Here is a 57,671-nt window from a genome sequence, read left to right as displayed (position 1 = left end):
ATCGGATTGGATGCTTGCCTATTCCTGTTTCATATCGTTATGATAATAAATACAGAAAGCTAGGTAAAGGAGATCCCTATATGGACATCAATGATTCGGGGCGTTTGAAACAGGCTTTACAACGGCTATCAGATTTGATCCGGCTTCACACACCATCGACAGGCACATTTGCTACAGCTATTCCCAATTTGACCTTGATGCACGCCGATCAGCTGTCCGAGCCTCTGGAGTCGGTCTACAAGCCTTCCCTGTGCATCGTTGCGCAAGGCGCGAAGACGGCAGTATTGGCAGACGAGATCTACCGATATGATCCATCGTCCTATCTGATCACATCCGTGGAGCTGCCGATTACCGGAAGGATCATCGAAGCCGCGCCTGAGCATCCCTATCTCAGCCTAAAGCTGACCTTTGATACCGACATGATCCTGGATATCACCAAAGACATGCATCTTCCGGATCCTGATTACGCTGACGTCCGCGGCATATCGGTCAACCGTATTTCACCACCATTGCTCGAAGCACTCGTACGGCTTCTGGAGCTTCTAGACGAGCCGGGGGACATCCCTGTGATGGCTCCCCTCATCCTTCGCGAGATCCTGTATCGTGTGCTTCAAGGTGATCAAGGGGCTGCCCTCCTGCTGTTCGGAATACCCCATAGTCACGCCCGTGCTGTAGGACAAGCGATCCGGGAGATTAACCGTCAGTTCAACCGGCCGCTAGCCATAGAGCGTTTGGCCCAGTCCGCCAATCTTAGCCCATCGGCGTTTCACAAGTACTTCAAACGTTTCACCAGGATGAGTCCTTTGCAATACCAGAAAACCGTCCGTCTGCAGGATGCTCGCCGTCTGATGCTAGTCGAGTCCCTGTCCGTCTCGGATGCGGCATATCAAGTGGGCTATGAGAGTCCCTCCCAATTCAGCCGCGAGTACGCGAGGATGTACGGCCGGTCTCCGAGCTCGGATGTTCAGGCGCAACTGGCGAAGACATAAATACCTTCTGATTGACTGAATATTGTCTGTTGATTGCGGCTGATGAGAAAACCATATACTTTATATTTGCGCAAAAAACGCACCTCCCGTTGGCCTTGGCCATACAGGACGTGCGTTTCAACTTTGTGTCAATTCTCCCATTTATCACAATGTGGCTGCCTTCCAGATCCTACGGGCTGCAGCTTGCAACAACAACGATTGCCCCCAGCGGTCGCTGATCTCCTCTCCTCCGGGTGAAGCGCCAGTCGTTATCGCATAAGGGGGAGGCCCCAGCTCGCATACGAAGGGCAACACGTCGCCCGGTGCTGCAGATGCCAGCCATGACCGCATCCCTGTCTGCCACCACCGTTCGAAATACTCCAGCATCGGGTGCTCTCCCTGCTCCCCGATATCGATCTGTACCTGCTCCCCGTTCGACACCCGACCGTGTATCGCCGAAGTTCGCGCCAGTAATAGCTGCAATAGCGATTCTGCTTCCTCCGACACCGTATGCATTTCGCCAGCGACGACATAATGGGAGAAGTCGATCGTCAAGCGCAATTCCTCCAACCGTCTTACATACTGGGCGGTCCGGATCAGATCCTGGGTAATCGTGCCTCTATGGGTTTCGATGTAGGCCGGTATGCCGGACCCCCGCGAGAGTTCGACCAGATCCCGCAACAGGCTAACTGCAGCCTCATCCATGATGAAAGGGGTCATCACTTGCACATTGATGTGCTGGATATTGCCATGCTGCTTTGCTTGTTCCAGGCAGTCGGTCATCTCTGCAGCAGTTCTTGGGTAAGCATTGATGCTTAAGCTCAAGTTGTACCTTTGCAGCAGCCGGTCCCACAGCTCTTGCCGTTCTGGTGCAGGCAGAGCGCCGTTGATGCCGTCGAATCCCGCGGCTGCGATCCTCTCCACTCTGCGCTCTATGTCCTCCTCGCGGCCGGGCTCATCCAATCCCGACATTCCCCACCAGGACATCAGTACTTCCAGCCGGGGAGCCGCAGCATCAGTGCGGGTAGAGTGCTTCGAATTCGACACCGCAAGGTCCTCCATCCGGATTGTCGTTCAGTCGTACCTCCGAGCCATCCGGTCTATACAAGGGCTGATAGTGTTGACTGATCTGGGTAGCGGAAGCGTTCGCATAATGACAGATAAATGCCCGCCGGAAACGGTCTTTGGTTCTGTTGCGATACGAGCCATGGATGAGATTGCCGTTAAAGAACAACACGTCGCCAGGTTCCAGAGCGACAGGCACCGCCTTTTGATCTTTGGGAGGCTTGACGAAATGCGTGGTGAATGACTCTTTGGCATCGGCGTATTCGGGACATACAATCTCATATGACTGCGTCTTGGGGACGACCAGCAGGCCGCCGTTGTCTTCGTCGGCACCGTCCACCGCAGTCCAGGCTGCGATACAATTGCCCGGTTCGACCTTGAGATAGAAGTTGTCCTGATGCAGCGCCTGGCCACGCGAGCCGGGCGGTTTGTAGTAGAACATGCTTTGCGCCGCAAGCGGCGGTTCCTCGTAGAGATCGGTCAGTACGTCCAGTACCGGCGTATGCAGCATGTACCTCTTGGCCGTTTCATTGAACCGATGCGGATGCATGACCCGAGGATAGCGCCTGAGCGGGTCGCTGGCCTGCGGATCGAGATCGGGCTCGTAGTATCCCGGCACCGGCTGCTCGCTGATGGTGTCGAAGGTACTGCGGATTTCTTCCACCTGCTCTGGCTCGAACAATCCTTTGACGATCAGGTAACCCTCCGTCTCGAACTGCAGCTTTTGCATTTCTGTAATCCTGCCAAGCGTATATGTCATTGCCAAGCTCCTTTCGATTGTGATGGCTTAAGTATAGGGGGCTGTGAGCTTGGAGGACAGTATCGATCATGCTAAACAATCACACAATCCTGCTAAACTTATTGGCTGACAGACGAAGATGAGGTAAGCTGATAAGACCATAATAGACGGAGGAGTCGAATCATGCAGCAAGTCGATGGGTATTTTCAGACAGATGGGTCCGCATATGGTATTGTGCTGGCAGGGCATTACCGTGAAAGTGACGCCTATGTCATCAGACGTCTCCATGGCAGGGATGACTGGCTGATCGTTTACACGCTCAGCGGCCAAGGCTACTTTGACACGGCGCACGGGAAGTGCATCTGCGGAAGCGGCGATGCGGTATTGCTGCAGCCGGGTACTCCGCATGAGTACGGGACGGTGACGGGGCAAGCCTGGCAGTTTGTATGGGCCCATTATACGGCTCGGCATCTCGAATCCTCGCTGCTGCCATCGGATCCTTTTACGATCCAGCGCCTGGAGAACGGACAAGTCCGCAAGCGGATATACCGCGCCTTTCACAGCATGATTGCAGATTTGCGAGAGCGGCGGGATTATTGGCATGAGCTGAGCCTAGGTTCGTTGAGAGAGATCCTGATGCTGCTCGCGCAGAGGCGCAGCCATAAGCTGGATCCCCGTATCGAAGAAGCGCTGCATTATTTGACCCTGCATATGCGGGAGCCGGTCCGGGTGGACACTTTGGCTCGCAGCATCGGCTTGTCCGCTTCACGGCTGTCGCATCTGTTCAAAGAATCGACCGGACTGTCCATCATCGATACGCTCAACCGGATGAGGATCCGGCAGGCGGCTTTGTTCCTTGAACATACTGACCGCACCGCCTCTGAGGTCGCTTATGAGGTCGGTTTTCACAATTACAATCATTTTATTCGTCAGTTCAAGAAGTGGTACGGGACACTTCCAACCGATTACAAAAAGCGCTCCTCGACCCCCTAGAACTTGTAGAGCTATACAACAAAAAAGGAAATGCGCTTGGCAAGGCGTCATTTCCTTTTGTTGTGTCTTCCGCTTATTCTTTCTCGGACTGGTGGAGTCCCAGCTTCTTCAACAGGTCGATCGTCTGCTGTTTTTCCTCTGCTGTGAGTCCCCCCATAGCCTCATCCAAGGCTTGGGCGTGCTTGGGAAAGTGCTCGCTCATCCACCGGTTCCCTTCTTCTGTAATCTCGGCAAACGTAACTCTCCGGTCCTCGGTGCAGGGAATCCTGCGCAGCAGTCCCTTTTTCTCCAGCTTATCAATATTGTAAGTAATGCTGCCGCTAGTGATCAGCACCTTGTCGCCCAGCTGCTGCAAGGGCGACGGGCCTTTGGCATAGAGCAGCTCCAGGATGATGAATTCCGTCGATGACAAACCATGTCGCTTCATATCGCTGACTGCCTGATCCATAATTGACTTGTGGGCCTTGGAGAGTACGACGAACAGCTTCAGAGACAGATCATGCTGCGAGCTCGTCAAGGAGATGCCTCCTCTGGCTTACGGACCCGGATGGGCAGCAGATTGGCTTCGATCTGAGCGCGGTTCTCTTCGAGCCATGCCGGCAGCATCAGTCTCTCGCCCAGCGTCTCCGCCGGCTCGTCATGGGCAAAACCCGGTGGATCCGTAGCGATCTCGAACAGGATCCCGCCTGCTTCCCGGAAGTAGATGGCGTTGAAATACTGACGGTCGATAATCTGCGTCGGCTGATAACCGGCACGGAACACCTCCTGCTGCCATGCCTCATGCTCCTCGTAATCGGCTGCCCGCCAAGCAATGTGATGTACCGTGCCGGCACCGCCCGCACCCCATTCGATGTCGGCTTCAGGCACGTCGATCAAGTTGCCGATCTCACCAGCGGACTGGAAGCGGACATATCCCTGATCGCTACCCAGGCGGCTCAGCCCCATGACGGATTCCAGCAATTCCATCGTCTTGGCCGCATTGGCGCTGAACAGTACCGCGCCGCCGAACCCTTTGATGGCTTTGTCTGCAGGCACGCCACCAAACGACCACTCGCTTCTCTCGCCTGCGGCTCGTTCCACGAGCTCCAGCCGCAGTCCTTCATTATCGCTGAACTGCAGGTAGTGTTCGCCGAATCTCGTTGCCTTCATCACCGAGATGCCGTATCGCCGCAGCCGCGCCTCCCAGAAGTCCAGCGAGCCTGGAGGAACGGCGTAAGTGGTGATGCCTACCTGCCCTCCTCCAACCTTGCCCTTGCGGGAGTCCGGCCAGGGGAAGAAGGTGATGATCGTCCCCGGGCTCCCGGCATGGTCGCCAAAATAGAGATGGTACACCTCAGGGGCATCGAAGTTAATCGTACGTTTGACAAGCCGCAAGCCCAGGATGCCGGCGTAAAAATCGACACCCGCCTGCGGATCTCTGGCAAACGCTGTGATGTGGTGAATTCCGGTTGTATGCATAGTCATGAGCGATTCTCCTCTCGTGGGCTGACTGAAATTAAAACCCGTTCTGGATAACAAACTCGCCTACCGGCTTGCGGTATCCGCGCGGACGCTGACCGTCCAGATCCTCCTTGCCGACTGCAATCAGCATCGCCGGCACCAGATGATCCGGTACATGCAGCGCTTCGCGCATCATCTCGGGATCAAAGCCGATGATCGGGCAGCTGTCCCAGCCTTTGTCTTTGGCGATCAGCATAAGGAGCATCGCCGAGAGGCTGGCATTGCGGATTGCGTCTTCCCTCCTGAACGTCTCCCCTCGCTGCTGGTAAAAGTCCGTGATCGATTGCACAGTCATATCATATTCTTGCTTATTCAGGATCCCGAGATGCAGCAATCCTTCATTGATCTCGGCAGCAGACTGGTAGGCATCAAGATCGCCCAGCACCAGGATGGCCGCAGAGGCGGTTCTGACCTTATGCTGCCTGCTGGCGGCCTCGTACACCTTGTGTTTGACCTGGGGGTCGGTGACGGCAACATACTTTGTATGTTGGAGATTAAATGCGGATGGCGCATATTTCACAAGCTGGAAGATCTCATCGAGCTCAGCCTGCGATATGGGTGTATCGGGAATGAATTTACCTGCCGAACGTCTGGATTGGACTACATCGCTAAATTGCATGGTCATGCGCCTCCTGAGAATCATCTTGGTTTCAATTATCTTAAATTAAAGATATATGATTTTAAGATAGTTGTCAACATGTTCAAAAACCTCCGTGTCGCCACGGAGGTTCATAAAAAGTTAGTTTACGCTTGGAGCAGCTGGCGCAGTGCTTCTTGCACCGGCGTTACCGGACGGCCCAGCACTTTCTCAAAATCACTGTGAGCCACTTCGAGCGACCCCGCCCGGATGCTCTGCTGGATCCCGACGACGATCGGCAGCACGAACTCCGGCAGACCTGCCTGCTTCATGATGCCTGCATAGGTCTCATCATCGACTTGCTGGACAGGCACTTCCCTGCCCAGCAGCCTGCCCAGCTCGGCAGCCAGCTCTTCTTGTGTCAGAAGCGGACCCGACAGTTCATAAATTGAATTCTCATGGCCTTCACCGGTGAGGACAGCTGCCGCCGCTTCGGCATAATCCTGACGCAGCGCCCAACCGACTTTGCCGTCCCCGGCGGAGGTCGTCCATGGAGCTCCGGCTTGCACAGCCCGGATCGTCCCCAGTTCGTTCTCCAGATACCAGTTGTTACGCAATAGCGAATAAGGAATGCCTGTGTCCTTGATAGCTGCTTCTGTTGCTTGATGAGGCGGTGCCATCAGATTGGTGCTCTCCTCGGCTTTGGTGAGGCTGGTATAAGCAATGAAGCTAACGTTCGCGCGTTTGGCGGCCTCTACAGCGCCCGTATGCTGACGGATCCGCGTCTTGTTGTCGCCATCGGCGGAGATGATCAGGATCCGCTCGATGCCTGCGAAAGCCGCATCCAGCGATGCCGGTTGATCAAAATCGCCATGCCGCACTTCTACGCCTCTGGCGCGCAACCCTTCCGCTTTCTCCGGATGCCGGACACTGACTGCTACTTCGCTAGCGGGCACTTTGGCCAGCAACGCCTCGACCACCTTGCTCCCCAGATGTCCGGTAGCGCCTGTCACTAGATATTTCATAATGTTGTCCTCCCTCAATGATTATTTGATCTTGATGTAACTAGTATAGTTACAACAAGATCACTTGTCAATCCCTTTTCCTTCTGGCCTCTCTGGTGTTTTGTGCTATCCTAATACGTATCTGTGAAAATGGGAAAGAACGGAGAATGCCGCATGAAAATAGATCGACTATTGGCTATCGTAGTCCTCCTCATGAACAAACGAATGGTACAAGCCAAGGAGCTGGCCGAGTTATTTGAAGTCTCGGTGCGCACCATATACCGCGATGTGGACACGATCGACCAGGCAGGTATCCCCATCGTAACCTATCAGGGGGCCGGAGGCGGCATCGGGATCGCCGAAGGCTACCGGCTCGACCGCAATCTGCTCACCAATGACGAGTTTGCCGCCATTGCTACAGCCCTTCGAAGCGTCGGCACCACCTACGACGGACACCGCAACAACCTGCTGCTGGAGAAGATCAACAGTATTATCCCCGCTGCTCAGGCGGAGGAATATCAGATCAAGAGCAATCAACTGCTTTTGGATTACTCGCCCTGGGGGGCACCGGCATTATTCGAAGAGAAGCTCGATCTGCTCAAAGAAGCCATCGAACGCAAGCAGTTGGTTACTTTCAGCTACAGCAGCGCCCAGGGTGAGATGACTTTGCGTACGGCAGAGCCTCATACCATCCTGTTGAAGGGACAACATTGGTATGTATACGCTTATTGTACGAAACGAGAGCAGTTTCGCATATTCAAGCTGATGCGGATGCAGGAGCTTGCCATGCTGGAGCAGCGCTTTACACGCAGACAAGTAGAACCCGGGCTGCAGCCGTCTGACCAAGAGTGGAACAAGCCCGATCAAACGGTTGCGCTGAGCTTGCGATTCCGCGGTACAATCAAGCATCTAGTGGAAGAGCGATTCGGCCCGGAGGCACTGCAGGAGGCTGACGGGGGCGATGTGCTGATCCATATCACTTATCCTGAGAACAACTGGCTGTATGGCTTCATCCTCAGCTTCGGCGATGATGTGGAGGTGCTGGGTCCTCCCCATATCCGCGAGATTATCGGGCACAAGGCAGCTGCGATTGCGATGAAATATCAAAATGAATTGCAAACCTGACAATGTGTTGTCAGGTTCACTGCTTTATACTGAGGTCATCTTGGAAAGAGGAGTAAACATGATGGGACAGAAAGGAAGAACGCGTGATGGCAAATAAAGTCGATTATAAGAAAGATTATAAGCACCTTTATGTGCCCAAAACGTCGCCGGAAATTGTGGACGTACCGAAGATTCCTTTTGTAATGGTCGACGGGTATGGTGATCCTAACGGCGAAGCTTTTGCCAGCGCAACTGAAGCGTTGTACACGTTGAGTTATGCGGTGAAAATGTGTTACAAAGGCAAGAATGTCCCGCCCTCATATTATGAATACACGGTATTTCCGCTTGAGGGCGTATGGGACCTGGTTGATCGTTCCAAGCCGGCAACCAACAAAAGCAATTTTAAATATACTCTGATGATCCGTCAGCCTGACTTTTTAACGGCAGCTCTTTTCAAACAATTCTTGGAACAGTCTAAAAAGAAAAAGGCAAATCCATATCTGGAGAAGCTCCAGTTTGGACATGCCGAAGAAGGCTTGAGCTGTCAAATGATGCATGTGGGGAGCTTTGACGACGAGCCGGCAAGCTTTGCCCGGATGGAAGCGTATTGTGCAGAACAGGGATATATCCGGACAAGTAAAATCCACCGGGAAATCTACTTGTCGGATCCCCGCAAGACGGCAACGCCAAAGCTGAGAACGGTGCTGCGGTTCCCGGTAGCAACAGCTTCTACCCGCGAATATGCTTGATCTGCACCAGCAAACGGTCGATAGATCGGCGAAGACGACTCCGGTTATCGGGTCTCAGGTGAAGACCGCTTCTCCTTGCCACTTCCTCTACGACCTCTTGGACCGACAGCGTATCCGTCATAATCTTCTCACCCGTGAGCACTTCATCAAAGGCATGCTGACACCGATCGATCTGAGCCTTGGCCCAGGTCTGGCCGCGCTCCATCCGTTTGTTCAGCCTGCGATGCAGCACTTCTTTGCTGGCATACAGGATCAGATGGCGGATCTCTGTACCTAAAGCTGCCGCACCTGACGTGAGCTCCTCGAAATACACCGGGTCCGTCACCGTCATCGGTACGATCAACGTTCCCTTGTATTCCTGTGCCATTAGCTGCAGCATCTCCCTGTTGAACAACCGCCATTGAGGATAGTCCTGGAAATCCGGCAGATGCGTCGATTTCGGCGTATTCTTGCGGATGAAATAACCGATGTTCTCGGGATCATATACGTAAGAGTCGGGCAAGCGCCGCTGCAGTTCATAAGCAGCTGTCGTCTTGCCTGAGCCGAAAGCTCCATTCAGCCAGATAATCAACCTTGTTCCCTCCTAAGGATTGCTCGATCTCGATGGTCACTATCTTATGTCACTTGCCGCTATCTGTCAAAGGAAAGAACCGCCCACTGTGGACGGTCCTTTGCAGTCGGATAGAGTTACTTTTCGGCACAGATCAGGAACATCGGCGTCGAACGATTCAAAACCTGCTGCTTCTCGTCCATGACGAGAGCATTGAGGTCCTCGCGGGTGTTGACCTCATGGAAACCAAGTGCTTGGAGCGTCTGGACATCCCAGGCCGGCCGCCATTGCCGGGTGAGCGGCAGCACCAGACTGAGCCGGTCTGTCTCGTCAGTGTCCACATGATGCGGCGGTTCGCCCCAGCCGTGGTCGCGGTAAGCTTGCTGATCCTCGTCATGCTGCCGCTTCATCTCTTTGTCCCACAAGTGCCAATTCCAGTTGGCGTCGAAGATCAGCAGCCTTCCTTGCGGCTTCAGCACCCGCTTCCACTCGCTGTACACCTTCTCCGGCTCGGCAAGACTCCAGGTTACGTTGCGGCAGACGACCAGATCGAAGCTGTTGTCTCCGAAGGAGAGAGAATGAGAGTCCATCTGGAGGAAATCAGCGGTCACGCCTTCCCGCGCGGCATGCCCCCGAGCTTCGTCAAGCATATGCTCCGCGCAGTCGATCCCTGTTACTTGATGGCCGTCGCCAGCCAAGATAACCGAGAAGAAGCCGGGGCCGCAGCCTGCATCAAGCACCTGCAGACTCGGCCGCTGAGGCGCATGCTCCTTGATCAAATCCAGCCATGCCTGTCTCTGGAAGCCTTCCAGCTCCTTACGGATGCCCTCGCTGTACAACTCGGCTTCCCCTTCCCAATACGTAGCAACTTCATTTTGCATGCTCACATGCGTTCACTCCTTTATGGCGATGATCATGAACCGATTCGCGTTCTGATGACCGTATTTCAAGTAATGTATCGGCATCGCGCCGGCAGGCATGAAGCCGCGACGGATGTCGGCAGCAGCAAAGCCCGCTAGACGCAGCGCTTCCTCGTCCGCTTTAGGACGAAGGACACGGGTAAATGGCAGCTCCTGCAGCAAAGCCTGATCCTGACTGCTGCGACGGCGGACCCTCCGCTCCGTGAGCAGGATCAACAGCCAGGACAATCCTAGCCAGAGCGAACGGAACATTGTCCGGCGCTCTTCATAGAGATAGTTGCCGTCGAAGATGATCAGTTTGCCGCCCGGCTTCAAGAGACGATGCCACTCGGCGTATGCGCGCTCCGGCTCGGGCAGCGTCCAGACGACGTCGCGGCACACGATCGCATCATAGCTCTCGCTTGCCTCCCGATGGAGATTCGCAGCATCGCCGACATACGTCTTTACGTCGCATCCGAAAGCCTTGAAGTTATGCGCAGCCCGTGCGACCATTCCTTCCGATGCATCCACGGCTGTCGCCCGATGGCCCATACGAGAGAGCAGGATCGAGAAGAAACCCGGGCCGGTCCCGACATCCAGCACGTGCTGGCCCGCAGTCTTACCCAGTCCTTCTGCAAGCATCCGCTCCCAAAATGTAACCGTCCGCCGGCTTCCGAATTGATGGTGGATCACCTTGTCGTATCCTTCGGAACTGGACGTCCAGTAGGCGGAGATTTCCTTAAGCATTAGCGTTCACCGGCCTTTAGTTTGTCCCACTGGATCGGGCTGAACGTCGTGTGGCCGAAGGCAAAGCCTTCAAGTCGGGTATGAACGGCTGCGATTTCCTCTGGAAAATAAATGGCTGCGAACATCGCCTGGTCGTGCATCCTCCCGAAGATATCGTCATACGCCGCTTGTCGTGTCTCCGGTTCGGTCGTGGCCACCGCCGTGTCGATGAGGGCTTCCAGCGCGGTATCCGACCAGGCGACAGCCGGCGTATCCCCCGTTTGGCGGAAAAGCGACAGCAAAAAGGAATGGGGGTTGTAGGCATCATCATAGGTGCGGTACAGGATCAGATCGTAAGCTTTGGTCGTCCACAGGGCATCATAATACGCGTTAGGCTCCAGCACCTGCAGCTGCAGATCGACGCCGATCGCCTTCAATTCGTATTGGATGAGCTCGCTGATGGCTTTCCACTCCGGGAACTCGGCTTGTTGCAGGACCAGGTTGAGCTGGAGCGGCTGTCCGTTTTTCTCCAGTATCCCGTCGCCGTTTGCGTCGCTGTACCCTGCTTCCGCCAGCAGCTGTCTGGATGCCTCGGGATCATAACCGTACCAATTCTGATTCTCCTCCGTGACATAAGGTACCGTCAGCGGGAACAAGCCTTTGGCTTCCTGCCCGACCCCGTCCATGAGGTCGTCAGCGATGCTATGCTTGTTGATGGCCAGATTGATCGCTTGACGCACCTCCAGCTCCTGGAGGGCAGGCAGTTGATAGTTGAAGATCATAAAATGGGAGTTGGTGCCCCCCGTCGTATGGAGCTCTAACGTCTCGTCTCCTTCAATGACCGGCACACTTTCAACCGGCAACCGCCCCATCTGCGTCCCGGCAATATCGACTTCCCCGCTCTGCAGTGCAAGCACGCGGGACTGCGGGTCAGGGATGACTTTGAGCACGAGCCGGGAAACCCCCGGCGTTTCGCCCCAATAGTGAGGATTGCGGACCAGCACCGTTTCTTGGTCTCGCTTGTAGCTCTCAACCATCCAGGCTCCCGTACCGATCGCCTCGTTGAACGTGCCTTCGGTGTCGCCTGCCGGTTCGACAGCCGATGGACTGAGGATTCTCACGGGTCTGGCAAAGGTCAGCTCGGTCAGGAACGGGTAAAACGCTTTGTCAAACGTCATGGTGATCGTATGCTCGTCGATCACCTCCAGCGTTTGCAGAGCAGTGGCAAGGTTCAACGAATTGGACGGGTCATGGATCCAGCGCTCAAAGGAAAACTTCACGGCGTCGGCATTCATATCTGTCCCGTCCGAAAATTTGACGCCTTGCCGTAAATGAAACGTGTACACTTTGCCGTCCTCTGAGATGTCCCAGGATTGCGCCAGTGACGGTTCGATCTCGCCTTTCTCACCGTATGTGACCAGACCGTCATAGACCATGGACTGCACATGCATCGAACCTTGGTACCCTCCCGCATCCAACTGATCGATACCAGTGTCTGACGCGATGGCGATGGTTACCGTATCGCTGTTGGCGGCTGCTGACGATGCAGCTTCATCCTGGACAGGTGCAGACGATGTATCATTGCTGCAGGCGGACAAGACGATGCTGGCTGCGAGCACCAGCAAGATAACCGGATGTTTCGTCCAGCGATGAGATCTCAGGACTCTATTCATTATCATGTATATTCCTCTATTCTCTTGTGGTCGGATGGTAATTACATGCTTGTTGACTGTCTCTTATATCCCGTTGACGGGGATGCTGGATGGGCAAGGATGCCATGAGCTTCCGGGTATAGGGATGAGCGGGCTCCTCCAGCAGACGGCCGCCTGACTGGTGTTCAACGATCCGCCCTTGCGCCATCACATTAACGCTGTCGCACAACCGCTGGACTAGCCTCAGATCATGCGTAATAAACAGATAGGCCAGACCAAGCTGCTGCTTCAGCTCTTGCAGGAGGTCTATCATCTGTCTGCGCAGAGTCGCATCAAGACTGGCGAACGACTCGTCGCAGATGATCAGCTCCGGGCGCAGCGCCACAGCTCTGGCGATGCCGACTCGCTGCTGCTGGCCGCCGCTCAGCTCATGGGGATACCGGTAGAGATATGTTCTTCCCAGACCGACCAGCTCCAGCGTGTCCGCAATGCGTTGTCTTTGCAGCTCCGTATCCCCGGTCTTATAGTTGCGCAGCGGTTCGCCGACGATTTGTTCCACCGTGAATAAGGGATTAAAGGAGGCCAGGCTATTTTGAAAAACGATTTGAAGTTTGCTCCGTATCGGTCGCATCCGAGTCAATCGCCAGTCCGTGTAATCGACCCCGCGATAGCGCACATGCCCGGAATCCGGCTTTTCAAGGCCGAGCAGCAGTCTGGCCAGCGTACTTTTGCCACTGCCGCTCTCTCCGACAAGCGCTACGTTCTCTCCTTCTTCGATACGAAGAGAAACGTCCTGGACGGCTGGTACCCCGCCATGCGCTTGGCGAAGAGGCGGCCACCTGCGCCGCCGATGAAAGGTTTTGGACAAATTATCCGCTTCGAGCAGTTTACCCGCCCCCTCCCTGTCAACTTGCCGTTACCGTTTCAACCTCTTGCTGCGAGAAGTTGCTCTGTATAGGGATCTGACGGCTCTTCAAAGAGCTCGTATACGGTTCCGGACTCGACAATCCGTCCCGCTCGCATGACATAGACATAATCAGCGAGCTCTGCTACGACGCCGAGATCATGCGTAATCAGCAGGATACCGATCCCTTCCTCATGCCGCAGCCGGTTCAACTCGCCGAGGATCTGCGCCTGGACAGTCACGTCCAGAGCCGTCGTCGGCTCGTCTGCGATCAACAGCCGCGCTCCCGAAGCGAGTGCGACAGCGATCATGATCCGCTGACACATACCGCCGCTGAGCTGGAACGGATACCGGTTATAGAGTTGCGCCGGGCTTGCCAGCCCGGCTCGCTGCATATGCTGCAGAGCCAGTGCCTTTGCCTCCTTGCGATGCATGCTGCGTTGCCGCCGGACCGCTTCCAGCACTTGTTTGCCGACAGGCATCACCGGGTTGAGCGCGTTCATCGGATCCTGGAAGATCACCGCCATCTCTCGTCCCCTAAGCCGGTTCAAGCTGCGTTCGGAGCATCCGCGGAGATCGATGCCGCCCAGACTCAGCTCCCCATGCTCGATCCTGCCTCCGTTATCGAGCAGGCCGAGGACCGACATCGCCGTTGCACTTTTGCCGCTGCCGCTCTCACCGACCAGCGCCACGATTTGTCTGGCCTGCACTTCAATACTTACATCATCTACGGCAGTCACCGTCCGCTCCGAATGATGGTAGCAGGTGCGGAGATGACGCACGCTCAGCAATGCCGGCTCCACACTCATCTTCTCCCTCCTTCGCAGGGGCTGAGAGCTCAAAAGCTCCGGATTTCTTGTCTTCGCGCCTGCAATCCCTCACCAAGCAGATTGAACCCTATCACGGCTGCCAAAATGGCGAGCCCCGGATAAAGCAGCAACCGCGGCTCGGTCTGGATATAAGGCCTGCTGTCGTTTAACATGACGCCCCACTCGGGCATCGGCGGCTGTGCCCCGAGACCGAGGAACGAAAAGCCTGCTACAGCAAGCAGGATTGTCCCAAATTCCATGGACGCCAGTACCAGGATGGGTCTGGCGGCATTGCGCAGGATATGTCTCAGCACGATCTGCAAGTGTGTCGTCCCTGATGCTTGAGCAGCAAGGACATAATCGCGAGCCTTGATCTGCAGGACAAGTCCTCGGATTACCCGGGCATAGCCCGCCCACCATACCGCTGCGAACGATAGCAGCAGGTTCTGCATGCTCGGCCCGAGCATGGCTGTAATCGCCAGGGGGAGGATGAGGCTCGGAAAAGCTAGCAGAATATCGATCAGCCGCATGATCGCCTGATCGACGCGTCCCCCGGCGTATCCTGCCAGAGCGCCCACGGGTATGCTAATCGCAAACACGGCTGCGAGTATGGACAGCGAGTACGCAAGCGAGGTTCTGGACCCGTAGATCAACCTTGACAGCACACAGCGGCCGAGATGATCGGTACCAAGCGGATATTGCCAGGAAGGCAGGCTCAGTTTGTTCCCCATCTGGATCTGATACGGATCCGAGGGCGCAAGCCACGGGGCCAGCAGCGCGATCAACAGGTAAAGTGCGACGATTGTTCCGCCGATCCATGCGCTTGGGTGTATAGGATACCTACGTTGAAGCATGATTAGCCGCTCCTTCTGCCGTCATCGCAGCCTGATCCGAGGATCGAGCAGCAGCTGCAGCAGATCGACTGTCAGATTAATCAGGACTACGGCAACAGCCATCATGAATACATAGCCCTGGATCACGATATAATCCTTGGCGAATATCGCATCCACGGCATATTTGCCGATCCCGGGCCAGGAGAAGATACTCTCGACGATCACCGATCCTCCCAGGAGGCCTGCGACATGCACGCCGAGCAGCGTTAGACTGGGCAGCATGGCATTGCGCAGCGCATGCCCGGCAATCACCCGCGGCCAGGTTATTCCCTTGGCTCTGGCTGCTTTGATGTACAGCTTCCCGAGTTCCTCCAGCAGACTGGCGCGGATGAGCCGGATATAGATGCCCGCCATGCCGAAGCCAAGGGTGAGTGCGGGCAGGACCAAGCTCGCTGCGCCGTCCATGCCCATGACGGGAAACATCTTAAGCTTCACTGCTCCGTAATACAATAGCAGTAAAGCCAACCAGTAAGACGGCATCGATGCGCTCAGAAGCGCGCAGAGACGCCCCAGCCGGTCAGGCCAGCGGCCGGGGTACAGCGCTGATGCAATCCCGAGCGGCATGGCGATCAGGATCGCTGCCGCCAGCGCAGAGCCGGTGAGCAGCGCCGTCGCAGGCAGACGGGCCAGCAGCTCAGTCAGCACCGGGCCATTGCTGCGGTACGAGATGCCCAGGTCCAGCCGGACGACCCGGCCAAGCCAGTGCACATATTGGTCAGGTATCGAACGATTCAGTCCAAGTGCCTCCCGGGTCGCTTCGATCGCCTCCGCAGTCGGTTGGACGCCATCCGATCGCAGCATGATCTCTGCCGGATCGCCGGGCGTCAAGTGCATCAACAGGAAGGCAAGTCCGGAGACGCCCAGCAAGACGGGGATCACTTGCCATAGCCGCAGCAACAGATAACGTGCAAACATGCAATCCTCCTTTATATGTAATCGTAACGATTACCATTATAGCACACCTTTCATAAATGAAAACCCTTGTCCATAATTTTCATCACAGCGCAACAAAAAAGCCGCGGCTAGCGCGGTTTGAAGAGAAGGCATAGTAAACTTCGCATTTGTTACCCTTTTGTGATTGCGCACACGCCCTGAAGTCCCGCTTGCCTCTCCCCTGAGGACGAATATACAGCTTCACCGCTGCAATACTCGATTCGAGCATATCACAGAGGGGTATAGTATAAATGACTATATAAAAAAAGGAGTGCGATCTAATGCATGACCATTACAAGGATTGTATCGAAGAATGTCTGGCATGTATGCAAGCGTGCAATCATTGTTATGACTCCTGTCTCAAGGAAGCAGACATCGACATGATGAGGGATTGTATAAGACTGGATCGCGAATGCGCGGAGCTCTGCATGCTCGCCGCTTCAGCCATGTCGCGCAACAGTCCATTTGTCCGGCAGATTTGCGCTTTATGTGCTGAGGCTTGCGAGGCTTGCGGCCGGGAATGCGCAACACATGAGCACCACGAGCATTGCCGTCAATGCGCCGAAGCATGTTTCCGTTGTGCAGAGGCTTGCAGACGCATGGCGGCTTGATCATTCATTGATAAGAAGCATGCGGAGAGTTAAGCCAGTGCTCTGTGCATGCTTTTTAGTACCGATTTTAAGCCTTAGCCACTCCCTATAAAAAAAGAGTCTCTACAAAGATTGCAGAAACTCATCAGGTCAGGCATGCTGCAGATGGCTCATCGTCTGCAGGAAGATCTGCTTGACATGCTCATCGTCCAAGGAATAGTAGACGGTTTTGCCTTCTTTGCGGCGCTTGACGATCCGCACATTGCGCAGGTAACGGAGCTGATGCGACACTGCGGACTGAGCCATGCCGAGCACCTCGCACAAATCGTGCACACACAGCTCCTGATCGAGCAGCGCATGGATCATCTTGACACGCGTCGGATCTCCCAGCGCCTTGAACAAGTCCGCCAGCTCGACTGCGGTATGTTCTTCGAGCCGTCTTGTCCGCAATACCTCGACATTCGCTTCCGTTCCTGCACAGGTATCCTCACACTGTTCTTCAACTAACTTGTCCATCTGCAGGCACCCCCTTATCTTTCATCTCCTTATTATATCAGAAGTATTACAAATAAGGCAGTAAACATGCCAGCTTTTGGACGTCTACTTCTTTCTTCCGTTACGAGTTCCCCATACAAACAACAGCAGGAGAACCAACGCTACGGCCGCACCGATGACAAGCGGGAGGACGACCGAGCCCGACGAACCGTTCTCTGAGTCCGAATCCTGGGCCGTGTCTTGTTGAGCGTCCTGGAGCTCCCCATCTTGCTCTGACACGGCTGGCGCCTCTTCCTGGACAGACTCGTCGGGTGCCGATTCCAGGACAGGCGCATCAACGGTAAACAAATATTCGCTCTCGATCGGGTGTCCATCCTCACCGACGATCTGCCAAGCCACCGTGTATTTACCGCCGGACAGCGGTCTGTCCACAGCAGCCCGCATGTATTGCTCGTCTACTTCGACCGGCCCGATGTCCAGCTCTTCTCCCTCGTAGATCAGACTGAACGTGCTAGACGCATCTATATCCGTATTGAAGGTCAAGACGACCTCTTCAAGCTCTCCCGAGACGGTTGAATCCGGTTCCGGGGAGGCTGTCGTCATCATCGTGTGGGCATATGAAACCCCCGTCCCTGCAATACCGAACAATAGTACTGCCATAATACCTAATACAAGCCAGCGCAACCGCACATGCATTCCCTCCATAAGATCATTTTGAATGATTAGCCATTATATTATACCAAATTTACGAATAAGAGCGAAAATGCGTGCAATCAATTATTTATTCACATGATCATTCATTCACATATTGAGGCGGATTATGCTACACTACACTGGAATCTCCATTAAGATTTGTTCAGGAAGGTGATTATGTGCTTGCAAAGGTTGAGGTTGCGATTATCGGAGGCGGTCAGGCGGGGATGGCTGCAGGTTATTACCTTGCACGAAATGGGGTAGATTATCTCGTGTTGGACAGAGGGCTGGCAGCTGGTTCCTCATGGCGGAGCCGTTATGATTCTCTTGTGCTGTTTACACCCCGGATGTACAGCCAGCTCCCGGGCATGCCCTTCCCCGGAGATGCGGGGCGGCTTCCAACCAAGGATGAGACAGCAGACTATCTGTCAGCTTACGCCACCCGTTTCGGCTTGAAGATTCGCTATGGCACTACCGTGAACTCTGTTGCCAAAGAAGAAGCCGGATTTGTCATACATACCGATAAAGGCCAATATAGCGCGAGAGCTGTCATTATTGCGACAGGCCCCTTTCAGCAGCCTTGGATACCTGATTTCGCCAAGCGGCTCTCTCCTTCTATAGTGCAGCTGCACTCATCCCAATACATCAATCCCGGTCAGCTCACTGACGGCGATTCACTGGTAGTCGGCGCGGGGAACTCCGGAGCCCAGATCGCATATGAGCTGTCCGGGGCCAACCTCGGCAAGGTCGCGTTATCGGCTGGTCACAGACCGTTGTCTCTACCCATGACGGTGATGGGCAAAAATATATTTTATTGGTTCGACAAGCTTGGCATCCTCTCGGCTCCTTCCGATTCGTGGCTGGGCCGCAGGATCCGATCGAGACCGGACCCCTTGTTCGGACTGGAATTCAAACGAGCAGTCAAGCAAAACACTATCGAATTATTGCCCAAATCAGTGGGTTCGGAAGGCATATCAGTGGTGCTGGCTGACGGTAGCAGACGCAGCTATGCCAACATAATCTGGAGTACCGGCTTTCGGCCGGAGTACAGCTGGCTGGATGTCCCAGGGATCATCAATGAAGGAGGCGGACTGATCCACCGGTACGGAGTCACTTCAGTCGAAGGATTGTACGCTGTCGGTCTGCCCTGGCAGTCACGCCGCAGCTCTGCCCTCATCGGCGGCGTCGAGGAAGATGCCAGAGCGGTCGTCGATCATATCTTAGCCGGCAGACAACATAATTAGGCGCGGTAAAGGAGACGCTACAGTTGACTTTGGGGAATAACTTTTATAACATATGATCAAGTGCTCATGTTTTAATCGAAAGAAGGTGTCCTCATGAATGAATATCGCATCAAAGGTCTCTCCTGCGCCGGATGCGCCCAGCGCCTCGAAGACGAATTGAAGCAGCTGGAGCATGGCGAGCATACAAGGCTCAGCTACAACTCGGGCAAATTGACCATCGATCCGCAGGTACCGCTGCCCGAGGTGCGCCGTATCCTGAAATCGGATGGCGCCTACATCGCCTCGAGTCCCGCAGATGGAACGACACTTACAGGTACGGCAGCTGGAGCAGGCGCGCACAAGCACGGGCATGACCACTCTCATGATGACCAGGACCACAGCCATGAAGGCGGCAATAACCGGATGCTGAAGCTGCTGATTGTATCGGCTGTCATCTATGGAGCGGCCTTGCTGCTGGATGGAACATTGGATCGCATGCTCGTCATCCCGCTCTACCTAATAGCCACTGCGATCAGCGGCTATACTACTTTTGTGCGCGGCTTGAAGAATCTCTTCAAGCTCAGGTTCAATATCGACACCCTGATGACGATCGCACTGATCGGCGCAGTCGCCATCGGCGAGTGGAAAGAAGCGACGCTGGTAGCCATCCTGTTCGGGCTCAATGAACTGCTCGAGGGTTACGGGATGGAGAAGGCGCGACGGTCCATGGAGTCGCTCCTGCAGGTAGCTCCTAAGGAAGCCGTCAAGGTGCATGGCGGGCAAGAGATCGTCGTGCCGATTGCTTCGCTCGAGGCGGGCGACCTGGTGAAGATCAAGCCTGGCGAGAAGATCCCTTCCGACGGGATCGTCAAAGACGGCAGGAGCTCGGTTAACGAGGCGGCGATCACAGGCGAGTCGCTCCCGGTGGAGAAGGAAGCCGGCGAAGCGGTCTATGGCGGCGCCATCAACAATGAAGGGCTGCTGTATGTAGAGATCACTAAAGCCTATGAGGACTCCTCGCTGGCCAGGATCCTTCACCTCGTTCAGGAAGCGCAGGAGACGAAGACGCCGACCGAGCTCTTCATCAACCGGTTCGCCAAGTATTACACCCCCCTTATCATGGTTGTTGCTTTGCTGGTCATGCTCCTCCCTCCGCTGCTGCTGGCGGGAGACTGGATGACCTGGGTTTATCAGGGGCTCTCTGTCTTGATTGTCGGCTGCCCGTGTGCACTGATCCTGTCCTCGCCGATTGCTATCGTATCAGGCATTACCCGCAATGCTCGGGACGGGGTGCTCGTCAAAGGCGGCGTATACCTGGAGCAGCTCGGCAAGATCGATACTCTGGCATTCGACAAGACCGGTACATTGACCAAGGGAGAGCCTCATGTAGTCCAAGTCGAAGTGTACGATGAGCCGCGTTTCTTCCGCGTGGCCGGCTCGATCGAACAGTCATCATCTCATCCGCTCGCCAAAGCGATCATGCGGGAGATTGCCAGCCGGCAGACGGAACTGGTCGCTCCAGACGAGATCACAACAGTCAGCGGACGCGGCATCCAGGCTAGAGTTGAAAGCGAACCTTACTGGCTCGGCAATGAAGGCAGCATCGCGCATCTGACGCTCCCGCCGGATGTTCAGAATCGAATTGACAAGATGAAGGAAGAAGGACTGACGCTCGTACTGGTAGCCGATCAGAAGAGCGTGCTGGGCGTGTTCGGCATTGCCGACGAGATCCGCTCCGAGAGCAGAGACGTCATCGGAGCGCTCCATAAGCTCGGTATCAAGCAGACTGTCATGTTGACCGGCGATCATAGCAAAACAGCCGAGAAGGTCGCTGCCGCTGTCGGCGTCTCTTCCTATTATGGCAATCTGTTGCCGGAAGACAAAGTGAACCGGATCAAAGCGTTGGCGGCCAAAGGCCAGGTGGCGATGATCGGCGACGGAATCAATGATGCGCCCGCTCTCGCCTCGGCCCAATTGGGAATCGCTATGGGCAAAGGAACAGACAGCGCAATCGAAACTGCAGATATCGTGCTCATGCAGGATCATCTGGGCAAGCTTCCAGAGGCCGTCTCGATATCCCGCAGGGTGAACCGGATTATCCGGTTCAACATCATCGTCTCGCTAGGCTTGAAGCTGATCGCCCTGCTGCTCACAATACCTGGATGGCTGACGCTTTGGATCGCCATTCTATCCGATATGGGCGCGACGATCTTCGTTACTCTGGTCAGTCTGACGATCCTGATCCGGCGCCACAGTGAAGACACGATCGCCAACAAGTAAAAGACCAGTTGTGCGTACAACTGGTCCGGAAGACTTCCGATCTTTCGGAGGTCTTTTTCTTAAATTCTAAGTGTATAACGGCGACAGCCGTTTCACCTTGGCTTAATTTATAAGTTTCCGGCCCCCACCCCAAAAAAAGAAGAAGAACGCTTAGGGTAGTGCTCACTCACGAACGGACACAGTAGCCCCTAGTTCGAGCATGGGCGCGTTTTTGTGCAAAATAGACCCTATTGTGTCCGTATCGCAGTGCCAACCTGCGTGAGCAGGTTTTGTCCAAATTGATGAAAGTATATGATTCTTCTATCTACTTAGCTTGCATTTCTCCGGATCGATCAGATTGCAGCGATCGCATCGCCGATCGATTGCTTGCCTGAGAGCAGATCGTAAGAGCGCCGGATCGTCGCTGGCGCCTCCAGCACCGCTGCGATCACCCCTGCCACATCCTCTCGCGGGATCGAGCCCCGCTCCATCCCTTCGTCGATGCTGATCATGCCGGTTCCCGGTTCATCGAGCAGCCGGCCCGGCCGCAGGATCGTATAATCCAGCCCACTTGATGCCAGCAGCCTGTCGGCGTAATGCTTGGCCGCATAGTAAGGCTGAATCGCCTCCGACCACAGCTCTCTGCGGTGGGCGCCAAACGCGCTGACCATGACGAACCGTTTGATGCCTGCCAGCTCGGCTGCTTCGAACATCTTGACTGCGCCGTCAAGGTCGATCAGGATCGTCTTATCATAGCCGGTATGCCCGCCGGAGCCTGCTGTGAAGACGATCGCATCGCTACCTTGGATGGCTGCTGCGAGCTCGTCTACACTGGACTCAAGGTTCGCGATGACACTTCTGACCCCGGCGGCTTCATAGCGCTCCGCCTGCTCCCGGCTGCGCACCATCGCCACGGGTGTATGCTTGCCTGTTGCTTTTAGGATCTCTACGAGCAAGCGGCCGATCTTGCCGCCAGCACCTGTGATGAATACGTTCATTTCGTTCAACTCCCTATCCTTAGTATAAGCAGCTGGCCTAGCTGTCTTTGGCCATCAGCGGCGCAAAGAACGCCGCCGTGATCGCGATCGCACGGTCCAGGTCGTCGGTCGGAGCGGCAAACGGATGCTTCACGCCGAACGTGTGGTCCGCATCCGCCAGCTCTGCGAAGCGATGATGCGGAGCCTGCTGGCGGAGCGTCCTGAATCCGTCCAGCAGCCGCTCCGCATCCTTCATCCCCTGGATGAAGAGCACCGGTGTCTGCAGCTCGGCTGCTCTCGCAGGAATATCGAAGCGCTCCCGGTTGCGGTCAAGATCTTCGAAGAATACAGCCTCGATCGGCATCTGCTGCTTCGTTCTGGCATTGGCCACATAACCGACACCTTCGCGCATCACCTGCTCGCGGAAATCCTCACCGAACAGATCGGCGCGGCCGACGCCGTTCCATGTTACCACGCCGCCGATCTCAGGATGATCGGCGGCGAACAGCACACAGTTGCCGCCCCCACGGCTGTGGCCGACGAGGAAGAGCTGCCGCGTATCCATCCGATCGCCAAGCGGAAGCCGCTCTGCTCGGACTGCCGCCACCACATGCGCCAGATCTGCTTGCTCCCGGGAGTAGGTGTTGCGCCCGAACTTCTCCAGCTCGTCAAAATCATGCTCGCGTACACCGTTATGAGACAGATTGAATGTGACGACCGCAAAGCCTTGATAAGCCAAGCGTTCTGCTGCATAGGGGAAGAAGCCCCAGTCCTTGAACCCCTTGAAGCCGTGGACCAGCAGGAGAACCGGCTTCCGCTCAACGCCGCTGGCCACGCGAACCTCTCCGCGTATCGTCGCCAGCGTCTCATCCTCCAGTTGGAATGTCTGTTGTTCCACTACCTTCTCACTCATACCTCTCACCTTCCTTTGACCCATAGTATACCAGAAACGGGCAGCGCCGGCTGTCGGCTCGCAAAAAAGACGGCGCAGGAATCGTCCCTGCGCCGTCTTGCCAGTGCGTCTGTTATTGAGCTAGATAATTGTACATCACCTGGGCCGACATCGCCCGGCTTGCCGTACCCCGCGGATCCAGCTGTGCATCGCCCACGCCCTCAATCAGGCTGGTGGCCAGCAGAACACTCACCGCTTCTACGGCATAAGGCGATACTTGAGACGCATCTGCGTATCCCCCCAGATCAGCGCCGGACATGCCGATTGGCAGCAGATCCAGTGTACTCATGATGCCGTGCAGGATGACCATCATGTCCTGACGGCTGACAGACTGCTCCGGCGCAAACCGGTTATCTCCTACCCCTTGGACGATGCCCATGCGTTTAGCTGCAGCCAGATATGACGTGTAGTAGCGGTTGCCGGCATCGGCAAATTGGTCGCCGTCACTGCTGTCCGGTGCAATGCCAAATACGCGCATCACCATGATTAGGAAGTCGGCGCGGGTCACCAGAGCGCCTGGCTGAAAGCTGCCGTCGCCCATCCCCTGCACCAGTTCTCTTGCCGACAGAAAGTTGATGCCCTGGAAGTACCAGGCTGCTTCATTAACGTCCCGGTAGCTGACTTCATGATACGCCACCGCATAACGGCTGAAGTGCCGGACCGCAAAGGTCAAGCCGCCGGCCGCATCGTTGTACAGGCTGTTGATGACCGGCTCTGAATCGCCAGCCGGATCAATATACCAGACGACGAGATTGTCGGCATGCTCGCTTGCCGCCTTGTTATACGGCAGCGTCAGGCTGACTGGGGTAGTCCCATCCGCCCATCCCGCCGGGTGGCCGTCGACCAGCAAGCTGACGTCTACCGCCGGTCGGCCGCCGCTCACGCCTTCGGCTGGCGAGATGACGAACATGACGCGTTTGCCTTGCGCTGACCGATTCAACAGCATATCCGAAGGCAGCGTCGCCTCTCCGATCGGTGTAATCAGACGGTAGCGCTCCGCTCCCGATGTACGGCTCAGCCGCTCGCCCTGCAGCTCCAGCACATAGGCGCCGTTGTGCGGCTCGCCTGCGAGCTCTGCCCGGATCGTTACTGTTCTTCTCCCTTTGCTGTCAGCAGCTGCTGCGGTCATTGCTTCTGTCAGTGCTGCCTCATCAGGAGCGATCACCGCTTGGCCATCCCGGATGGCGACCGGTACCGTCAGGCTGCTGCCCTGACGGTCCGGAGTGCTCGGCACCTCGCCCGGCTCTTCCGTCTCATCATCACCCGGCTCCTGCGTAACTGGCGGATAGACCGGCGTCCACGGCGGCGTGACGCCACTCGGCACAGCCGCGGTCGTGAAGCGCTGGATCCGCGTTCTGCGGACAGCTCCCAGCTCATCTTCAATCTTCATGTACCAGTAATACGTCGTGCTGCCTTGCAGATTGCGCCATACTGCCTTGGCCGTATCGCCGGACTGCAGGTTAACCTGTTCGCCGATCAGCACATTGCGGTACACATTGACGGCAAAGTAATCGGTCGCAACCCGTTTGTTGATGTCATGGAACGCGAACGATTCGGTGAACTCATCGCGATCGGCCTCATCGCCTTTGTAGAAATTGTACTCGTCAAGCACAGGTGAGTACGTTTTTATATCGAGTTCTTCCGCTAACGGATCAAACGTCAGCAACCGCACAAAGCCGTTGCCGCCGTTTGGACCGCCTTGATAATCCGCCAGCATCTCGATCACCTGACGCTCGCTGCCGTCCTTGTTCGTCAGCTTCTTGACGACGCGGTTGGCGGCATGATAGTGTCCGCTCAACACCAGTTTGATATTTTCGTTGGGGACGATAACCTGGTCAAATATATTTTGTGCCATATTGGAGAGCGTGCCGTTCGACTCCAGGTAAGCGTGCATACCCAGTATCGCATTGCGGTCGGCGTGCTTGGCGAGCACCTCGTTAGCCCATTGGATCGTCTCGGGCGTATCCTCAAGACCAAAGCCGATGTACAGGAAGATGAAGTCATGACCGCCAAACGACATCAGATCGTAATGGTTGCGGTTGTTGTCCATCTCGCCGCCATACCATGGATTGTCCCGGTAACGGTCGGCCCCCACATATTGGTGATAATACGAATAGTCGATGCCGTCGACGATCATATCGTGGTTGCCTGCCAATACACCATAGGGTACGCCAGCCTCATCCCACTTCTTCAAATTGCGGTCGGCGACTTCCCACTGCTCATGAGAGTTGGCTACATTGACGATATCGCCAGTATGAATCATATATTCAAATGCACCTTTTTTATACTCCTCCGCCGTCCAGTCTCCGAGTGTATCAAAAATGTCAGGATAACTCTCAGCATAATATTGCGTATCCGTCATCCAGAGTACGGTAAAAGGCTTGTTCACCTCTTCGACTTCATCCTGCACCATCACTTGCACTTGATTATCCTTGACGAACCGCTCGGGATCCGCCGCCGCGCTCAGCTCAATGTCGCTCTCGGCAGCATCGCCGCTCTCGGCAGTCAGAGCAATCCATTTGTCCGTTTCGTAATCCCAGGCATACATCGTCACGATCCGTCCCGGCAGTGTCTTGCCCTTCCAGTACAGCTCGATCTCATCATCCGCTCGCAGCTGCTCTTCCAGGTCTACTGTGAAACGGTGGTAAGGGAAGCCGGATTGCGAATCGGTGACCAGGTACTCACCGTCTGCTAAGCTGACTTGCTGCGCCGCCTCACCTGAGATCGGCTCTTCTCCGTTGGGAGCGATGACGAGCGGCGGCTCGCGGTCGGCGACATTGGCATAACCGGAGATCCGTTTGCCTCTAGCGAAATCATATGCGCCCGCTTCGTAGAAGCCAGCCTTCATCGTATCATTATCGCTGTCCGAGACGACAGCCGACAGCTCGACCGATCCGGCGGATACTTGCGCACCCTTATCCGCAGGTTTCATCGCTGTAGGAGCGAGCGGGCGTTCATCTGCGATGACAAAGCTCAGCTTGGTTGAGGCTTCATTGCCTGCATGGTCTGCTACCGTTACCTGCAGTTCATGCATCCCCGCAGTGAGCTGAGCAGAGGAAGTCGAGTACGGCAGCTCGATACTTGTCCCGTTCAGCATCGCCATCTTACGGGCGATGCCGCTGGTGACATCGCTCGTGTCAACATCGAGCGTGATGCGGCCTTTGAGCTGCATGCCATCCGTTAAGGTCAGGCCGGTATCATAGCGGACAGCTTCGATGACCGGATTCGTATTGTCGACCGTCACCTCTGCGACATCCAGCGTCATGCCGTTCTTGGTCATTGCGAGCGTATAGACGCCGTCTTCGTAACCACTCGTATCGATCTCGGCATATCGGGCTGTATACTTGTCCTCGGGGATAGGGAAATGGAGCTCGCTGATCATCGGCTTTCCGGTATTTGTGCCGGAATCCGCATCTCCCAGGCCGTAATACGTGTCTTCTCTTGGGATGACTGTCGTCTCCGTCAGGTTGCCGAGATAGTTGACCATTCTCTCCGGCTTGACCAGCGACCCGTCGGGAAGGACCAGATGCATATTGCTGATCTCGAAATCGTCATGGTTGTTCTTGCCAAATACTTTGTCATGAATCGAGCGGTCATACGGCGAATTCTCGTTGCCCGTATGCACCGACACAATATTGGAAGATACCAGATTGACCGCGGGGATCGTCAGCAGCGTCCAGGCGCCTTCGGTATATCTGGGATAGAGCCGCTCCAGATACTGCAGTCCGCCCGCAGGAGTAAACGCGCTCACCGTCGCTTGATAGATCTGGTCGATCCCGCGTGTCTGCAGACCGAATTCGGCATCTCCCGGCAGTGCCGGACGAGCCGTTACCGTTTTTCCATCGAATGTGAACGCGAGGTCATCAGCTGCTGTCTCGCCATAGCCGAAGAATGTCAGCAGTCCGCGCTGTGCGCTGTCGCCGATCGATAGTCCCGGCTCCGGCAGCTCGCTTTCCGTGCCTTTTTCGTTCACAGTCAACAAAGCGCCTAAAGAGTTGTACGGCAAGCGAGTCCGGTTGCCTGCTTTATCCGTTCCTGCGATGATATAGCGATATGCGCCAGGCACGCCGTAAGAGAGGGCTCCCGAATACACATACCTGCCATCCGTTCTATTCGTCTCGATCAAGCTCAGCTTTTCGGTGAGCCCCGCTCCTTCTCCAAAAGCCGGACCATAGAGGATCTCTATCTCATCTAACTCTTCGTTGCTGACAACTTGTACCGGGTAGGAATGGCCGACACCGATATTGAACGCCGTCTGCTCGTGCTGCAGTACCGGCGCGATATTGTCTTTGCCGTCCACCGGAGTTACTTGATCCGGATCGAGACTGCCCGGATTGGCGTAGGCGCGGATTCCCAGCCGTTCCATCCGGGTGCCGGCAGCTGGCACCTTGTAACGGATCACGGCATTGCGCTGCGTGTTCACCTCGCGGTCGGGACTGTCATCGGTACTGGCGTCATACCAGGCCTCGACGATATATTCATCCGGCGTGTCCTTGCTTGCTAGCGCCAAACCACGATGCAGAGCGTTCGGCAGGTTGAAGTCGCTGCTTTCTTTGTTATCGTAGAAGACGATCTGTTCGTCCGTCAGCATGCTGTTGAAATGGGTATTGAAGTCGTCGGTCGTCGTGTATCCTGCGGTCACGGCCTCTTTGGCAAACCAGATGACGCCTGTGCCATACGGCTCCAATGTGATTGCTTGCGACTCGGGAATCACCCATCGCTTCGGCGCCGTGCTGCCTGGATACAGATACCACAGCGTGTAGCCGCTCAGATCCACGGACTGTGCCGTGTTGTTGTAGAGCTCGATAAATTCATACTGGTTGCCGCTGCCGCGCCGGTAGTCCCCTGCCGGATTGGGCAGGATCTCCGTGATCAGCAGCGCCGGTTCCTCCCCAGGCTCAGACGGATCGGTGCCGGGATCTCCCGAATCGGGGTCCTCGCCGCCCGGTTCCTCCGTCGCCGGGGCGGGGATGAGCTGCTCCGCGTCTACCAGCCCCGCGCTGGGAGCACCCTTCTGTTCATACGTGGCCATCGTGCTACCGGAAGCTGGCAGCTGCAGATGCAGACTCAGCCCGTCACCGACGTCGGCTGCCGAATAGTGGATCTGGCTGATGATCTGGTTCAGATCATCCTTATCCGTCAGCTGGAAGCCGCGGTCGACGTTATTGAGGCCGTCCTGTCCATGCAGCTTGAACACAGCTACATCCTCAGGCATACTGTGATAGCTTCTGAATTGCGCCTCCGTCAGATTGGCCGCATCGCCCGTTATGCTGCTGCTCGTGCGCTGAACCCACAGCACGGCCGGACTGTGCGGAGCGATCCGGACATCACTGCCGTCTGTCATCGTCGTCACGGTCAGATTTTTGAGCGTTCCATAGTCGTACCGTACTTGATAATGCTCATTAAACGCCAATTCATCCGCAGAGTTGTTATAGATCTCGACAAATTCGAACAGATCTGCGCTGCCTGCTCCCTCGATGTGCTCTTGGTTGCTTTTGTCATCGGGATAGATCTCGGTGAGCAGAACGGGCATCGCCGCTGTCAGCAGCATCTGCTGCTCCTGCTCGGCTTGCTCTTCGGCTTCAGCTGTCGGCAGCACTGAGGTCCCCAACAAGAAAAGAGCCAATATGCCGGAAATCCAAGGTTTCATCTTCATTTTCTTCATCCTAGCCTCCTGGGAAAATAGTTCAAGCCAGCCGGCCATTGGTGGACCAAGCCGCTCGAGTCCGGATGTTTATATCCATCCAACGGAGGATTATACCGATGGATTGTAAGATCGGTATTATGGAAACATGGATTTTGGATGAAGAAAATGGAAGCTTGTTTTCATTGTGTTTTTGCACGTATATGTGCTACATGACGACGGTTTTTGTCGCTATTTGCTCACAAAATGCGCGATCATGCTCGACAAACAGCAAGGTAGGCTGATGCTCCAGCAGCAGCTCTTCGATCTGCATGCGGGAGATCACATCGACGAAGTTGAGCGGTTCGTCCCAGACATGCAGATGCGCTTCCTCGCATAAGCTTCTGGCCAGCAGTACTTTTTTCTTCTGGCCGCCGCTCAAGGCTCGCAGATCCTTCTCGAATTGGACGCGTGCAAAATCAAGCTTTCGCAGGATCGCCTTGAACAAGCTTTCGTCAATCCCGTGATTGCGCGCGTATTCGGACAAGTCTCCGGCCAGATGAGAAGTATCTTGCGGCACATAGGATATCCTCAATTGGCTGCCTTTGTTATAGATGCCATTATAGGCGATTGGTTCGCCCAGCAGCAGCTTAAGCAGACTGGATTTGCCTGAGCCGTTAGGCCCCGTCAGTGCGATCCGATCCCCCTGCTCGATCGTCAGATTGATGTTCCGACACACTGTATGATCGCCGTAATGGATCGAGACATCACGCAGCTCGGACAGTTGGGGTTTGTGATAGGCCAGCTGCGAGATTTTCAGGCTATCCGCTTGTTCGATGTCCTGCAGGAGCTGGGATTTCTCTGCGATCGCCGCCTGCTGCCGCCGCTCCATCGATTTCGAACGCTTCATCATCTTGGCCGCTTTGTGACCGACGTAGCCTTTGTCGACCTTGGAGCCCGAATTTCGGGTGCCGTTTTTCGTTTTTTCCACCTCATGCGACCATTTGTTCGTCCGTTTGGCTGCCTCAGACAGCCGCTTGACGTCTTTTCGCAGCCTATCGTTCTCCGCCAGCTCGTACTGATCCTGACGTTTTTTGTTCTCCCACCAGTCCGAGAAATTGCCCTTCTGTACGTCAATGCTGGCCCGATTGATGGACAGCACATGGTCGACGCAGTTATCCAGGAAAATCCGGTCATGCGAGATGAGGATAAAGCCTTTTTTGGCATTCAGATACTCGCTCACCAATTGACGCGCATGAAGATCGAGATGATTGGTCGGCTCGTCGATGAGCAGAAAATGGTGCTCCTGCAGGAAGAGCGCCGCCAGCAGCACTTTCGTCTGCTCGCCGCTCGACAGCGTATTGAAAGGCCTATACAGCACATCGTCCGATACCTGTAGCAGCGATAGTTCGCGCATCAGCTGCCACTGCTCAAGTGCGGGGATTCGGTCCAGCACGACATCCTTAGTTAGATACTCCGGGTGCTCGACCCGGTACGGGAAATAGTCAAACGCCACGTCAGCGCTAATCGAACCGCTGTACTCCAGCTCGCCCAGCAGCAGCTTCATAAAGGTCGTCTTGCCGCGGCCATTGCGGCCGGTAAAACCCAGCTTCCAATCCGTATCGATCTGGAAGCTGACATCCTCGAAGATATTGTCGTAACTGCCTTCGTAGGCAAAGGTCAGGTTGCTTACTTGTATCAATGCCATATGGGCATCCCTCCTAAAAGCATAATAAAAAGAGCTGCAAGAAGGTTACCCTTCCCACAGCTCTCTCTATATACAGCTCACCGAATCCGCCAAATGACAGCTGGCTGTGCCGGACGTTCGGCACAAGCCTGGCAAAAAGGACGCGGCTTACCATAATAAATGAGCGGGAAGAATGCGTAACTTTCTTGCTGCGTTTGCCGCATGCCGAAAAAAGGCTATGTTGCGGCTGCAAATGCAAGAAAGTTTTTACATTCTTCATCCACTCCCGTTCTTTCAAAGTTAACGGTATAATAGCATAGCTTATTGTTCATTTCAACCCCGATTGCCCGTGATGGGCCGATGCTTACTTCATACCCGTTTGCTGTCGCGGTATGCGCTCGGCGTCACGCCCTCGTACTTTTTGAAGAGCCGGATATAAGTACTGATACTATAAAAGCCGACTTCTTCGCCGATGTCCTTGACGTATTTGTCTTGTTCGAGCAGCAAGGCTTTGGACCGCTCCACCCGGTATTTGTTGAGGTATTCGGTGAGATTGTCTCCCACTTGCTCTTTGAAATATCGGGACAGGTAGGATGGATGGACACTGTGATGCTCAGCGATTGCCCCGATATTCAAGTCGTGCTCCCGATAGTGATCAGCGATATAAGCCAGCACCTGCTCCTTGAGCCGATTACTGCGGCTCGCCTTGACCCGCTCTCCTGCCAGCTCACATACCTTTTGCAGGAACTGCTTCATGCGCGTACGCATCGCACTTACCGTACTGCCGTTCATCAGCTCGCGGATCGCCTCCAGATTGTCGCTATAGAGCTCGACGCGATCGGGATTGGACTCCATCGCCGCCTTCATCATCGTGCTGCACATATCGAACAGCAGACAGCGGATCATATCTACCGACAGATTCTCCTCCGCCAGGTTGCGGTCGATGACCCCGTCTAGCAGTTGGCTGGCGCCTTCATAATCTCCTGCGCCGACATAATTGAGCAGCTGCTGCTCTTTCTCCAGCGGATAGTCGTAGGACAGCTTCTGCTCCCCGACCTGATCGTGCCAGATAATCGTCTGCTCCCCTTGGAGGATCCGGTAAGCCATCGCTTCCATTGCCTCCTGATATGCGGCAGGCAAGCCCTCCATCGATTCGTGGACACCGCTTACAGAAACTGTAAATTGGATATGGAACCGACTGCCGATAAACCGTTGGGCTTCTTGGATGATCCGGCCGAGCTCGTGGACTGCAGCTGCGGATGTTGTGCCTGGCTCAAAATTAACGATGCAGGCCAGCATCTCATCGACCTCTGTCATCCAGCCTTGATGTCGTTCGCAGACCAGCTCCTCGACGATGTTGGTCATGATCAGATGCACCATCTCACGCCGCTCTTCCGGCCCCTGCTCACCCTGACGGAAGAAGCCGCTGTAATCCTCCAGGTAAAAGAGAATGACCGCATAGTTACTCGCATCCGGTCTGATCCCGTACTCCGGCAGCACGTCCCCGGCGGGGAATCCGGCGGCGATCCGGCCTTTGAGGAAACGTGCAAGCAGATGCGACCGCAAGGTTTTGTTCTGCTTCTCAATCGTCCGATTCATCAGCTGATAGCGGTCCAGCGCGCTATCCATCGCTTCCTCCAGGTAAGCATATTCATCGCTGCTCTCCAGCCCTCCTAGATTCCCATCGCTGCGGGCCACCACACTGCGAACGAGCTTCTGCAGCGGCGAATAGTTGCGCCGGGCAAACAGGACGGCAATGACCGCCCCGATCACGAGCGCCACCAGCAGCATCAGAAAAGTCATATTACGGACATGCTCCGCTTTCTCGCTATATAGCCGTTCAGGAATAGCGTATACATATTTCCAGCTGTTGCGCTCGGACTCGATATACGACAGCGTCACTTCCTCCCCTGCCCAATCGGCGGATGCCGTGTTCACCTGCTCGCGCTCGGCTGCAGGCAGCTCGAAGCTGCGCGATAGCGCAGCTTTCCCTTCCGAGGAGGTCAGGACGGTATTATCGGCGTCGAGGATATAGACATGACCCTGATTGTAGGATTGGATGGTCCTCAGCGAAGCAAAGAGCTGCGCCTCATTCAGCTCGATGACGAGCGTAGCTGACGAAGTACTGTTCTGGGTCAGCGGCAGCGTACGCGCGTACACAATGCCTTCCTCCTCGCCCAGCATTCGCAAGCTGCCAAAGGCTCCGCGCTGCGGTTTCATCAGGAAGCTCTGCCATGCATCATACGCGATGCCGCGCGACAATACATGGTGCTGGAAGAACAGCCCCGTCTCATAATACGAGCTCTCGGTCAGCACAAAGTCACGGTCGCGGAAGTAGATATAAAAGTTGTCCACATACCGTCTGGAGATATTGTAAGCCTTCAGCTCCGCCAGCAGCTGAGAAATCGAGATCCTTTCCGCGGCGGTCACCTCCTGCTGGCCGCGGATCAGGGCGTTGACTCTGGGACTGAAGGAGATCACCTCCGAGAGCCGATACGTAAAGTCGACATAGTTGTCGATCTCCTGCTGCAGCTGCGACAGCAGAGCGGCGTTAGCCCGCGAGATCTCTTCCTCCATCACTTTACGGGTCTGCAGATGCGTCGCGGCCATGATCAGGATCGGGATGAGCAGGACAACGACATACGAGGCCAGCCATCTGCTCCAGATCCCTCGCCAGCGAAAGCGGGTCACTTCGTTCACGGTTCACCCTCCTGCGCTCAGAGTGACTATTCTTTGATCGACCCTATCATAACACCTTTGACAAAATATTTCTGCAGGAAAGGGTAAACGAACAGAATCGGCAGTGTGGCCACTATGATCGTAGCATATTTTATACTCTCGCCGACGGCTTCGACATCCTCTGTGGAGGTATTGCCTGCCATATAGCTGGTGTTGTTCTGGATCAGGATCTCCCGCAAGATCAGCTGCAGCGGGAAAAGCTGCCGGTCCCTCAGATAGATCATCGCGCCAAACCAGGAGTTCCAGTGGCCGACGCCATAGAATAGGATCATTACGGCCATGACAGGCAGCGACAGCGGGATGACGACCCGTAGCAGGATTGTCATATCCTGGGCGCCGTCAATCCGGGCCGATTCGATCAGACTCTCGGGTATTGATGCAAAGGATGTTCGCAAAATAATCAGATTCCAAGTCGAGATGAGCCCGGGCACGATCAATGCAAACAGCGTATTGCCCAGATGCAGCCAATTGTTGACCAACAGATACATCGGGATCAGGCCGCCGGAGAAAAACATCGTAAAGATGATCCAGAGCATGACATGACGGGTCCAGACCACGCCTTTGCGCGAGAGCACATAAGCCCCCAGGGACGTCATAACCAGATTCAGAATCGTGCCGAACCCGACAATAAACAGGGTATTCAGATATCCGCTGATAATATTGGGGTTTTTGAATACCATCACATAGGCGTCCAGCGTAAAGCCAAGCGGCGCCAACAGGATCCCCGTCTGGGCAATCAGCTGCCGAGAGTCGCTGACAGATGCGAACACGACGTAAACAAACGGGTACAATGTGATGACTATCATCCCCAGCATGAAAATCGTATTGACGATATTAAAGGCGATCTCGCCCTTGGTTCTGCGAATGGTGTGTGGTGCCATCGCTCATTCCTCCTGACTCGCGCCGTTAACTACCATAGGCTGTTGTCGCTGATCTTCCTGCTGAACCGATTGGCTGCAATCAACAGGATGAAGTTGATGACCGCCTGGAATACGCCAACCGCTGTTGCATAACTGAATTCAAAGGACTGGAGCCCTTTGCGATATACGAAGGTGCTGATGACATCTGCAGTCACATACGTGTTTGGATTGTAGAGCAAGATGATCTTCTCGAAGCCGACATCCAGCATATTGCCGATCTTCAGAATAAACAGGATGACGATGATTGGCGTAATCCCGGGTAGCGTGATGTGGTAGATCTGTCGCCAACGGCCTGCTCCATCCATCCGGGAGGCTTCATACAGCTCCGGGTTGATGCCCATGATCGCGGCGAGGTAGATGATCGACCCCCAGCCCACACCCTGCCAGATATCCGATATGACATAGATACTGCGGAAGTACTGGATGGGCCAGCAGCACCTGCCGCTCCATGCCAAGCCAGACGAGCACATCGGTGATGATGCCGTCCCTGGCCAGGAACTGGGTAATCATACCGCAGACAACGATGAGCGAGATGAAGTGCGGCAGATAGGTGACGGTCTGGACGATCCGTTTGAAGCGCGAACCGATGATCTCGTTGATCAGCAGCGCGAATACAATCGGAGCCGGAAACGAGAACAACAGCATGTACAAGTTCAGGATCAGCGTGTTCTTGAGCAGCCGCCAGAAGTAGTAGCTATCAAAAAATGAGATGAAATGATCGAATCCGACCCACGGGCTGCCCAGGAAGCCTTCGGCAATCCGGAAGTTTTTGAAGGCAATCAGAGCGCCGTACATCGGTACATAATGGAAAATGAAGTAATAAAGAACAACTGGAAATATCATGAAATAAAGATATTTATGCTTCCTGTAATCCTTCAACAGGCCGTTCATGCGCCGCACTCCTCTCTCGGTTGACGGCCCGGAAGCTGCTGCGGACTTCCGGGCCAAAACTGGCGTTAACGGTTGTTATAACGCTCCAGCGCAGCCTGGCTCAGCTCAAGCACGCGCTCGATCCTCATCGACTGCAGCTGCGCGATATACCGATCGAAGTTTTCGAGCGGCTCTACGCCCATCACGAACCGCAGCAGCATCTCATCCTTGTAGGTTTCGATCTCTGCCATGATCGAGGAGATCTCCTGCGCCTCGTCAGCGGTATGCGTAATCCGCGGCATACGGGTGTTCTCAAGGTTGCTGTAATATTTATTGAAGATTTCAACGGCTTCTTTTTGCTGGTCGAACTTGTAGTATTGCTGAGTATATCTGTCATCCCCCACAAAACCCGGCGCGGGCGCAGATACACGCAGATATTTGGACATGGCTTCTCCGACAGACAATCCTTCAGGGTTATTCGTAATCAAGTCTGTGTAGATCGGCGATCCGTCGACCATCTCATACGTTGTTCCTTCTACACCGAAGGTTTTCAGTATATTTCCTTCCTCCGAGTAGAGATAGTCGAACCATTCGACAGTTGCTTCGGGATTTTTGTTGTCCGGCGTAATGATGGCGCTCCCGTCGCCACGATAATCGTAGGCGGCGACGAAGACCGTCGGTTCGTTTCCTTTATCCAGCACCGGATGCTGAGTCGCGACCAGATCAAAGCTTGGCGCACTTTCAGGAATGGCATTGAGATACTTCCCGATTCCGCCCCCGATGAAAGCGACGAACGCTCCTGTATGGCTGTTCGTGATCTTCGCGTCCTTGGCCTGATTATCCTGGGTAGAGAAGTCGGGATCCAGTAGACCTTCTTCATACCAAGCATTCATTTGCGTCAGGAATTCCTTGTATGCTGGCTCGTAAGGTCCGTATTTTACCGTCCCGTTATCCAGATAAAAACGGTTCCCCATGTTCCATGCGCCGATCAGACGGTCATCTTTGAGCTCTCCGAGCGTTAGCGTCAATGGGCTGGATGCTCCCTTTTGTTCCTTAAAAGCCCGCAGGACAGTTGTCCATTCGTCGATGGTCTCCGGCTTCTCCAGCCCCAGCTCATCGAGCCAGTCCTTGCGGAGTACCATGCCGCTGCTGGCATTGGAGTTACCGACGCCGATGGCCGGGAAGGCATAGATCGTACCGGAGTCGGTGCTGATCTCTTTTGTGATGGCCGGGTTGTCATCCAGATACTTTTTCAGGTTGGGGGCGTGCGATTCGATCAGATCATTGAGCGGGAGGGCCACCCGATCGGCGATCGCCTTTTCCGGACCTCCCGGATAGGTCGTAATATTAGTCTCGATAACGTCCGGCAGATTGCCGGAGGCGATCAGCAGGTTAAACTGCTCGGGAGCGCTGCCGACGGCTGGATGCTGGAATTCGACAGAAACGCCGGTTCTTTTTTCTAACTCTTGATAGAATAAAGAATCGTTATAATTGCTCATTAGTCTCGCGGAATCCCCTGGCAGAGCTACCCAATAGGACAGCTTCAGTTCAGCGGCCCCTGGATCGCCGGAATTGTGCGAGGTGTTATTGTCTGGTGCATTGCTCGGCGGATTATTGTCGGCCGTACTGCAGCCCGCCGCCAACAATCCCAAGCTTAGCACTGCGGCAATCGCGGCATTCATGCGTTTCTTTTTGGATCTTGTCATACATTGACCTCCCTATTGATGGAAAAGTTACGGCCGAAGCTATGCGAATGCGTTTACATTTGATCGCTGCCTCGGTCGAGTGACCCCAGTATAGCCGTGCTATGCCTGCGAAGACAATCGGCAAGTCGTGATCTGAAGAGGTATTTGCTAACCAGGTTATCAGCTGCACATCGACTGCAACAGATGCGCATGGCATGGCTCCTCATTCCCGGACACAAAAAATGAAGCCCAGTCCTGGACTTCATGAGTAGATCATATTTCCTTATCCTGCAGCCAGCGCATCCGGTACACATGCATCCCTGTCTGACCAAGCTCTTCCAGCAAGCCGTAATTGGCCCACGCTCCCACGACTGCTCCTATGCCGGGAAGCATCTGCAGCATCTTGCGGAAATCGATCGTATCCCGGTATTCCTGCTGCAGCTGGCGCCAGTCGATGTCATCGGCTCCGGCCTCGCCTGCGGGGAGCGCCTCTCGTCTCGCCGGCCAGTCCTTGATGACGGACAGCAGCTGACGCTGCTTCTCGGGGCTGGAGAAGGCAAGCTGGAAAAGATAAAGAACAAATAATCGTTCCCGGTAGTCCCGGGTCGAATACCCGTAAACATGAGCCAGCTCAAATAAAAATTTGATCTTGATGCCGATCAGTACAGGAAAATCCACCAGTCCCAGAATAATGCCGCCAGCTCCGGTACCCGCACCTTCAGCCGCTGCAATCTTCTTATAACGGGAGAGCAGCATTTCCGCCTGGGCATCCCGGTCCGCCAGGCTCATCCGCTTCAGCGGCTCCTGCTTCGGGATATATTCCGCTGTGAAGAGACTGGTCTTGACGATTCCCTTGACCGATGAAGTGATCGCACTGTGAACCTTCTCCGGAATCCAGGCATTAATCTTCGTTGAGAACGATTTGGAGGCTCGCTCCAGCACGCCAGGAGCTTTGAGGAATTGCCGTTCCCACACCTTCAGACGTTTGGCCGTCTGCTCTTCATAAACCGTAAAGGCAGACACATGTATCACCTCCAGCAATCACCTACCCCCATCAAATAAGCCGGCCTTGCGTCCAATGTCATAAAGACAGCTTAATTTTGTGACATTGGACCGCCGGCCGGCTGGTTGGGAATCATACAAAAACGTGCGGGAACAACATGAGTGTTATGACTAGAAAATACATCGAGCCTGCGGCGATGCTCAGACTGCGGATGGCTCCCAGCTTGTCCCGGACAGAGCCGCCTTGCAGCGCTTTTTTCATCTTGCCGCCCATGATGCCGCTGGACGCGCCGATCCCGATGACCAGGACAGTCGCCAGGATCCACCACAGCGTAGGATAATCTGCCGTCCCGACCAGATAGCCGCCCGACAGGAAAGCTACCAGCAGAGCGACCTGCCCCACCCGGTTCAGCTTGGCGAGCACTTGCAGCGAGCCCTGACGCGCGCTGTCGTCAGGCAGCCCGTCCACTTTGGCCAGCAGGAAAGGCAATGTCAGATAGAACCCCATGAGCACCGCACCGATGATGTGCAGATAAAGAATGACTTGGACCACGATGTAACCCCTTTCGATTGTAAGATTCTAAGGCTGAGTATACCGCTGTGATGAGCTGGGTGTCAATTCCAGCGTCTCGGTGCCAGCGCTTCAGTGCGCGGCGCCTTCAGGAGCCAGCAAAGCTTCGAGCTCTCTTCGCTCCGGCCCGCTGATCTCCATCATGCCTGCCAGCACTTCGAGCAGCCGGTCGCGGCTGGCCGTCTCCAGCAGCAGATCAAGCATATGGACAATGGCACGCTTCTGCTCCGGATTCAGGCGGGTGAACAGCCTCGGCTCGATCCGGTAGATTTCCTTGATGACAGCCTTCAGCTCGGCCTTGCGTCCGTGATCCGCTGACTCTTCCTGGTGCTCCGGGAAGGCCTCCGAAGACGTCAGATCCTCGATCACCGCTTCGGCAGAGCTCTTCAGAAACGGCTTGCGCTTGCTGTGGATCAACTGATTGATCGTCTCCAGCAGATATTGGTAGGGCTCGCTCTTGCGGCTCAGACCAAATGACAGCTCCTGCTGACCGTACTGATCCTGGCTCATAAAGTCGAAATGGTCAAAGAGCCGGCTGCGGATGTAAACACTATGATGGAAAGCATCCCCTTTGTTATTGAAGGTAGTGGGCTGCTTGTGCCGTTCGTTGCGCGCCGAATCCAGAAAATAAAGCCTGGAATACTCATGATTGATGCGCTCCCGCCAGCGGATGAAGGTTACGGAAAATCGGGTCCGGGTCGGCTCATGTTCCAGCTCCACCTTATCCCGCTCGGCGATCAGTCCCCCATAGTCCAGCGGGATGCCGTCTACGACCAGCTCGAAGCCGCTGCCGGCATGCAGTTCGAGGAACCAGCCGAACTCGCGGCAGAGATAGGAGCGCAGCTGCTCCAGATCCAGATCCCGGTGCAGATGCTCGAAGACGACTTCGGTGCCGGTACCGGTGCCGCTAACGACCGGTTCGGTCACCGCGTACGCGTCGATCGTCTCAGATGCGATGCGGATCGTGTAGCTTTTGTGTATCAGCCCGTCCGAATAAGTGGTGTTCCAAGTCGCAAGTGAGGCAAAGCTGTGGAAAGTCAGACGTCCGATCCCGTTCTTGCCGTGCATCGTCGAGCTCATCCGGATCCGGTTTCCCGGGTCGATCTGCTTCTCTGATTCATAGAATATTTTGAACTTCTGCTCCAGCCCCTGCCTTTGGATGCCGTGCCCGTTATCGGTCACGGTGAGGCGCTCGATACCGTCCAGCTCGTTGCGGCCGATGATCAGCTCTACCCGGGTAGCATTGGCATCGAAGCCGTTCCAGATATACTCGGCCACCGCCTGCAGACTGTCGAACTTTTGCAGCGTCTTTTTGATCCCCCTGGGGGTGATCTGTATTTTTTCCACCGCGCTCACTCCCCTCTCCATACTCTCTTTAGTTTACCATAAGCCAAGATCGTTTTTGCAATCAAAAAAGGCCGCACGCTTCCTGTAATAGCGAAACGTACGGCCTACATGTAGTGTCGGTATTATTTTGCTGCGGACAAAGCATCCGTCAAGATCATATCCTCGGCACGTTCGACGACTTCTTCCGGCGTCAGGTCCGGATGGTCGATCAGGATGCCGTAACGCAATCCGTCCTCGTCCCAGCTTAGCATCCGAATCTCGCTGATATACTCAGCCTGGTGGCCGCGGATGGTCAGATCTCCGTTCAGCTCGGCGTCCACCGGCGTCTCGAATACCGTCAGCGTCAGGACAGGCAGCTCATTCTCCCAGTACGAGACATTGACCTCGGTTCTGTCTAACATGCCTTCATAGATATGCCACTCGACTTGCTGTTCCTTAAGATTGGCATCCCCCAACACCAGGAAGGGCTGACCGAGTGCGGCAGCGGCTTCCTCTAGCGTGCCGGTATGACTGGGCATCATCTCGTCCATCGATGCGATCTCTACACCTGGAGGCAAGTCCAACGTGAAGTCTGTCTCGTCAAATGTCGGCGAGAAATCCAGCATGCTGTAAGATGTCTCCGTGCGGATGTCACCGGTAACCGAGACTGCCCTCACCAGAAACCAGGTCTCCTGATCCACCCAGAATTCCATATCGCCCATCAGTGAATCCTTCTCCTTGGCATTGACTTTCAAGTGGTAGACCTTGCTGCCCAGCAGTTCTTCCTCCCCTGCCACTTCATACGAATGCGTATCCTTAAGACGCTCCAGCATCCCTGTCAGCTGCTCTTTTTGCGTCATGCCTCCGTATTCTCCCATGTCGGTCAGATCGATGGCATGCGCAGTCTCCGAACCTTCCTCATAGAGGATCACCCGATCCCTTTCGCGAAGCGCATAGGAACTGGTTTGTTCGTTTAGCAGATCGGTCGCCACGATTTTACGCCTGCCGTCTTCATGTACATACTCTGCCATGCTGGCGTGCTCGTTCAATTCGTCGTTCAGATAAACCTTAAGCTCGCTTTCCGCATAGTAGCTCATCGGATTTGCCTCGGATTGCATGACGTGGCTGATGATTTCTTCCGAAGAAGCGGTTAGTGTATTGCTGCATGCGGCGAGAAGTGTTGTCGCCGCCAAAGGAATAAGAAACAAGGCTCTAATTTTCATCGTTGGTTGCCTTCCTTTCTGGTAGCCGGCACGCGATGAGTGTACCGTAGCTTGTTGTGGACCACAGCCGGATATGGCCGCCATGCCGCTCGATCAGCAGCTTGGCAATGCTGAGTCCCAGACCTGAGCTGCCGCCCGCAGCCCGCGAGTCTTCGCCCTGTACGAAAGGCTCAAACACGCGCATCTGCATGGCTTCGGGGATACTGTCCCCTTCATTTTGGACGATAAGCAGGCTGGTGTCCTTGCGCCAGTGCTCAACTTCCGCCCGGAATGGCTCCCACAGTCCATCCGGAAGCGGTTGTTCGCTGGAGACAGCGGCGATCAGGAGATGACCGCCCTTTGGGGTATGACGAATCGCATTGCCGGTCAGATTGTCCATGATGCGGATCATCTGCGTGACATCGACCGCATAAGTGCCGGATATCCGCTGTTCGACCGTCAACCGGATCCCTTTTCTGGCGGCTGGTTCTTCGTAGCCGGACAGCAGCATATCGAACAATTCCTCCCCTTCGACTTCGATCCGCTCGAGCCGGTAACTCGATGCTTGCAGGGATGCGTAGATCGACAGATCGTCGATCAATTGTTTCATATAATCCAGCTTGTCGGTCAAAATCGTTTTGTACTCTTGTTTTTCCTGTTCGGATAACGCTTTGCCGCCGGTCAAGCCCTCCGCATAGGCACGTATTACGGTCAGCGGCGTTTTCAGATCATGGGACAGCGCCGCCAGCATCGTTTCTTTTTCTTGCTGCTGTGCGTGTATCGCCTGTTGCGCGCTCTCGATCTTGTCCTTCATTTCATGAAAGCGCACCGTAAGCTCGCCGATCTCATCCCTGGCAGGTGCGTCGTGCGTTACCTTGCGGCCATCGGCAAATGCGGACATCTGTTTTTGCAGGCTGAGCAGCGGCCGGTTCAGCTTGCGATGCAGCAGATAGACAGCCAACGCATATAAGAGTACCAGGAAACCTGCCAGCGGACCGACGATCAGAGCTGTCCGGTTCTGCACGCCTTGCAGCCATTCATCTCTGCGGATGGTTACTTCATAGAAGCCTGCCAGTTGTCCGTTGCCGAGCACGACTGGCTGCTTCAGCGTATAGGTGCTAAGATTTTTCTGGACTTGATTAACCTGGCGGTACAGCTCCCTGGTATTCATCTTGCTCAACCTTGAGATCGCAGGACTGTCCAGCGTGGAGTACAGGAGGATCCCGTCATAACGGTACAGCCTGATCCCCGTCGTGTCGTCGGAGAGCTGGCGGATGGCCTCATAATTGTCAGGCGGCTGCAGCTTATAATGACGCTCGTCCTGCAGCACGGGCTCCATCGCACTAACGGTCTGCATCACATCCATATACTCGAGCAGATCGCGCTCTCTGTCATAGGCAGTGAGCATGCTGTACAACAGATAGAGTGTGAGCAACGGCAGCAGCATGACCAGAACATAGCTAAGCATCAGCATCGTACGGATCTTCATAAGGATTCTCCGATAAACCGGTAGCCTTCGCCCCAAACCGTCTGAATAAAGGTGGCGGAGCGGGTATTATCCTTCAGCTTGACCCGCAAGCCTTTGATATGGACGGTGACGGTATGAGTGCCTTGTTCGTCCGTCTGCTGCCAGACTTGCTCGTACAACGCCGATTTGGAGAAGACTTCGAAAGGATGCCTGGCCATGAGACTAAGCAGTTCCCATTCTTTTGGGGTCAATTGCAGCAACTCATCGTCGAGATGAACGCTTCTGGTCGCGTAATCGATGCTTAATCCGTGTGCATAACGCGACGGTCCCTGGGCCAGCTGATCATGCCGGTAGCGGCGGTACCGCCGCAGATGCGAAGCGACCCGCGCGCTGAGCTCGTCCAGACTGAACGGCTTGGTCATATAATCATCCGCTCCCAGCTCCAGCCCGCGCACCTTGCTCTCATCCTCGGCCCGGGCGCTAAGGATGATCAGCGGTACGTCAGAGGCTTTGCGGATGGTCCGGCACAGCGAGTAACCATCAAGCTCGGGCAGCATCAGGTCCACCAGGACGAGGTCATATTCGGCAAGCTTAAAATCCTCCCAGCCTTCCTTGCCTGTCGATGCCCAGGCAACCCCGTACCCTTCCTTCCGCAGATGATCGCACACGATCCGGGCAATCTCCCCGTCATCCTCTACCAGCAGCAATTGTGCAGTTTGTGTCATGGCCGTAATAGCGCCTCCTTCTCCCAAGTTCTATTCTAGTTGTTTATCCCGGTATCTAATGAATCTTTATAAACGCTTTATAAGTTCAACGTATAGGATAACAAAAAAAGATACCCTCATGCGACGAGGGTATCTCGAATTCATCTATCATTGCTTTGGTCTAGGCTCTGAGCGTCTTCAGCGCGCCGCTCCAGGCGATGACCTGGTCCAGCATCAGATTGATATTGGTATGGTGTAGTTCAGCCGGCTTGAAGACGGTGAAGTTCTCAAAATCGGTGAACAGCGACAAAGTCGGGTGCGTCTTAACATCTGCGATCAAGAGCTCGCCCATGATGCCGCGCAGATGTTCGGCCGCCCGTGCGCCGCCCGTGCTGCCGTAGCTGACGATGCCTGCCGCCTTGTTGTTCCAATGCTCGCGCACGTGATCCAGGGCATTCTTGAGCGCACCGCTGATGCTGTGATTATACTCAGCCACGATGAATACAAATCCGTCCAAGCTATTAATCTTGTCGTTCCATGCCGTGATGCCAGGCTCTGCACCCGTGCCCTCACCGAGGAAAGGAAGCTTGAACTCTGCGATGTCGACGATCTCGTAGTTAGCGTCACCGCGCCCGTCCGCGAGCTTTTTCACCCATTCCCCTACCTGGGGGCTTACCCGTCCTTGACGCGTACTTCCCAGGATGATACCAATGTTCAGCTTTTGGTCTGACATATTATAATCCTCCTTTTCATACTGCGATGGACTCGGAAAATCAATCGCTTTTTTTCCAGTCACTGGCTATTTTATCGTATTCAGCGCATCATGAAAAGTAGGCACATTCGTGCGCCCTAGTATACACGGTGATACTAACTGGCGGTGCAATACGATGGGCAATCAGCTAGAGCTTAATCCGGTAGGACGAAACCAAACGGATTTGTGTGCCTTTAGACGAAGTAAATTCATAATGATCGCTGAAAGCAAAGGATTGGCCATCCTCCGTCTGCCAGCTGCCGCTGGCCGCACCGATCTTGCCGTGAGAGATAGCATGGTCGACCGTCACTTCCTTAACGCTGGCGACAGCTGTCGCTCCCTCCGTCACAGCCGATGCCGGATAATCCTCCTGCCCGATCACCCGGACCACCGCCTCCTCGGCCAAGGTATTCAAAAGCAGCTCGCCATTGCCGGTGATCAAGGCGATCGCCATCTCTTCCACCAGTTGGTTTTTGGGCGAGTTGCCGCACATGCCGCTGCGGGTAATCTCAGTCATTTGCAATCCTCCTGACACTGGTGTAGTTTTTCTATTAAAGCAAGTATAGCAGGTCGGTGGCGAGGCGGATAGGCTGCGATCGAGATGAATATGAGTATGTTTACTAAGGTGGCGATGCTGAAATTGCGAACTTGAATGGGCTTAACTCATCCAATATGAAAATTCATACTCGATTGGCGATTTTCCAGCAAAATGATGCAACGAACACGAAATATCGTGTTTATTTCGCCATTTTATAACCGAATGCCAAAATGAGTATGAAATTTCGAGTTCATTCGCTGATGAAAGCTTGATGCTTCTCTAAATTCTCTAAGTACGAAAAAACGGAGCTTCTGCAGGCATAATGGCTGCAAAGCTCCGGATTGTTATGAACGTTCGGGTAAATTCAAATAACATCGATTACTTGGCATGGATCACGATATTAATGCTGCGGCTCTCCTTCCACCAAGCCACCTCGTGGCCAAAAGCAGCTGTAACGGCCCGAATCGGCACATAGGTCGTGTTGTTGCGCAGGATCGGCTGATGCTCTGCCGCTGCCAGCTTGTCGTCGATCCACAGCTTCACGCCCGCCGCTGAGCTGACTAATGCGGTCTCGGGCTTCGTGCGGATGAGCACGCTCTTCGTCGCCGCATGCCAGACAACCTGCTCTTTGGACAGCGAACCGATCGCCCGCAGCGGCACATACGCCCGGCCGTCGATCAGCAGCGCCTGCATAGCTGGATCAACCGCAGGGATGCCGTTGATGGAAACTAGTGGGGTGGCTGCAGGCTGGACATCGAGCGATACGCTTGCCCCGCCGGTTCCTGAATTGCGGTATAGCAAGTGGCCTCGACCTGGCTTGATAGGGTGCAGCCGTCCGTCCTCCCCTTTGCCGAATGCCGGTATGATAAATGTTGTATCAAAACGACCGAAATTTGTCTTCGCACTATGAACAATATAAGGGGGCTGGTACCCGTCCCCGGAATAAGACGCCGCATCAGGAGACCACAATATGTCGATTTCTCCCTGCGCTTCAAAACTAATATCAACTCCACTAACGCGAATCTTCTGACCGATCGCAACTTGTTCGGTGTCCAGCGTCATCAATGGGTAGGGCATATCCAAGTCACCCAGCATCTGCATGATATTTTGATTATCCATGACCAGCTCCGCTTCTCCCGTTCTCATCACTAACTTGCCGCCATTTGCCGAGGATAGCGTAAAATAGAACCCCGACTCCATAGTGACTCTATAGCCGTGGAAAAAGCCCACTCTTATTTCCGGCGGCAATTGCATATCGACACCTTCAGCTGCGATCTTCTTTAGAAAGCCGCAAACCTTAACAAGATCCGCATGGTCCGCTTCCCTCTCGCCCAGCAGAGGCTGGAACAGCAGGTCGCCTTGCTGCCTGCTCACGAATTTCATCGTATCCGGACTGCACGCAGCCGCTTCCTCTTTAAATTGCTGGATAAGCTCCGCTTTCGTCGGCTGATCTGCTTCCTGTGCGTGAACCGCGACCGGCAATGCCGCCATCGACAAGAGCGCCGTAGCCACAATAGCTCGCTTCAACCGCTTTGTATAGTTATCCATCTTCCATTCCCCTCTCACTCTTCCAACCCTCTGACAAAATAGACGTTAGCGTTCGGAGAAAGTTTCGTTCATTAACAAATTTGGATCATTTTAGAACAAAAAAAGAAGCATTCGCATCTGAAAATGCGCATGCTTCATCAATAGTAGCCATTGCAAGAGTAAAACTGAACGACTCACGCCGTCCGTTAACATTGATATTACTGAACAGCCTTCTTCCAGTCGGCAGCGAACTTCTCCAGCCCTTGATCAGTGAGCGGATGCTTGGAGATCTGCTCGATCACGGCAAACGGAACCGTCGCGATATGCGCGCCTGCCAAGGCAACGCGTGTCACATGATCCGGGTGGCGAACCGAAGCGGCGATGATCTGCGTGTCCAGGTTGTGCACGCGGAACAGCTCAGCCACCTTGGTCACCAGCTGCACGCCATCCTCGGAGATATCGTCGAGACGGCCGAGGAATGGCGACACATAGGTCGCGCCGGCGCGAGCAGCGAGCAGCGCCTGATTGACGGTGAAGATCAGTGTCACATTCGTTTTGACGCCCTTCTTGGTCAGGTAGCGGCATGCTTCCAGACCGGCCAGCGTCATGGGCAGCTTGATCGTAATGTTGTTGTCATGGTTGTTGATCTTGATCAGTTCGTCCGCCTGTGCGATCATCTCTTCGGCCGTCGTCACATCAGGCGTGACCTCGGCGGAGACCGACTCAACCTCTGGCACCTCCTTCAGAATCTCCTCGATGCGGTCCTCGAATTTGATGCCTTCTTTGGCGACCAGTGATGGATTGGTCGTCACACCAGAGAGGACGCCGATTTTGTAAGCCTTCTTGATATCTTCCAGGTTAGCCGAATCGATAAAAAATTTCACAAGTAACAACCTCCATTAGATATGTGATGTGTCTTACTTGAAACGAAATTCTTATGTGCTTCCTGCGAGGAGAAAACGCTTAGGCCAGCTGTGCGGCGGCAGCAGCGGGAGCAAGCTGCTCCTGCTGCTCGTCCTGCCACCAGCGGAAGCCGTCTGCTGCCAGCAGCTCGTCTGCTGCAGCCGGGCCCCATGTACCGGCTTCATACCGATGAAGCGGAACTTCATTGGCTGCGAATGCCTCCAGGATCGGTTGCACCCACTGCCATGACAGCTCGACTTCGTCCCAGTGAGCGAAGAATGTCGGGTCGCCAGCGATTGCATCGCGGATCAGGCTCTCGTAGGCTTCCGGCATATCTTCCGTCTGCTCGTGGAAGTTAATATGGATCGGTTTGATCGCCCCCTTGTCCTTCGGATCTCTCGCATTGAGCTGCAGCGTGATCCCTTCGTCCGGGCCGATATCGAAGATGAGCAGGTTCGGCGTCTTTGGTACGAGCGGATGCTTGGCGGACTGCTGCAGCGGCTCCTTGAACTCGATCACGATCCGGGTTGCCTTCTCCTGCAGCCGCTTGCCCGTGCGGATGTAGAACGGTACGCCGCGCCAGAAGTAGTCATCGATCTGCAGCTTGGCCGCGATATACGTATCGTTCATCGACGTGGCGGCGATGCCCGGCTCCTCCGTATAACCTGCCACTGGCTGTCCTTTCAGGTTGCCTTCCGCATACTGGCCCCGTATGATCTGAGTGCCAACCTGCTGCCTGTGCAGCGGTTCCAGCGCCTCCATCACTTTGCGCTTCTTGAAACGCACCTGCTCGGCAGAGCTGTTCGTCGGCAGCTGGCTTGTGAGCATCATGAGCAGCTGCAGCATATGGTTCTGGAACATATCGCGGATGGCTCCGGACTGGTCATAGTAGGCTGCCCGCTGCTCGACGCCGACGGTCTCGCTGGCCGTGATCTGGACATTGGCGATATAGCGGTTGGTCCAGAGCGCCTGGAGCACAGGGTTGTTCTGCTGCAGCACCTCCAGCTTCTGGACCATCGGCTTGCCCAGATAATGGTCGATCCGGTAGATCTCGTCTTCAGCGAAGGACTCGCTCAGCTTAGCGTTGAGCGCCCTTGCTGAAGCCAGGTCGTAGCCGAAAGGCTTCTCGATGACGAGACGCTTCCAGCCGCAATCCGATCCTAATCCGCTAGCCTTGATATTCTCGGCGATCGGTCCGAAGAACTCCGGACCTACGGACAGATAGAACAGCCGGTTCGCAACCGCCCCGTATCCCGCTTCACGTTCCTTGACGAAACGGAGCAAGCGATCATAGTCCTCGCTATGTCCGACATCAAGCACCTGATAGTAGAACGATTGGACGAACTGCGAGACGGCTGCGCTATTACTGCCCTCCCGTCTGGAGAATTCGCGAAGCGAACGTTCGACATTAGCCCGGAAGACGTCCACCGGTACTTCCCGCCTGCCCAACCCTACCAATGTAAAGTCGCTCGGCAGCTTGCGGTCGAGAAATAAATTATACAGGGCCGGATATATTTTTCGTTTGGCCAAATCCCCGGTCGCTCCGAACAAAACAATTGTTGTTGGCTCCATGGTTCTCTCCCTCTCCTGCAGAACTTACGCTTCATTGGTCCGGCAACCGAACGTTCACCGGTTGGCAATAAAATCGATTTCTTGTCGCAAGCTCTGGAATGTTTTTCGTATCTACACTATAATATGAATACCATCTATACATGTAATTAATATATTTTACAGGAGCTATAGACCCCATCTATGAACAATAATTATGAGCTCTACAAAGTGTTCTATCTGGCTGCCAAGACAGGAAGCTTGACCCAGGCTGCGAAGGCGTTATTCCTAACCCAGCCGAGCGTCAGTCACGCCATCAAACAGCTGGAAGCCAGCTTCGGACTGCCTTTGTTTTACCGTACGGCCAAGGGAGTGACGCTGACGCAGGAAGGCACGACGCTATATTCCTACATCGAACAGTCGCAGATCCTGATCACTCTGGCAGAAGAAAAGATGGCCGCCCTCAAAAATCTGGAAAGCGGCGAGCTGCGGATCGGCGGCAGCGATTCGCTGTTCAAGCATTATTTGCTTCCTTATCTGGAGGAATTCCATCAGCGCTATCCAGGGATCCGGCTCCATCTCAATCACGGCACCACACCGGAGACGATCGCCAACCTGAAGGAAGGTCGCATCGACCTTGGCGTCGTCCGGATGCCGATCGTCGATCCGCAGCTCGATGTGAACGACAGCTTCCAACTGCAGGATTGCTTTGTTGCAGGCGCGCGATACGCCGAATTAAAGGATCGAGTCCTGTCATTGGAGAAGCTGCTGCATTATCCGATCATCCTGTTCTCCCGCAACAGCCGGGTGCGTGTCGCGATCACCGAGCTGTTCCAGAGCTACGGTCACAATCTGAAGCCGGATATCGAGGTCGGCAGCGTCGACCTCCTGATCGAGTGCGCCCGCCGGGGCCTCGGCATCTCCTTCGTTACCAGAGAGTTCGTCTCGCGTGAGCTCGAGGAAGGTTCGCTTTTTGAAGTCCAGCTTGATATGACGATTCCACCGTCCCAGGTGGGCATTATGACGATGCGCAACCTGCCGCTCACGGTGACGGCCAGCAATTTTATCGAGCTGGTGAAGTGATCAGAGTGCCGCCAGGTCGTTTAGTTTAACCAAGCCCGTAACGCAATTGGTAAAAGGAAAAGCCCGTACCTTAACAGGTGCGGGCTTGCTTGCGCCCGTCAAAAGCCGGGCCAATCGATAATCAGGCAACAGGCAGCTTGACAGTAACCTGGTAGGTCGTTCCTTCGACAAGTCCGCGCAGGACGCCGTCCTGTACGAGCTCGCCGTCAACATAGACTTCCGTAGAAGCTACGCCGGGTTCCCGTTTGATCGCCACTTGCAGCTTCGAGCCGCGGAATGTCCGCGTCACGCTGGCCTCGCCCCATGCTGCGGGCAGCTGCGGCCGGATACGGATCCCTTCTGTCGTTCCCTGCAGTCCGAACAATCCGTCGACCAGGATCCGGTACACCCATGGCACGGTGCCTGTGTTGAACAGATGGCTGGAGCGCCCGGCAGTGTGCGGGTATTGCCGGTAAGCGCCCCGGTAGTAATTGGGGATGAATACCGGCAGCTGGCCGCGGCGAACGATATCCTCCTGGTCCGGACCTGGCAGCATCTTGCGCAGCACCCGGTATGCACGGTCCTGCTCGCCTGCCACATAGAGCGCATAGATGTAGAACGCAGAGGCGTGGTTGTAGACGGCGCCGTTCTCGGCGCTGCCCGGGTGCTTCTGCGTCACCCGCCCCACGTCTTCTCTCATCGCCGTGAACGAAGGCGCCAGCTTCTCGACGCCGTATGGCGATTCGAGCTGCTCCTCTACCGCCTCGATCAGCTTGCGGCTCTTCTCATGGTCGGCTGCACCGCTCATAAGCGACCAGCTCTGCGGGTTGATGTAGATCCGTCCCTCCGGATCCGAGCTTACACCGAAGACAACATTGTCGTCCGTGATGCCGCGTGCATACCAGGAGCCGTCCCACAGATACTGATTGGCGACAGCGTTGGTCTCTTCCGCCATCCGGCGGAACACCGCAGCCTCCTCTCCCCGGCCATAGCGTTCGCTGATTCCAGCCCACACGTTGAAGCCATAAGCAGAAGCGATCGTCAGCCAGCCGGAGACGCCGCGACCTTTGTAGCCTACCATATTCATCGGATCGCACCAGTCACCCTGATTGATATAGTTGAGTCCTCGCTCATCGCGGTTCTGAGCCAGCCAGTGCATCGCGCGGGTGATATGGTCGTAGACCGAAGCCTGCTCATCGGAATCCGCAAACCCGATCACAACGTCCAGAATCCCGTAGTCATTGGTTTCATCGAGGTACGTATCCAGACAGATCGGCAGCCATACACAATGATCCGTGTGCGGAACTTGGTTGATATATTTGAGCTCGGCGTCCTTGTGGAGGATGATGCCGTCCGGCATCGCCCCACTCGTCTCCTGCTGCTTCAGCGCCGTAAGGAAGGCTTCTCTTGCTATAATCGGGGTGATATAGCTCATCCCCATGTTGTCCTGCAAATAATTGCGGGTCTGGGGATCCGTCGTAAGCCGGTTGGTCTTGCCGTGGTAGTACATCTGGCGCGGCAGCCATTCGTTCACGAAATTGTCCAGATCGGCATCCGGCGTCCGAATCTCCAGGCAGCCCCGGCCTTCGGCAACATAGTCGGCAGCTGCCGCTTTGGAGGCTGCAAAGCCGTCCTGATCAAAGTAGCGGCTGCGGATATCCGCAATCTCTTGCTCCGTCCTGGCGGGACCGAACAGGAAGCGGTAGCTCTGCTCCTCGTCCGCCGTAAGCGCGAGCCGGTATTGGAGCGCCGCGATCGGTGTCTCGTAGCGCGCTTCGCCGCACGCCAGCTGGTCCGCGGCGATAGCCGACGGCATCATGATCCCGCCCTCGCCTTCGAACTGCTCCTGGTTCACTTCCCAGGCATCCGCCTTGCGGTCGGGGAGCAGGAAGGTCTTGTCCTTCAATTCTTTGATCTTGCTATAGTCTTGATACTTCTGATACGGCGTCACCGAAGAACAGACAATACCATCCAGGGCGGCGACATATTCGGCCGATTGATTCATCCAGGACATATAGCCTACTGTGAAGGCAGGATAAATACTCAGTTTGCGCGGCTTGCCGCCAACATTTTTTACTCTGATCTCCCACAGCTCGATCGGCTCAGCCGGGGGCAGCGTCAGACGCATCTCGATCTCTACGTCCAGACAACGGACCGTCCAATAGATGTCGTGCTTGCCGGCTGCAAAAGTATACTGGTCCGGCAGCTTGCGCACAGGCTCGTACGGCGCCGAGAACACCTCGCCGCTTTCCTCATCCTTAATATAGACGAACCGTCCGGGATGATGAGCATAGTAAGGCTGCTCCGGCTGCATGAACGTCTTCGCTTCGAGATTGGGCGCATGTGAATACTTCGCCGGCTCGGGCTGCATGAACTGGGCGACCGCGTAACCTCTGCAGTTCATATGGATCATCATCGTCTCATTCCAGAGAAAACCCGATGCCTTGGGCAGCTCGGTCGGACTGTACAACTCATAATATTGCTTGTCTGCGCTTGCTTTTAATACCATCTTGCCGCTTCCCCTCTTTCCCGTGAATATTGCAAATGCTGCTCAACACTTGTCATTATAGCATAAGCCCACAACGTGTGGCTTGGCTTCGAAGCGTACTTAGGTACTTTGCTTGGGCTCCGGATATAAAAAGGACCTCATTCTCCATATCGGAATGGAGATGAGGTCCTTAACCGGACTCCCTGACAGCTAGTTATGCATATCTGACAGTCCCGGGCTGTGCTCGTTCGGCATCTCCGGCATCATCGGCACCGGGAAGCCTTCCGGCGGCGGCGTGACCGCCAGATCGCCGCCGTTGCGGCTCGGGGTCTGACCGCTGAAGATCTCGGCGATCCGCGTCTCATCCAGACGGTAGTTGAATTGGACGTTATGGTAGCCCATATCAACATACTTGCGGCATTCCGGATATTTATTGATGTCATAATTGGGCACCGGGAACGCCTTGCCCCAATCCACACCAAGCTTCTCAAGCGCTTTGGCAAATGCGTTTTGATGAGCGTTATCGCGGACAATCAGGAAGCCAAGCGTTTCGCGGAAGGTTTTGTTGCTGCTCATTTCATAAATTCTCGTTTTTTGCAGGACACCGGTCGATTCAAGCACAACATTATTCAACATGTCGGCGATCAGGTTGCCATGGCTGTACACCCAAGACCCGTTCCACGGATTGCCGCCAGCATCGACCGGAAGCGAGCTCTGAGCTCCCATAATGAAGTGATGCGGATTGGCATGCTTGATGGCCTCATCCAAAGGCGCGCCGTCTGCTCCCGCCGCTCCGGCCGAAGAAGATTCGCCGGCGCCGTTGAGCAGCTGGTTAATCGTATTCTGGACGAGCTCTACATGGGCGATCTCTTCCAGAAATACACCTCGCAGCAGATCGCGGAACGCTTTTTCCTTGCCTCGGAAGTTGGAGCTTTGGAAGAAGTATTGCATCATCGTCCGCATCTCGCCAAACTGGCCGCCAAGCGCTTCCTGGAGCACCTTGGCGGCAGCCGGATCCGGCTGATCCGGTTCGATAATATTGATCAATTCCTCTTTGTAATAATACATTGCGTTGTTCACTCCTTGTGACTAGATTTATGCGCTAGCTTGCCCCGTCTTACCATTCTCCATCCTTTGCCTGCAAGGCTTAGTGCCACGAGCTCCGAACCTCCGGCGGGACCGCGATGGATTCAAACTCAGCAACTAGTGTCTGGAGACTCTCTGCCAATGCCTGACCTCTCATCGGCCGGCCATGACCGCACACCGCGACCGCGGGATGTAGATCGGCCAGGATCTGCGCCGAGCGTCTGGCTGCCATCCAGTCAGCGGTAAAATAGCGCGGCGGTCCGCTAATCTCTTGCTGCTGTGTGATGACGCTATACACAGATTCTTGTCTGACGGTGACGAAGGCATCTCCCGCGATCAGCAGGCGGTCCCGCTCCCGGAACAGGGAGATATGGCCTGCAGTATGCCCCGGCGTATGCACCCATCGCCATTCCTCGAGACCCGGGATGGTATGGTCGATGGACAGCGGACGGACCCTGTCCCCCAGGTTGATCGGCTCGTTGGGGAACATAAATGCAATTGTCGACACGAGCCCTCCGCCAGCATCCGTATCCGCAGGTGCATACCCCTGTGTGCCAGTCAGAAACGGCAGCTCCTCCGCATGGGCATATACAGGAACCTGCCAATAGTCGACCAGCTCTATGATTGCCCCCACATGATCGAAATGTCCGTGTGTCAGGATAATCGCACGGGGCTTGGTATCTGACCCGAAAACCTCTGCTGCAGCATCACGTATTTCATCCGCCGATCCGGGCATGCCGGCATCGATCAGAAACCAGCTGTCATCAGCCGCTGCGACGAAGCAGAGATTGGCGATCTGGATTGTCTGGCACCAGACATCGTCTGCGACACGCTCGATTACTCCGCTTCGAACAGAAGTCATCGGCAGCTCGCGATAATCTTCGCCGTACGACATATCTTTGTTCATGCCTAGGACTCCTTTGCCAGCTAACGTTTCTTTTGCCCCCGTAGCTTGCCCTGTGACTAGGCAAATCATGTGCCCCCAAGGTGAAACGGCTTCGCCTAAGCGTTTTGCAAAGCAAAACTGACTTCTTAAGCACACGGCGCAGCTCGTTTCATTCCGGAGAAATATAAGCCAAGTAGATGTGTGAAAACATATACTTCTAATATTTGAACCAAAACAGCGTTAACTGCCAGCCGCCACATACTATATCTGGACTGGGGCACACTAGCAGAATGTCAGATTCCCTCAGGAGGATAGGTCATGACTCAACAGGATACACAGCACCTGGCCGCCTACGCATATGAATCCTATCATTCCCTTTGAACCCGTCCGGGCCGAGCAGATTCCGTCCGGCCCCGACTGGATCCATCAGATGAAATGGGACGGCGTGCGCATCCTTGCGTATCATGAATCCGGCGAAACCCGGCTCTTCAACCGCCGTCTTCATGAGCGCACCAGCCAATACCCTGAGCTGCTCTCTCCGCTGCTGGATGCCCGTAGTTACATCGTCGATGGCGAAGTCATCGCCCTTGCCCCTGACGGCAAGCCCTCATTCCATGAAGTGATGCGCCGGGACGGCATCCGCCGGCTGGAACGGGTGCCGCTGCTGCAGCGGGAAGTGCCCGTCACTTACATCATCTTCGATGTGCTGTCACTTGACGGGGTATCGCTCATGGATCGTCCGCTTGCCGAGCGGCTGGACATATTGGGCAAGGGGATCATAACCGGTCCTGCGGCACAAGCGGTGCAGTCGCATCCGGACGGGACAGCTCTGTTCGAGGCCATCCGACTCCACGATCTGGAAGGCATCGTCTGCAAACGCCTGGACAGCCTCTACCGCCCGGACAGCAAGGATGATCGGTGGGTCAAAGTCAAAAATTATGGGGACATCATCGCTGTCATTGGCGGCTATACGCTGCGCGACGGAACGATCAACGCCTTGCTGGCAGGCATCTACATTGAAAACAGCTTGCACTTTATCGGCAAAGTCGGTACCGGCAAGCTGACGGCAAGTGACTGGCGGGAGCTGACCACCGTCATGGCGCGTATCGCCACGGATCAGTGCCCCTTTGTCAATCACCACCCCGAGCTGCGCGGCGCCGGCTGGGTTCAGCCCCGGCTCACTGCCAAGATCCGCTTTACCGAATGGCGCTGGCGGGAAGGTCGGACCATGCGGCATCCCAGCCTGCAAGCGTTTGTAGATGTACCGCCCCACAGCTGTGTGTTGGTACCGGATTAGTTGACGGGATCAATTGGTGGGAGGGGGAGCCGCTTGAGGTGTATTTTCCGGTTTATCGGCCTGTGATCCCGTGCCATTCCGCTTTCTCCTAAAACTGCCGACTAACCAGACGAGCAACGGGATCAGGATCAGATGAAGCGAGGAGTACCCGGCCCAGACGTCCTGGATCACTTCGGCGACATAGACACTATTGATATAGGTATTCCAGGAAACGTAGAGGTTGATGACGGCGATCGGGTAGATCAACGGCCGGTAACTCTTCAACCCAAAGACCGTTTGGAGACCGTTTAGAATACCAAAAAACATCAGCGACGTCTTGATAAAAAACGTTAACACCCACATCGTGATCAACAAGACCTCGATTCGCTGCAGGAAGCCGCCTATATTGATCGTCTTAGCCAAGGAGTACGCCGGGAACGTATGATTGGCAGATTGTTCGATACCGAGGATTAAGAGACTTAGCAGAACGGTTATTGCCAGCAGCAAGCCTCCAGTCAAGGCGCCCATCACATAAGCTTTCTCGATCGTTTTGGCATTGCTTACCATCGGCATAAACACGAGCATAACAGCCAGTTCCTGAAACATGGCAGCGTGCCATCCAGCCTTAAGGACAGGAAGCGCCCCGCCCTCCCAAAATGGCAGGATGTATTGCCATTCCACTTGGGGAAACAGTGTAAAGATGAGCACCATGGCAATAAAAATGATCCACGGAAACATCAGCTCCACGGCACGCGCCAATACAATAATCCCTAGCCTGGCGCACATGACAGTGGTGATCAAAAATATAATCTCGATGGCCTGAAACGGCGTCTCTGGCATCAGCTCACTCGTGAAAAAGAATCCAAGGTTGCCCAGCAGCGTGCCGCTAAGCATGAGGAAATAGAACAGATAGAGCATCGACACGGCAGTACCCAGCCACCTGCCTAAGGTAATAATAAGAATCTGAAACAACGACTGTCCGGGGAAAGCCCGGGATATGCGGATATATAACCAGACCATCGCCAGATTCACGAGCATGCTGAACAGCGCCGCCACCCACGCATCCTCCCGCGCGGTCATGACAAGGCCGGATGGGGTGACCAGGATTGAAGTACCGACCGACAACCCAAAGGTCATGATAAAAAACTGCAAGCCGCCAATCTTGTTCTTCTCCATCCGTTCCATCCTCTCTCCCTCATTTCGGGAACAATTTGCCTAGCGGCGCAGCTGTCACCCGGATCCAGTCGAGCGGTCTGGGAAGCGGCCATCCCTGCCATTCGCCGAGCATTGTCAGAAGCGCCACTATCCACAGCATCCCGAAAAGCGCCCATTCCTTGCCGGAGTGCATATGTTTGAGGGTTCGCCATTCCACAACCGGAATCAGTAAGACAAGCAGCGTCATCGCCAGGCTCCACATCAGTCTCTCATATCCCTTCTGAGCGGTTGCACGATCGAACCTATTCTCAGTACCCTTACGTCGGCATCCACTGTTACTTGCATTTGGGGGAACACGTCCTGCCACTGGTTTCGGTATTTGCTCCAAACTTTTGGATATTTTCGATGCAGCGCCTCACCAAAACCGAATACATCAGTCTTATACTTTCGTTGAACCAGCTGGACACTGCTCTCGTTGACTTGCTTCAGCGAGCGTTCCATTTCTTTCTCAATTTTCAGGATTGACGCTTCCTTGTTCAGGTCGATCTTGCACTGAATCGCATCCAGATCGGCTTCGATTTTAAAGTTAACCTTGAATTCCGGTCTGCCGCTCTGGTCCAAACTGACATCGATCTGGGCATCGGAACGAACGATCTTCACGCCGACGATTCCGTCATCCTGGTCCGGGCAGCGGACATGACCGACCGTTTCATTTACTTCATCAAGGATATAGTTGATCGATTTGCTCGTCTTCTCATCGACCCAGCCCACGAGCTTGTCTTTGTCAAAAAGGGCCATTCCCGAATGTCGCAGCAGTACAGAGGGTTTAATATCGTGTAGGTTATTAATGTTCTGCCCCTTTTCCTTATTTCCAATAATCTCTACGCCAGAGACTACGGGATTGGCGCCTTCTCTGCCGAGCTCTGTTACAAACTGCTGCAGCGTAATCTTACCTGTTGCAGCCCATTGCTTGTGAGAGACGAGGATAGAGGAGTTTAGAGAGTTGGCAGGGATATGCTCGAATGGCGTGAGCACCTGCAAAATGTCGGAAGCCTTCGAATTATGAGCGACAAGCAGATAAAAGTCGGTTCTCAGCTCATTGTTGCGAGCGATAAAATCCAGCACATCGCTTAGCCCTTCGCGCGCAAGTGATTCACCAAAGACGAGGACGCGCAGATGGGAGAGGTACAGCTGTCGGGGCGCCTGGCTGAGAATCCGCTGCAACGCATCAGGCAAGGTCTGTCCTTTAGCGCTATACGTGATGACGGGAGCTACGCCAATGGAGCCGCGCTGCATGCCGATTTCCGTCGGATTAACCACTTGAGCCGACACATTCAATCCTTCATCGGTTTTATCTATGCCAAGCGCCACGATTACGGCCAGCTCATTGAGCTCTTTGC

The 57,671-nt window shown here is 55.0% G+C and carries 49 protein-coding genes and 1 pseudogene (1 of these 50 running past the window's edge); 9 read left to right on the top strand and 41 right to left on the bottom strand.

Annotated features, from left to right (window positions below; all coding sequences use genetic code 11):
- Window positions 1-80: 80 nt before the first annotated feature.
- On the top strand, window positions 81-989 hold the full coding sequence (locus tag ABC336_RS30415; protein WP_413242236.1) for an AraC family transcriptional regulator: 909 nt from the start codon (window positions 81-83) through the stop codon (window positions 987-989).
- A 144-nt stretch (window positions 990-1,133) separates the two neighbouring features.
- Here ABC336_RS30415 and ABC336_RS30410 read toward each other — a convergent pair whose 3' ends face one another.
- Complete coding sequence (locus ABC336_RS30410; protein ID WP_413242235.1) at window positions 1,134-2,015, bottom strand: sugar phosphate isomerase/epimerase family protein; 882 nt, start codon at window positions 2,013-2,015, stop codon at window positions 1,134-1,136.
- Window positions 1,984-2,793, bottom strand: coding sequence for a phytanoyl-CoA dioxygenase family protein (locus tag ABC336_RS30405; RefSeq protein ID WP_413242234.1), 810 nt, complete (start codon window positions 2,791-2,793; stop codon window positions 1,984-1,986). The genes ABC336_RS30410 and ABC336_RS30405 overlap by 32 nt, the downstream gene beginning before the upstream one ends.
- A gap of 162 nt (window positions 2,794-2,955) precedes the next feature.
- On the opposite strand from ABC336_RS30405, the gene ABC336_RS30400 reads away from it, so the two are divergent.
- Window positions 2,956-3,765, top strand: coding sequence for a helix-turn-helix domain-containing protein (locus tag ABC336_RS30400; RefSeq protein ID WP_413242233.1), 810 nt, complete (start codon window positions 2,956-2,958; stop codon window positions 3,763-3,765).
- 73 nt (window positions 3,766-3,838) lie between these two features.
- Here the strand turns inward: ABC336_RS30400 and ABC336_RS30395 are convergent, their stop codons facing one another.
- The 4 genes from ABC336_RS30395 to ABC336_RS30380 form a co-directional block, all read right to left on the bottom strand.
- Window positions 3,839-4,282, bottom strand: a complete 444-nt coding sequence (locus ABC336_RS30395) for a MarR family winged helix-turn-helix transcriptional regulator (protein ID WP_413242232.1) — start codon at window positions 4,280-4,282, stop codon at window positions 3,839-3,841.
- On the bottom strand, window positions 4,279-5,229 hold the full coding sequence (locus ABC336_RS30390; protein WP_413242231.1) for a ring-cleaving dioxygenase: 951 nt from the start codon (window positions 5,227-5,229) through the stop codon (window positions 4,279-4,281). Before ABC336_RS30390 ends, ABC336_RS30395 begins: the two co-directional genes overlap by 4 nt.
- Window positions 5,230-5,260: 31 nt before the next feature.
- Complete coding sequence (locus ABC336_RS30385; RefSeq protein ID WP_413242230.1) at window positions 5,261-5,884, bottom strand: nitroreductase family protein; 624 nt, start codon at window positions 5,882-5,884, stop codon at window positions 5,261-5,263.
- Between the two features lie 125 nt (window positions 5,885-6,009).
- Window positions 6,010-6,867 carry an SDR family oxidoreductase gene (locus ABC336_RS30380; RefSeq protein WP_413242229.1) on the bottom strand — a complete coding sequence of 286 codons (858 nt, stop codon included), beginning with the start codon at window positions 6,865-6,867 and terminating at the stop codon, window positions 6,010-6,012.
- 153 nt (window positions 6,868-7,020) lie between these two features.
- Between ABC336_RS30380 and ABC336_RS30375 the strand changes: the two genes are divergently transcribed.
- Window positions 7,021-7,971: a helix-turn-helix transcriptional regulator gene (locus ABC336_RS30375; protein WP_413242228.1), complete on the top strand. Its 951-nt coding sequence runs from the start codon at window positions 7,021-7,023 to the stop codon at window positions 7,969-7,971.
- An 86-nt stretch (window positions 7,972-8,057) separates the two neighbouring features.
- On the top strand, window positions 8,058-8,699 hold the full coding sequence (locus ABC336_RS30370) for a GyrI-like domain-containing protein (protein ID WP_413242227.1): 642 nt from the start codon (window positions 8,058-8,060) through the stop codon (window positions 8,697-8,699).
- On the opposite strand, the gene ABC336_RS30365 is transcribed toward ABC336_RS30370, so the two are convergent.
- The 8 genes from ABC336_RS30365 to nikB all read right to left on the bottom strand — a co-directional run bounded on the left by ABC336_RS30365 (window position 8,680) and on the right by nikB (window position 16,047).
- Window positions 8,680-9,270 carry an AAA family ATPase gene (locus ABC336_RS30365; protein ID WP_413242226.1) on the bottom strand — a complete coding sequence of 197 codons (591 nt, stop codon included), beginning with the start codon at window positions 9,268-9,270 and terminating at the stop codon, window positions 8,680-8,682. The genes ABC336_RS30370 and ABC336_RS30365 overlap by 20 nt on opposite strands.
- Before the next feature lie 116 nt (window positions 9,271-9,386).
- Window positions 9,387-10,130 (bottom strand): class I SAM-dependent methyltransferase, encoded by a 744-nt coding sequence (locus ABC336_RS30360; protein WP_413242649.1) that lies wholly within the window; start codon window positions 10,128-10,130, stop codon window positions 9,387-9,389.
- A gap of 12 nt (window positions 10,131-10,142) precedes the next feature.
- Window positions 10,143-10,895: a class I SAM-dependent methyltransferase gene (locus ABC336_RS30355; protein ID WP_413242225.1), complete on the bottom strand. Its 753-nt coding sequence runs from the start codon at window positions 10,893-10,895 to the stop codon at window positions 10,143-10,145.
- A complete protein-coding gene (locus ABC336_RS30350) occupies window positions 10,895-12,553 on the bottom strand; it encodes a nickel ABC transporter substrate-binding protein (protein ID WP_413242224.1) in 1,659 nt (552 codons plus the stop codon). The genes ABC336_RS30355 and ABC336_RS30350 overlap by 1 nt, the downstream gene beginning before the upstream one ends.
- Before the next feature lie 10 nt (window positions 12,554-12,563).
- Window positions 12,564-13,394, bottom strand: a complete 831-nt coding sequence (locus ABC336_RS30345) for an ABC transporter ATP-binding protein (protein WP_413242223.1) — start codon at window positions 13,392-13,394, stop codon at window positions 12,564-12,566.
- A 56-nt stretch (window positions 13,395-13,450) separates the two neighbouring features.
- Window positions 13,451-14,239, bottom strand: coding sequence for an ABC transporter ATP-binding protein (locus ABC336_RS30340; protein ID WP_413242222.1), 789 nt, complete (start codon window positions 14,237-14,239; stop codon window positions 13,451-13,453).
- Between the two features lie 29 nt (window positions 14,240-14,268).
- Window positions 14,269-15,093, bottom strand: a complete 825-nt coding sequence (nikC, locus tag ABC336_RS30335) for a nickel transporter permease (RefSeq protein ID WP_413242221.1) — start codon at window positions 15,091-15,093, stop codon at window positions 14,269-14,271.
- Window positions 15,094-15,114: 21 nt separating this feature from the next.
- Complete coding sequence (gene nikB / locus ABC336_RS30330; RefSeq protein WP_413242220.1) at window positions 15,115-16,047, bottom strand: nickel ABC transporter permease; 933 nt, start codon at window positions 16,045-16,047, stop codon at window positions 15,115-15,117.
- 299 nt (window positions 16,048-16,346) lie between these two features.
- On the opposite strand from nikB, the gene ABC336_RS30325 reads away from it, so the two are divergent.
- Window positions 16,347-16,676 carry a four-helix bundle copper-binding protein gene (locus ABC336_RS30325; RefSeq protein WP_413242219.1) on the top strand — a complete coding sequence of 110 codons (330 nt, stop codon included), beginning with the start codon at window positions 16,347-16,349 and terminating at the stop codon, window positions 16,674-16,676.
- Between the two features lie 129 nt (window positions 16,677-16,805).
- On the opposite strand, the gene ABC336_RS30320 is transcribed toward ABC336_RS30325, so the two are convergent.
- Together ABC336_RS30320 and ABC336_RS30315 are read right to left on the bottom strand one after the other, a co-directional pair.
- Window positions 16,806-17,171 carry an ArsR/SmtB family transcription factor gene (locus tag ABC336_RS30320; RefSeq protein WP_413242218.1) on the bottom strand — a complete coding sequence of 122 codons (366 nt, stop codon included), beginning with the start codon at window positions 17,169-17,171 and terminating at the stop codon, window positions 16,806-16,808.
- Window positions 17,172-17,255: 84 nt separating this feature from the next.
- Entirely contained in the window at window positions 17,256-17,840 is a 585-nt protein-coding gene (locus ABC336_RS30315) for a copper resistance CopC family protein (protein WP_413242217.1), read from the bottom strand.
- 182 nt (window positions 17,841-18,022) lie between these two features.
- Here ABC336_RS30315 and ABC336_RS30310 point away from each other — a divergent pair, with 182 nt between their 5' ends.
- Both ABC336_RS30310 and ABC336_RS30305 read left to right on the top strand, forming a co-directional pair.
- Window positions 18,023-19,087: a flavin-containing monooxygenase gene (locus tag ABC336_RS30310; protein ID WP_413242216.1), complete on the top strand. Its 1,065-nt coding sequence runs from the start codon at window positions 18,023-18,025 to the stop codon at window positions 19,085-19,087.
- Between the two features lie 93 nt (window positions 19,088-19,180).
- Window positions 19,181-21,346 carry a heavy metal translocating P-type ATPase gene (locus ABC336_RS30305; RefSeq protein WP_413242215.1) on the top strand — a complete coding sequence of 722 codons (2,166 nt, stop codon included), beginning with the start codon at window positions 19,181-19,183 and terminating at the stop codon, window positions 21,344-21,346.
- 332 nt (window positions 21,347-21,678) lie between these two features.
- Here the strand turns inward: ABC336_RS30305 and ABC336_RS30300 are convergent, their stop codons facing one another.
- The 19 genes and pseudogenes from ABC336_RS30300 to zwf all read right to left on the bottom strand — a co-directional run bounded on the left by ABC336_RS30300 (window position 21,679) and on the right by zwf (window position 48,342).
- Window positions 21,679-22,323: an SDR family oxidoreductase gene (locus ABC336_RS30300; RefSeq protein ID WP_413242214.1), complete on the bottom strand. Its 645-nt coding sequence runs from the start codon at window positions 22,321-22,323 to the stop codon at window positions 21,679-21,681.
- 37 nt (window positions 22,324-22,360) lie between these two features.
- Window positions 22,361-23,215, bottom strand: coding sequence for an alpha/beta hydrolase family protein (locus tag ABC336_RS30295; protein ID WP_413242213.1), 855 nt, complete (start codon window positions 23,213-23,215; stop codon window positions 22,361-22,363).
- 112 nt (window positions 23,216-23,327) lie between these two features.
- Window positions 23,328-28,919, bottom strand: coding sequence for an S-layer homology domain-containing protein (locus ABC336_RS30290; RefSeq protein WP_413242212.1), 5,592 nt, complete (start codon window positions 28,917-28,919; stop codon window positions 23,328-23,330).
- A gap of 187 nt (window positions 28,920-29,106) precedes the next feature.
- Complete coding sequence (locus ABC336_RS30285) at window positions 29,107-30,585, bottom strand: Lsa family ABC-F type ribosomal protection protein (protein WP_413242211.1); 1,479 nt, start codon at window positions 30,583-30,585, stop codon at window positions 29,107-29,109.
- 348 nt (window positions 30,586-30,933) lie between these two features.
- Entirely contained in the window at window positions 30,934-33,264 is a 2,331-nt protein-coding gene (locus ABC336_RS30280) for an AraC family transcriptional regulator (protein ID WP_413242210.1), read from the bottom strand.
- 26 nt (window positions 33,265-33,290) lie between these two features.
- Window positions 33,291-34,184, bottom strand: a complete 894-nt coding sequence (locus tag ABC336_RS30275; protein WP_413242209.1) for a carbohydrate ABC transporter permease — start codon at window positions 34,182-34,184, stop codon at window positions 33,291-33,293.
- Between the two features lie 29 nt (window positions 34,185-34,213).
- Window positions 34,214-35,114, bottom strand: a pseudogene (locus tag ABC336_RS30270) (ABC transporter permease).
- Between the two features lie 65 nt (window positions 35,115-35,179).
- On the bottom strand, window positions 35,180-36,799 hold the full coding sequence (locus ABC336_RS30265; RefSeq protein WP_413242208.1) for an extracellular solute-binding protein: 1,620 nt from the start codon (window positions 36,797-36,799) through the stop codon (window positions 35,180-35,182).
- A gap of 252 nt (window positions 36,800-37,051) precedes the next feature.
- A complete protein-coding gene (locus ABC336_RS30260) occupies window positions 37,052-37,801 on the bottom strand; it encodes an EcsC family protein (RefSeq protein WP_413242207.1) in 750 nt (249 codons plus the stop codon).
- A 112-nt stretch (window positions 37,802-37,913) separates the two neighbouring features.
- On the bottom strand, window positions 37,914-38,333 hold the full coding sequence (locus ABC336_RS30255; protein ID WP_413242206.1) for a hypothetical protein: 420 nt from the start codon (window positions 38,331-38,333) through the stop codon (window positions 37,914-37,916).
- A 90-nt stretch (window positions 38,334-38,423) separates the two neighbouring features.
- Window positions 38,424-39,698, bottom strand: a complete 1,275-nt coding sequence (locus ABC336_RS30250) for an ATP-binding protein (protein WP_413242205.1) — start codon at window positions 39,696-39,698, stop codon at window positions 38,424-38,426.
- 122 nt (window positions 39,699-39,820) lie between these two features.
- On the bottom strand, window positions 39,821-40,900 hold the full coding sequence (locus ABC336_RS30245; protein ID WP_413242204.1) for a LolA family protein: 1,080 nt from the start codon (window positions 40,898-40,900) through the stop codon (window positions 39,821-39,823).
- Window positions 40,890-42,368 carry a HAMP domain-containing sensor histidine kinase gene (locus ABC336_RS30240; protein ID WP_413242203.1) on the bottom strand — a complete coding sequence of 493 codons (1,479 nt, stop codon included), beginning with the start codon at window positions 42,366-42,368 and terminating at the stop codon, window positions 40,890-40,892. The genes ABC336_RS30245 and ABC336_RS30240 overlap by 11 nt, the downstream gene beginning before the upstream one ends.
- Window positions 42,365-43,072, bottom strand: a complete 708-nt coding sequence (locus tag ABC336_RS30235; protein WP_413242202.1) for a response regulator transcription factor — start codon at window positions 43,070-43,072, stop codon at window positions 42,365-42,367. The genes ABC336_RS30240 and ABC336_RS30235 overlap by 4 nt, the downstream gene beginning before the upstream one ends.
- A gap of 160 nt (window positions 43,073-43,232) precedes the next feature.
- On the bottom strand, window positions 43,233-43,784 hold the full coding sequence (locus tag ABC336_RS30230; protein WP_413242201.1) for an NADPH-dependent FMN reductase: 552 nt from the start codon (window positions 43,782-43,784) through the stop codon (window positions 43,233-43,235).
- A gap of 166 nt (window positions 43,785-43,950) precedes the next feature.
- The gene (locus ABC336_RS30225; protein WP_413242200.1) at window positions 43,951-44,319 is read right to left on the bottom strand and encodes a hypothetical protein; all 369 of its coding nucleotides are present in this window, start codon (window positions 44,317-44,319) and stop codon (window positions 43,951-43,953) included.
- 399 nt (window positions 44,320-44,718) lie between these two features.
- Entirely contained in the window at window positions 44,719-45,888 is a 1,170-nt protein-coding gene (locus ABC336_RS30220) for a copper amine oxidase N-terminal domain-containing protein (RefSeq protein ID WP_413242199.1), read from the bottom strand.
- Window positions 45,889-46,085: 197 nt separating this feature from the next.
- Window positions 46,086-46,751, bottom strand: coding sequence for a fructose-6-phosphate aldolase (fsa, locus tag ABC336_RS30215; protein WP_413242198.1), 666 nt, complete (start codon window positions 46,749-46,751; stop codon window positions 46,086-46,088).
- A 79-nt stretch (window positions 46,752-46,830) separates the two neighbouring features.
- Complete coding sequence (gene zwf, locus ABC336_RS30210; RefSeq protein ID WP_413242197.1) at window positions 46,831-48,342, bottom strand: glucose-6-phosphate dehydrogenase; 1,512 nt, start codon at window positions 48,340-48,342, stop codon at window positions 46,831-46,833.
- Between the two features lie 180 nt (window positions 48,343-48,522).
- On the opposite strand from zwf, the gene ABC336_RS30205 reads away from it, so the two are divergent.
- Window positions 48,523-49,401, top strand: coding sequence for a LysR family transcriptional regulator (locus ABC336_RS30205; protein ID WP_413242196.1), 879 nt, complete (start codon window positions 48,523-48,525; stop codon window positions 49,399-49,401).
- Window positions 49,402-49,522: 121 nt separating this feature from the next.
- Here ABC336_RS30205 and ABC336_RS30200 read toward each other — a convergent pair whose 3' ends face one another.
- The 3 genes from ABC336_RS30200 to ABC336_RS30190 form a co-directional block, all read right to left on the bottom strand.
- Window positions 49,523-51,889: a GH36-type glycosyl hydrolase domain-containing protein gene (locus tag ABC336_RS30200; protein ID WP_413242195.1), complete on the bottom strand. Its 2,367-nt coding sequence runs from the start codon at window positions 51,887-51,889 to the stop codon at window positions 49,523-49,525.
- Between the two features lie 189 nt (window positions 51,890-52,078).
- Window positions 52,079-52,936, bottom strand: a complete 858-nt coding sequence (locus tag ABC336_RS30195) for a manganese catalase family protein (RefSeq protein ID WP_413242194.1) — start codon at window positions 52,934-52,936, stop codon at window positions 52,079-52,081.
- Window positions 52,937-53,015: 79 nt separating this feature from the next.
- Entirely contained in the window at window positions 53,016-53,861 is an 846-nt protein-coding gene (locus ABC336_RS30190; protein WP_413242193.1) for an MBL fold metallo-hydrolase, read from the bottom strand.
- Window positions 53,862-54,198: 337 nt separating this feature from the next.
- Here ABC336_RS30190 and ABC336_RS30185 point away from each other — a divergent pair, with 337 nt between their 5' ends.
- Window positions 54,199-55,137, top strand: coding sequence for an ATP-dependent DNA ligase (locus ABC336_RS30185; protein ID WP_413242192.1), 939 nt, complete (start codon window positions 54,199-54,201; stop codon window positions 55,135-55,137).
- 9 nt (window positions 55,138-55,146) lie between these two features.
- Here the strand turns inward: ABC336_RS30185 and ABC336_RS30180 are convergent, their stop codons facing one another.
- The 3 genes in view from ABC336_RS30180 to ABC336_RS30170 are tightly spaced (at most 19 nt apart) and all read right to left on the bottom strand, a layout consistent with a single transcriptional unit that may run on beyond the window.
- Window positions 55,147-56,292, bottom strand: a complete 1,146-nt coding sequence (locus ABC336_RS30180; RefSeq protein ID WP_413242191.1) for a GerAB/ArcD/ProY family transporter — start codon at window positions 56,290-56,292, stop codon at window positions 55,147-55,149.
- Between the two features lie 19 nt (window positions 56,293-56,311).
- Window positions 56,312-56,518 (bottom strand): hypothetical protein, encoded by a 207-nt coding sequence (locus tag ABC336_RS30175; RefSeq protein WP_413242190.1) that lies wholly within the window; start codon window positions 56,516-56,518, stop codon window positions 56,312-56,314.
- A gap of 14 nt (window positions 56,519-56,532) precedes the next feature.
- A protein-coding gene (locus ABC336_RS30170; protein ID WP_413242189.1) for a Ger(x)C family spore germination protein crosses the window boundary here: on the bottom strand, window positions 56,533-57,671 show its 3' portion. 67 nt of this gene lie beyond the right edge of the window; the window shows 1,139 of its 1,206 coding nt (coding positions 68-1,206); its start codon lies off the right edge, out of view; it ends in the stop codon at window positions 56,533-56,535.

It is taken from the genome of Paenibacillus jepli (assembly GCF_047238105.1).
In the GTDB taxonomy this organism is placed as follows: Bacteria; Bacillota; Bacilli; order Paenibacillales; family Paenibacillaceae; genus Paenibacillus_D.
This window is presented reverse-complemented; position numbering and strand designations above follow the sequence as displayed.

Excerpts from the sequence above, each read along its gene's own strand:
- ABC336_RS30415 (WP_413242236.1), top strand. The coding sequence starts at position 81 with ATGGACATCAATGATTCGGGGCGTTTGAAACAGGCTTTACAACGGCTA.
- ABC336_RS30405 (WP_413242234.1), bottom strand. The coding sequence starts at position 2,793 with ATGACATATACGCTTGGCAGGATTACAGAAATGCAAAAGCTGCAGTTC.
- ABC336_RS30400 (WP_413242233.1), top strand. The coding sequence starts at position 2,956 with ATGCAGCAAGTCGATGGGTATTTTCAGACAGATGGGTCCGCATATGGT.
- ABC336_RS30390 (WP_413242231.1), bottom strand. The coding sequence starts at position 5,229 with ATGACTATGCATACAACCGGAATTCACCACATCACAGCGTTTGCCAGA.
- ABC336_RS30385 (WP_413242230.1), bottom strand. The coding sequence starts at position 5,884 with ATGCAATTTAGCGATGTAGTCCAATCCAGACGTTCGGCAGGTAAATTC.
- ABC336_RS30380 (WP_413242229.1), bottom strand. The coding sequence starts at position 6,867 with ATGAAATATCTAGTGACAGGCGCTACCGGACATCTGGGGAGCAAGGTG.
- ABC336_RS30375 (WP_413242228.1), top strand. The coding sequence starts at position 7,021 with ATGAAAATAGATCGACTATTGGCTATCGTAGTCCTCCTCATGAACAAA.
- ABC336_RS30370 (WP_413242227.1), top strand. The coding sequence starts at position 8,058 with ATGGCAAATAAAGTCGATTATAAGAAAGATTATAAGCACCTTTATGTG.
- ABC336_RS30360 (WP_413242649.1), bottom strand. The coding sequence starts at position 10,130 with ATGCAAAATGAAGTTGCTACGTATTGGGAAGGGGAAGCCGAGTTGTAC.
- ABC336_RS30355 (WP_413242225.1), bottom strand. The coding sequence starts at position 10,895 with ATGCTTAAGGAAATCTCCGCCTACTGGACGTCCAGTTCCGAAGGATAC.
- ABC336_RS30350 (WP_413242224.1), bottom strand. The coding sequence starts at position 12,553 with ATGATAATGAATAGAGTCCTGAGATCTCATCGCTGGACGAAACATCCG.
- ABC336_RS30340 (WP_413242222.1), bottom strand. The coding sequence starts at position 14,239 with ATGAGTGTGGAGCCGGCATTGCTGAGCGTGCGTCATCTCCGCACCTGC.
- nikC (WP_413242221.1), bottom strand. The coding sequence starts at position 15,093 with ATGCTTCAACGTAGGTATCCTATACACCCAAGCGCATGGATCGGCGGA.
- nikB (WP_413242220.1), bottom strand. The coding sequence starts at position 16,047 with ATGTTTGCACGTTATCTGTTGCTGCGGCTATGGCAAGTGATCCCCGTC.
- ABC336_RS30325 (WP_413242219.1), top strand. The coding sequence starts at position 16,347 with ATGCATGACCATTACAAGGATTGTATCGAAGAATGTCTGGCATGTATG.
- ABC336_RS30320 (WP_413242218.1), bottom strand. The coding sequence starts at position 17,171 with ATGGACAAGTTAGTTGAAGAACAGTGTGAGGATACCTGTGCAGGAACG.
- ABC336_RS30305 (WP_413242215.1), top strand. The coding sequence starts at position 19,181 with ATGAATGAATATCGCATCAAAGGTCTCTCCTGCGCCGGATGCGCCCAG.
- ABC336_RS30300 (WP_413242214.1), bottom strand. The coding sequence starts at position 22,323 with ATGAACGTATTCATCACAGGTGCTGGCGGCAAGATCGGCCGCTTGCTC.
- ABC336_RS30295 (WP_413242213.1), bottom strand. The coding sequence starts at position 23,215 with ATGAGTGAGAAGGTAGTGGAACAACAGACATTCCAACTGGAGGATGAG.
- ABC336_RS30290 (WP_413242212.1), bottom strand. The coding sequence starts at position 28,919 with ATGAAGAAAATGAAGATGAAACCTTGGATTTCCGGCATATTGGCTCTT.
- ABC336_RS30285 (WP_413242211.1), bottom strand. The coding sequence starts at position 30,585 with ATGGCATTGATACAAGTAAGCAACCTGACCTTTGCCTACGAAGGCAGT.
- ABC336_RS30275 (WP_413242209.1), bottom strand. The coding sequence starts at position 34,184 with ATGGCACCACACACCATTCGCAGAACCAAGGGCGAGATCGCCTTTAAT.
- ABC336_RS30265 (WP_413242208.1), bottom strand. The coding sequence starts at position 36,799 with ATGACAAGATCCAAAAAGAAACGCATGAATGCCGCGATTGCCGCAGTG.
- ABC336_RS30245 (WP_413242204.1), bottom strand. The coding sequence starts at position 40,900 with ATGAAAATTAGAGCCTTGTTTCTTATTCCTTTGGCGGCGACAACACTT.
- ABC336_RS30240 (WP_413242203.1), bottom strand. The coding sequence starts at position 42,368 with ATGAAGATCCGTACGATGCTGATGCTTAGCTATGTTCTGGTCATGCTG.
- ABC336_RS30235 (WP_413242202.1), bottom strand. The coding sequence starts at position 43,072 with ATGACACAAACTGCACAATTGCTGCTGGTAGAGGATGACGGGGAGATT.
- ABC336_RS30230 (WP_413242201.1), bottom strand. The coding sequence starts at position 43,784 with ATGTCAGACCAAAAGCTGAACATTGGTATCATCCTGGGAAGTACGCGT.
- ABC336_RS30225 (WP_413242200.1), bottom strand. The coding sequence starts at position 44,319 with ATGACTGAGATTACCCGCAGCGGCATGTGCGGCAACTCGCCCAAAAAC.
- ABC336_RS30220 (WP_413242199.1), bottom strand. The coding sequence starts at position 45,888 with ATGGATAACTATACAAAGCGGTTGAAGCGAGCTATTGTGGCTACGGCG.
- zwf (WP_413242197.1), bottom strand. The coding sequence starts at position 48,342 with ATGGAGCCAACAACAATTGTTTTGTTCGGAGCGACCGGGGATTTGGCC.
- ABC336_RS30205 (WP_413242196.1), top strand. The coding sequence starts at position 48,523 with ATGAACAATAATTATGAGCTCTACAAAGTGTTCTATCTGGCTGCCAAG.
- ABC336_RS30200 (WP_413242195.1), bottom strand. The coding sequence starts at position 51,889 with ATGGTATTAAAAGCAAGCGCAGACAAGCAATATTATGAGTTGTACAGT.
- ABC336_RS30195 (WP_413242194.1), bottom strand. The coding sequence starts at position 52,936 with ATGTATTATTACAAAGAGGAATTGATCAATATTATCGAACCGGATCAG.
- ABC336_RS30190 (WP_413242193.1), bottom strand. The coding sequence starts at position 53,861 with ATGAACAAAGATATGTCGTACGGCGAAGATTATCGCGAGCTGCCGATG.
- ABC336_RS30185 (WP_413242192.1), top strand. The coding sequence starts at position 54,199 with ATGAATCCTATCATTCCCTTTGAACCCGTCCGGGCCGAGCAGATTCCG.
- ABC336_RS30180 (WP_413242191.1), bottom strand. The coding sequence starts at position 56,292 with ATGGAGAAGAACAAGATTGGCGGCTTGCAGTTTTTTATCATGACCTTT.
- ABC336_RS30175 (WP_413242190.1), bottom strand. The coding sequence starts at position 56,518 with ATGACGCTGCTTGTCTTACTGATTCCGGTTGTGGAATGGCGAACCCTC.